This window comes from Acuticoccus mangrovi, assembly GCF_016411865.1.
Taxonomy (GTDB): Bacteria; Pseudomonadota; Alphaproteobacteria; order Rhizobiales; family Amorphaceae; genus Acuticoccus; species Acuticoccus mangrovi.
Genome location: NZ_JAEKJA010000026.1, coordinates 55,193 through 111,293, shown reverse-complemented (window position 1 = coordinate 111,293; position 56,101 = coordinate 55,193). Strand labels below are relative to the sequence as shown.

Here is a 56,101-nt window from a genome sequence, read left to right as displayed (position 1 = left end):
CCTGAGAGACCGCCGGCCGGGCGCGCGAGGGCCCGCCCGGCATTTGGAATTTCTGCGGTTGGCACAACGGTTGCTCGTCCCGGTGGCGACACGTTGGACCACCGCCGAGTAGACCGGCCGTCACGTCGTTGCCGCCTCGGCGAATCCCCTTCGCCACGGATCCCGTGGCCGAAACAGGAGCTTCGACGCATGACGACACGCTTCTTCCTCACGAGCGCGGCGACCACCCTCCTCGCCGCGATCGCCTGCGGTCCGGCCCATGCCGCACCCGACCTCGAAGCCGCCCAGGCGATCGTCGACGAGCACTCCCAGATCCCCACCTTCGAGCCGCCGGGCGAGCCGTTCGACGCCAAGGCCTGCATGGCCGACAAGAAGCTCTTCTCGGTCCCGACGTCGAGCTCCATCCCGTTCGTGGACGGTATCGAAACCTCGATGGAGGAGGTCGCCGAGGAGATCGGCTTCGAGTTCCAGCAGTGGAAGAACCAGGCTCAGCCCACCCAGTGGGTGCAGGGCATGGAGTTCGCCATCAACAACGGCTTTGACGGGATCGACCTGATGGCCGGCATCATCCCGTCCTCGCTGGGGCCGCAGGCGGCGGCGGCCAAGGCGGCCGGCATCCAGGTCTTCGCCACCCACTGGGCCGACACCACGACGCCGGACGATCCCGCCGCCACCCACTCCTTCCCGATCCCCTACACCCGCGTCGGCGAGATCATCGGTGCCTGGATCACGGTGAAGACCGAGGGCAAGGCCAACGTCCTCATCATCGGCTCCGACGACGTGCCCGCCACCACCCCCTACCGCAAATCGGTCCAGGCGACGCTCGACAAGCTGTGCGACGGGGGCTGCAGCCATACCTACGTCAACGTGCCGGTCGCCGAGTGGGCGACCAAGATCCAGACCAACGTTCAGGGCGCGCTGATCGCCGATCCGACGATCAACTACATCGTGCCGATCTACGATTCGATGAGCCAATTCGTGCTGCCGGCCCTCACGATCACCGGCAAGAAGGGACAGGTGAAGATCGCCACATTCAACGGCACCCCCTTCGTCATCGACCTGGTGCGCCAGGGCGAGGTGGAGATGGATATCGGCGAGAGCCTCGGCTGGATCGCCCGTTCCACCATCGACGCCGAGATGCGGTCGCTGTGCGGCCTCGACGTGCCGGAGGACCTCTATGTGCCGCTTCTCATCTTCGACAAGGATAACGCCGAGACCGCGGGCGTGCCCGCCGGCTTCAACCAGGGCTATGGCGACGAGCACGTGTCGGGCTACCGCAAGCTCTGGGGCCTCGAATGAGCGAGGCGTTCAGACGCCGCCATCGGGGCGATGCCCCCGTCCTCGACGTCCGCCACCTGTCGAAGCGCTTCGGCAACCAGCTCGTGCTCGACGACGTGGGGCTGGAGGTGCTGCCCGGCGAGGTGCACGGCCTCCTCGGCCAGAACGGGTCGGGCAAGTCGACGCTGATCAAGATCCTCGCCGGCTTCCACGATCCGGAACCAGGGGCGGAGCTCGTGATGTACGGCGAGGCGGCGAGGCTGCCGATGCCGGCCGGCGGCGCCCGCGCCCTCGGCATCGCCTTCGTGCATCAGCACCTGGCGCTGATCCCCTCCCTCACGGTGGTGGAGAATCTGCGCCTCAACGATCTCGCCACGCAGAACCGCGTCGCCATCAATTGGCGGCGCGAGGCGGAAAAGGCGCGGGCGACCTTCGCTCGCTTCGACCTCGCCATCGACCCGCGCGCCCGCATCCAGGACCTGCCGCAGGTGGAGCGGGCGCTCGTCGCCATCGTGCGCGCCTTCGAGGAGGTGAAGGACGCGACCGCCGGCGGCCGTGGCCTCCTCATCCTCGACGAGCCCACCCCCTTCCTCCCGAAGGCCGGCGTGGAGCAGCTCTTTTTGCTCGTGAAGAGCATCGCCGCCGACGGTGCCGGCGTGATCTTCGTGTCGCACGACATCGACGAGATCCGCGAGATCACCGACCGCGCCACCATCCTGCGCGACGGCAAGCTCGCCGGCACGGTGGTCTCCAAGGACGTCGACCACGACGGCTTCATCGAGCTCATCGTGGGGCGCAAGGTGAGCCTCTTCCAGAGCGCCAAGCCGGACCTCACCGCCCGCCCGGTCGCCGCCCGGGTGGCGAGCCTCTCCGGTCCGATGGTGGAGGACGTGGGCTTCGCCGTGCACGAGGGGGAAATCGTCGGCCTCACCGGCCTCATCGGCTCCGGGGCGGACCGCGTGCCCTCTCTCCTCTACGCCGCGCAGCGCGCCCGAGCGGGGACCTTCTCCGTCGGTGGCACGACGCTCGACCTCGCCACCATCCTGCCCGAACACGCGATGGCGGCGGGCATCGCCTTCCTGCCGGCCGATCGGCTGGGCGCGGCGGGGGTCGGCAGCCTATCGATCACCGACAACATCTCGCTGCCCGTCCTGTCGGACTTCATGGGGGCGTTCGGCCTCTCCTGGCCGCGCCTCACCGAACGGGCCCGCTCGCTCGGGCGCGACTACGAGGTGCGGCCCAACCGGCCGGAGCTCAACCTTTCGGCGCTCTCCGGCGGCAACGCCCAGAAGGTGCTGCTGGCGAAGTGGCTGCAGACCGAGCCCACCCTCCTGATGCTCGACGAGCCCACCCAGGGCGTCGACGTCGGCGCCCGCCAGACGCTCTTTGCCGCGCTCAACGGGGCGGCCTCGAAGGGCACGGCGATCCTCGTCGCGAGTACCGACGCCGAGCAGCTCGCCCAGATCTGCCACCGGGTCCTGGTGTTCGCCGGCGGGCGCATCGTCGACATTCTCTCCGGCGACGCCGTCACCAAGGACAGGATCACCGAGGCCTGCCTCAAGAGCACCACCCTCACCGCCCTCCACCCGCGCGAGGAAGCCGCATGAGCGAAGCCACCGCGACGCCCGGCGCCGCCCCCATCAACTGGAAGCGCCACGCGGAGGCCTACGCGCTGGTCTTCGCGCTGGTCGTCCTCTTCTGTGTGTTCGGAGCGCTGAAGCCCGTCGCCTTCCTGTCGTGGGCCAACATCTCCACGATGCTCGGCTCCCAGTCGGTGCTGGTGTTCCTGACGCTCGCCCTCATCATCCCGCTGACGGCGGGCGACTTCGACCTCTCGATCGCCGCCACCCTCACCCTCGGGGCGATGATGGTGGCCGTGCTCAACGCCCAGATGGGGGTGCCGCTCCCGGTGGCGATGGTCTGCGCCATCGGCGCGGGCGCCGTCATCGGCATGGTCAACGCCTGGTTCGTCCTCTACTTCCGCATCCACTCGCTGATCGTCACGCTCGGCACCGGCACCTTCATCAACGGCATCGTGCTGTGGATCTCCGGGTCGAGCACCATCAGCGGCATCGATCCGGTGCTCGTCACCTACGTGGTGGTGACGCGTGTCTTCGGCATCCCGCTGGTGTTCTACTACGCGCTGACGCTCGCGATCGTGCTCTGGTACGTGTTCGGCTACACTTCACTGGGGCGGCGGCTGCTCTTCGTGGGGCGCGGGCGGGAGGTGGCGCGCCTCTCCGGCATCCGCGTCGACCGGGTGCGCTTCTTCTGCTTCATCGCCTCCGGGATGATCAGCGCCACCACCGGCATCCTCTATGTCGGGACCATCGGGGCGGCCGATCCGAACTCCGGCAACACCTTCCTGCTGCCCGCCTTCGCCGCCGCCTTCCTCGGCGCGACGGCGATCAATCCGGGACGCTTCAACGCGTTCGGCTCGCTGATCGCGGTCTATTTCCTCGTCATCGGCATCACCGGCCTGTCGATGCTCGGCATCCAGACCTACGTGCAGAACCTCTTCTACGGCGGTGCGCTGGTGACGGCGGTGGCGTTGTCGCAGCTGGTGCGCAAGCGCGAGGCGCAGGACTTCAGCTGACGCCACAGAGCGACGGCGGGGGGCGACGGCAGGGGACGACGGCGGGAAGCCGCGCCCCTCGCCGTCACCCCGTCCGGCGCCGAACGACGCGCGGCGGATCAGGCGGCCGCGGGCAGGCGGTCGGCCCGCGTCTTCATCAGCGGCTGCACGTACTTGCCGAACTTCTCGATGCCGAGCACGAAGTCGTCGAACGTCATCATGATGCCCTTGGTGCCGGGCACCGAGGCCACCTCGTCGAGCATCCGCGCCACCGTGGCGTAGGAGCCGACGAGGGTGCCCATGTTGAAGTTCACCGCGCCCTCGGGAAGGTTCATGGCCTTGGCGGTGGAGCCGTCCTCGGCCGCCACGTCCTTGCCGCTCTGGTCGGCCATCCACGACAGCGCGTCGACGTCGGCGCCCTCGCGGTAGTGGGTCCACTTCGCCATCGCCTCCTCGTCCGTCTCTTCGGCGATGATCATGAAGAGGACGTAGCTGCCGAGGTCGCGGCCGGTCTTCGCCGCCGCCGCCAGCAGACGCTCGTTGAACGGCGCATAGGCCGTCGGCGTGTTGAGGCCGGAGCCGAGGGCGAAGGTGTAGTCGGCATACTCGGCCGAGAACTCCAGCCCCCGGTTGCTCTGCCCCGCCGACACGATCTCGATCGGGTGCGACGGCGTCGGCTTCATGGTGCAGTTGTCCATGGTGAAGTGCGTGCCCTTGAAGTTGGACACCCCGCTCGCCCACAGCTCCTTCATCACCGTCACGTATTCGGACGAATAGTCGTAGCGGTAGCCGAAGTACTCGTCGCCGGGCCACAGCCCCATCTGGTCGTACTCGGCCGACTGCCAGCCCGACACGATGTTGACGCCGAAGCGGCCGCCGGAAATGGAATCGATGGTGGTCGCCATCCGCGCCACCATCGCCGGCGGCAAGGTGAGCACCGCGGTGGAGGCGAACAGCTTGATCTTCGACGTGACCGCCGCGAGCCCCGCCATCAGCGTGAACGACTCGAGCCCGTAGTCCCAGAACTCGGTCTTGCCGCCGAAGCCATGCAGCTTGATCATCGAGAGGGCGAAGTCGAAGTTGTACTGCTCCGCCCGCTGCACGATGGTCTTGTTCAATTCGAAACTCGGCATGTACTGTGGCGAGGTTTCCGAAATGAGCCAACCGTTGTTGTTGATGGGTATGAAGACGCCGATATCCATCGCAAGCCCCTCAAGTGACACGCAAAAGGTTCGTCTCGGCCGCCGGCCCTCGGCCGGCCAGGCACACGGCTAGAATAGCGAGCCCGACGCCACACACCCCGCCCGATTAGTGTGCATCGTTGATCGGATTGTTCGCATCTGTTCGCATCGTCCCGCCTCAGTAGGCGAGCGCGTGCAGCCCCGCCGCCAGCACCCGAATGCCCTCGACGATGTCGGGAATGGAGGAGAACTCCTCCGGGGTGTGGCTGCGCCCGTCCTTGGAGCGCACGAAGATCATCGCGACCTTGGCGATCCGCGCCATCTGCTGGCTGTCGTGGCCGGCCCCGCTCGGCATCGTCATGAAGGGAATGCCCTGGCTGCGCGCGGCCTCCTGCAGCGTCGCCACCACGCCGGGGTCGGACAGGCACGGGGCATGGTCGATATTGTGCTTCCAGGCGATCTCGAGGCCGCGGCGCTCGGCGACCTCGCGCATCAGCGCCTCGTGCCGGGCATAGAGCACCGCGCGCTGGGCGGGGTCGGGATGGCGGGCGTCGACGGTGAAGTTCACCGAGCGCGGCACCACGGCGGCCCCGTTGGGATCGACGAGCACGCGGCCCACCGTCGTCACCGCCGGGCGGCCCATGCGGTGGGCGGTGTTGATCACGCCCGACGCGATCTCGGCGAACCCCGCCATCGGGTCGCGCCGCAGATCCATCGGGAAGGCGCCGGCGTGGTTCTGCTCGCCCGTCAGCATCACGTCGTAGTGGCGGATGCCGGTGATCGCGTCGACCACCGCCACCGGCAGGTCGGCATGCTCCAGGATCGGCCCCTGCTCGATGTGGAGCTCGACGAACACGTCGATGTCGTCCCGCTTGGCGGACGGAATGTCGGCCGGGTCGAGCCCCACGCCGCGCATCGCCTCGGCGATCGTCTCCCCGTCATAGCCGACGACCTTGTCAGGGTCGTCCGGAGCGATGCGCCCGGTGATGGCGCGCGAGCCCCAGAAGTTGGTGGAGGGAAAGCGGCTCCCCTCCTCCTCGCACAGCGACACCGCCTCGAGCGTGCGGCGGGGGGTGCCGAACTGCTCCTTGAGCGCCCTGAGCGCGATCAGCCCCGCGAGCGCCCCGAGCGCACCGTCATAGCGCCCGCCGGGCCGCTGGCTGTCGATGTGCGAGCCGGAGACGATCGAGCCGCCGCCCTCGCTGCCTGCGAGGCGCCCCCACACGTTGCCCACCGCGTCGCGCGACACGGCGAGCCCCGCCTCTGCGCACCAGGTGGCGTAGAGATCCTGCGCGGCGACCCACTCGGGCGAATAGACCGTGCGCCACACGCCGGTGTCGGCGTAGGCCCCAAAGCGCGCCAGCTCCATGATGGTGTGTTCGACGAATTCCGGGGCGATCTTGATCTCGGGCAACGTTCCCTCCGCGGCTGCGTGCACGGCTTGGATACAGGATGAATGCCAGCCGGCGCACGCGCGCCGCCGGTGGGCGGGTCCGACCTTGGCACCCGACTTGCTATCTCATCGACGCAGGGCGTCGAGCCTCGCCGCTCCGTCGTGGCCAGCGCCAAACCGGGGACGAGAATGTCGAGAAAGACCACCATTGCCGTTGCCCAGCTCGGGCCGATCCAGCGCGCGGACTCGCGGGAGGCCGTGGTCGCGCGGCTGATGGCGATGATGCGCGAGGCCTCCGGACGCGGCGCCACCTTCGTGGTGTTTCCCGAGCTCGCCCTCACCACCTTCTTCCCCCGCTGGTATTTCACCGACGAGGCGGAGCTCGACTTCTTCTACGAGACCGAGATGCCCAACGACGTCACCGCGCCGCTCTTCGCCCTCGGCGCGGCGCTCGGCATCGGCTTCAATCTCGGCTACGCCGAGCTCGTCGTCGAGGGCAACACCAAGCGGCGCTTCAACACCTCGATCCTCGTCGACCGCAAGGGCACCATCGTCGGCAAGTATCGCAAGGTGCACCTGCCCGGCCATTCCGCGTACGAGGACTATCGCCCCTTCCAGCACCTCGAGAAGCTCTACTTCGAGCCCGGCGATCTCGGCTTCCCCGTCTACGAGGTCGACGACGTGCCGATGGGCATGTTCATCTGCAACGACCGGCGCTGGCCGGAGACGTGGCGGGTGATGGGGCTCAGCGGCGCCGAGCTCATCACCGGCGGCTACAACACGCCGACGCACAACCCGCCGGTGCCCCAGCACGACCACCTCTCCTCCTTCCACCACCTCCTGTCGATGCAGGCGGGCGCCTATCAGAACGGCGCCTACACCGCCGCCGCCGGCAAGGTGGGCGTGGAGGAGAACTGCATGCTCCTCGGGCACTCCTGCATCGTCGCTCCGACCGGCGAGATCGCCGCCCTCTCCACCACCTTGGAGGACGAGGTGATCAGCGCCCCGGTGGACTTCGACCGCTGCCGCGAGCTGCGCGATCACGTCTTCAACTTCAAGCTTCACCGCCAGCCGCACCACTATGGAAAGATCGCCGAGCTCTATGACTGAGCCTTTCCGATGAGGGCGATCGGCATCGACGTGGGCGGCACCTTCACCGACCTCGTCGACTGCGGCCTCGACGGCGGAGCGGCCGAGATCCACAAGGTGTCGAGGACGCCCGCCGCCCCCTCCAAGGGCATGTTGACGGGGATCGCCGAGCTCTGCGCCACGGTGGGAGTGACGCGGGCCGAGATCGGCGCCGTGTTCCACGGCACCGCCATCGCCACCACCAGGGTGCGGCGTGGCGGATGAGCGACGCCTAGGCCGCCGCCGCGCCGCGACCGCTCGCCCACGATCCGCGAGCGGCGAACAGCGCGCCGACCGCGTCCGCGACGGCGAGCAGCCGACGGTCGCTGAAGCGCGCGCCGATCAGCGACAGTCCCACCGGCATCCCGGCCTGACCGCGAAAGCCCGGCACGTTGACGACGGGAACGTGCAGGAAGGTCCACATCGAGCAGAATACGTGGTCGCCCGTCCAGGCGAGGCCCCGCGGCGCCTCACCCGTCACGCTCGGGGCGAGCACGGCGTCGTAGGCGGAGGCGATCTCGTCGAACACGATGCGGCAGCGGGCGCCGACGTCGTAGGCCTGGCGCACCTGGTCGGCGTCGAGGCCGGCCTTGTTCTCCACCATCCCCATGAAATCGGGGTGGAGGAGGTCGGGATGCGACACCGCCTCGCTGAGGAAGGCGCTCTTGCCCTCGTGGGCGAGGACGACGCCATGGTGTTCGCTCAACCCGGAGAAGAGCGGCGGCAGGGTGAGCGCGGTGACCGTCGCCCCCGCCTCCCTCAGAAGCGCTTCGCCGAGGGCGAGGGCGTCGCGCGTCGCGGTATCGGCCCGCTCCCACATCGGGGTGCGGCAGACGGCGATCTTCACCCCCTCCAGGGGGCGCGGCGCCGCCGGTTCGCCGAGGCGGAAGACGTCGGCGAGGAGGTCGAGATCGGCGACGGCGCGGGCGTAGAGGCCGAGGGTGTCGCAGGTGAGCGAATAGACCTTCAGCCCCTCCCGGCTGATGACGTTCCAGGTGGGCTTCAGCGCGTAGACGCCGTTGAACGAGGCGGGGCGGATGGTCGATCCGCCGGTCTGCGTGCCGAGGGCGAGCGGCACCTGGTTGTCGGCCACCGCGGCGGCCGAGCCGCTCGAGGAGCCGCCCGGCGTGCGCTCCGGGTCGTGCGGATTGCGCGTCGTCCCGCCCCGGCTCGTCGCCGCGAACTCGGTGGTGACGGTCTTGCCGAAGATCAGCGCGCCCGCCGCACGCAGCGTCTTCACCGGCGCCGCATCGACGCGCGGGCTGTCGCTCTCGTAGATCGGCGAGTTGTGGCCGGTCGGCATGTCCTTCGTATAGATCACGTCCTTCACGCCGACGGGCAGACCGTGCAGCGGGCCGCGCGCGCCGGGGTTGAGTCGATCGAGCCGCGCCGCTTCGGCACGCACGAGATCGGGGTCGAGAAAGCTCCACGCCGCGACGGCCTCCTCGCGCGCCGCGATGCGGGCGAGGCATGCCTCGACGAGCTCGCTCACGGACATCTGCCCGCCACGCATCAGTCGGACGGCCTCCACGGCGGACAACTCGTTTTGCAGCATTGCGGCTCCTTCCGGCCCGCCCACCCACGCGAACTCGTCCACGTCAGAGGGAAGAGGTGACAGGATGCGCCACCATCACGCGATCATCTCCGCGGCAACTGCGCTGTCAAGCCTGTGCCACATTGCGAAACGAGCCGCACGATGACCAAGATCGGCGTATTTATTCCCATCGGCAGCCGCGGTTGGCTGATTTCGACCACGTCGCCCAAGACAATGCCGACATTCGATCTCAACCGCGCCATCGTTCAGCGGGCCGAGCACTATGGACTCGATTTCGCTCTGTCGATGATCAAGTTCCGCGGGTTTGCCGGCCCGAGCGAATTCTGGGTGCACAACTTGGAATCGTTTACGCTGATGGCTGGCATCGCGTCGATCACGCGGCGCATCAAGCTGTTCGCCTCGGTGGGGCTTCTCACCATGCCGCCGCCGCTCGTCGCCCGCATGGCCTCCACCATCGATTCCATCGCGCCGGGCCGCTTCGGGGTGAACATCGTGACCGGCTGGCAGCCCAAGGAATATCAGCAGATGGGCCTGTGGCCCGGCGAGGCCCACTTCGCCCGGCGCTACGAATACGCCACCGAATACGTGAAGATCATGAAGGAGCTGTGGGCCACCGGCGTCTCTAACTTCAAGGGCGAGTATTTCCAGATGGACGACTGCGTCCTCTCCCCGCGCCCCTCCGCCAAGATCGACCTCTTGTCGGCCGGCCAGAGCGACCGCGGCATGCGCTTCGTCGCCGAGGAGTGCGACATGAACTTCGTCGGCTCGATGGGCCTCAACGACCCCTCCACCATCGCCCCCGTGGCGGCGCGCCTGATGGCGGCCGGGGCGGAGACCGGCCGCGACGTCTCCGCCCTCGTGCTCCTGATGGTGATCGCCGACGAGACCGACGAGAAGGCCTTCGCCAAGTGGGAGCGCTATTGCGCGGGCACCGACATCGAGGCCCTCGCCTGGCAGGCCGCCCAGGCGGGACAGGACGTCAACGCCTCCGACGCATCCACCGCCGCCAAGCTCGCCAAGCAGATCGAGAACCCGGAGCCGACGCGGATGCTGAAGCTCATCGGCTCCTACGAGAATGTCGCGTGGATGCTCGACGAGGTCGCCGCCACGCCGGGCCTTGCCGGCGCGATGCTCACCTTCGACGACTTCATCGTGGGCATGGAGCAGTTCGGCGAGCACATCCAGCCGAAGATGCAGAGCCGCCGGCACCTCTACGCCTGAGACGGCTCGACCCCGGCGAGCAGCGCCGCAAAACCTCCCGCCGCCTCGATGAGGGCGGCGGTGTGGCGGTAGGTGACCTCTTCGAGCTCACGGCCGCGCTGCCAGTCGAGCACGCCCATGCCGGCAAGGAGCGGCGGCACGATCAGCACCCCCTCGCCGAGCCCCGCCCGCTTCATCACGCGGTGGCTGTTGATCATCATCGCGCGCAAGAGTACGTCGCTGAGCTTCGGAAAGGCCGTCTGCCGGTGGCGGCCGAGGGCGAACTCGCGGACAAGCCGCGCCCGCGTCGGCAGCGCCTCGTAGTCGGCCGCGACGCGCCAGTCGCCCTGCCCCTCGAAGCCGATCACCACGTTGGGCCCCGCCTTCAGTTCGCGCATGATGCCGACGGGCTGGTTGTCGAGCACCGCGCCGTCGACGAGCACCTCGCCCTCCGCCGTCACGAACGGCGGGTAGACCGCCGGGATCGCCGAGGACGCCCGCACCGCCTCCCAGACGCGGCCGTGCCGATGCACCCGCACCTCGTTGTGGGTGAGGCTCACCGACACCGCGTAGGCGGTCCGCGGAAGGTCTTCGAGGCGCCGCTCGCCGTAGTGATGGCGCATGCCGCTGTCGAGGACGTGGTGATCGAGGAGGCTATAGATGGGCACGGTGAAGCGCCGCATGGCGCGGTTCTCCACGAAGATCTGCTCGGCGATTTCGAGGACGTCCTGCGTCGGCAGTCCGCTCGCGAGGCCCGTCGACATCGCCGCCCCGACGCTGGTGCCGCCGAAGACGTCGAACACCGCGCCGTCCTCCTCGAGCGCCCGCACCACGCCGAGGTGGGCGCAGCCGAGCGCGCCGCCTCCCGCCATGACGATGCCGAGCGCCCGGCCGGCGAGAATGCGGGCGAGGCGCGAGAAGTCCGCCGGCTGATCGCACGCCACATGATGGTGGAGGTGGACCGGGCGCCCCGCGAGCCAGTGCCGGGTCCCGCCGATCGGCATCGCCGCCCGCTCCCGCCACAGGAGGAGCGCGCGGTTCGCGGGACGGAAGAAGCCGAGCGCGTAGGTTTCGAGCGGGCTCGGCGGTAGCGGCCCGTCCCCGGCCTCGGCGAGCGGGGCGGCGAGAAGCAGCACGTCGCTCTGCCGCAAGGCGGTGCGGTCGAACGGGCCGCCGTCGCCCTCGAGGGTCAGGAGAATGCGGGCGCCATCTCCCTCGCGCGCCTGGAGGAAGGCGCCGATGGCACCCTCGTCGTCGCGGTCGATGCCAGCGGGAAGATCGTCCCGGCCGATCGCCGTCACGCCGCCGACCTCGGCGAGAGCGGCGACGAGAGCCGCCCGCACCGCATCGGGGACCGCACCGCCGCCGCCGGCGGGGCAGAGGGCGAGGGTACCCGGCGGCTTCGGCGACAGGGCGGGCGCGGCGGCCGTCACGTCGGCAAGACGCCCGGCGATCGCGGCGAGCACCGCCTGGGCGATCTCCGGCACCTCGTGCACCAGAGCGTCGTAGTCGGCACGCGAGAGGCTCAACACCTCGCTGTCGCGCGCGGCGACGACGTCGGCGGTGCGGCGCACGTCGGCGAAGAAGGCGATCTCGCCGACGGGCTCGCCCGTGCCGATCTCGGCGATCACCCGCCGCCCATGATCGACCATCACCTGAAAGCGGCCGCGGGCGACGATATAGAGCGCGTCGGCGGCCTCACCCGCCGTGATCAGCCGTTCCCCGCGCGTCAGCACGTGCCGCTCCATGCGGGCGGCGACGGCGCCGCGCATCGCCGGCGACAGCGCCGACAAAGCGCCGATGTCGGAGAGGATCGAGTCCGGCGGCAGGCTCACGACGTCTCCTCATCGCATCGCAGCAATGGCGGGGCGTTTCCCTCGGTATCGCGGCCGAACGCGTCGGTTGCAAGGCCCCGTCAGCCCAGCCGGGCGATCTCCTCGTGGAAGCCGGGAACGAGGTAGGGCGCGAAGCGGGCGGCGACCTTCACGTCGAGGTCGCGGAAATGGCCTTCCGCGTTGAGGATGTTCATCGTCCCGAGCAGCGTGCCGTGGTGCAGGATCGGAATGTTGATGACGGCGCCGAGGCCGAGGCTCGCGATCAGCTCGTGGTCGGCGAAGGCCCAGCGGATCGCGGCGAGATCGGGCCCGAGATAGGACTTCTTGCCCTTCAGCACCACCTCGCCCCAGGGGGTCGGTCCCACCCGCTTGACACCGGAGACCGGATAGGCGGCCTCGTTGGAGGAATAGAAGCGCTGGACCTCCTCCCCGCCCGGCAGCACCACGAGGAGGGTGAAGAGGCGGTGGCCGATCAGGCGGTTCGTCGCATCCTGCACGGCGCGATAGACGGCGTAGCGATCCGCTCCCTCGGCCAGACTGGTCGCCACCGTGTCGAGGGCGGCAAGGATGTCGAAGTCAGTTTGCATGGGGCGCCTTCTCGTTCTTCTCGCGGAACAGCCCACCCGGCGCGAATCTCAGCACCAGGACGAGTGCTAGTCCTACTGTGATTTCCCTCAAGGCCGCCACCTGTACCGCGGACACACCCGGCACGATTTCGCCCAGGAAGCGACTGGCCTCGAGCCATGCGACGAGGAGATAGGCGCCGATCGTCGCCCCGATCGCGCGGCTGTTGCCGCCCGCCGTCGCGGCGAGGAACACGTAGATCGTGATGAGCGGCTGGAAGAGATCGGGGGCGATGTAGGAGATGTAGGAGCCGTAGAGGGCGCCGGCGAGCGCGGCGATGGCGCTGCCGATCATGAACGCCTCGGCCTTGTAGCGCACGACGCGCTTGCCGGCGACGGCCGCCACCACCTGATCGTCGCGGATCGCCCGCAGCACGCGCCCCCACGGCGAACGGGAGAGACGGGAGATCAGGATGCCGGCGAGGAGGCAGACGAGCGTCGCCGCCACCGCGAACTTCACGTGGAACCACAGGCCGCCGCTGCGGTCGAAGAGGCTCGGGATGCCGGCGATGCCGTCGGTGCCGTTGGTGAGCCAGATCTCGTTGGAGGCGACGATGCGCACCACCTCCGCAAAGCCCAGGGTGACGATGGCGAGATAGTCGTCCCTGAGGCGCAGCGTGGAAAGGGTGACGGCGAGCCCCACCAGCGCGCCGGCGACGAGAGCGCAGACGAGACCGATCACCACCGGCGCCGCGAGGTCGGTGGTGACGAGCGCGGAGGCGTAGGCTCCAATGGCGAAGAAGCCGACGAGGCCGAGATTGACCATCCCCGACTGCCCCCAGACGAGCACGAGGCTCTGCGCCAGGAGAGCGTAGACGGCGGCGATCGCCAGGATGAAGACGATGTAGGTGGCCATGGCGCTACCGTGTCGCTGTGCCGAGGAGGCCGCGCGGGCGGAAGGTCAGCACCACCAGGATCACCAGGAAGCCCACCGCGAGTCGATAGGCGGGCGACAGGAAGGCGACGGTGAGCTCCTCCACGATGCCGATGGAGAGCGCCCCCACCACCGCCCCCGGAATGGAGCCGAGCCCGCCGAGCACGGCCGCGGCGAAGACGGAAAGGAGAAGCCGCGTCCCCGTCATCGGGTCGACCGAGGCGTCGACGCCGACGAGCATGCCGCCGATGCCGCAGAGGCCGAGCGCCACCGCCACCGTCACGTCGGCGATGCGCACCGGCTCGATGCCCTTCAGCCGGGCAAGGTCCGGATTGTCGGCGCAGGCTCGCATCGCCCGGCCGAAGCGGGTGAAGCGCAGCCCGGCCCAGAGGAGCGCCATGATGGCGAGCGCGGTCGCGAGATTGCGCAACTGCTGCGGGCCGACGCGGATCCCCCACCACACCACGTCGCGCTCGAGCGGGGTGTCGAAGCCCTTGAGGTCGTTGCCGTAGATGAAGCGGATCACGTTCTCGAGCACGATGGCCATCGCGAGCGACGCGATCGCCATCGTCAGCGGCCCGGCCGGTTCGAGCGGCCGCACCGCGACCTTCTCGGTGGCGAGGCCCACCGCGGCCGCGACCAGAAACGCCACCACCAGCGCCGGCCACAGCGAGAGGCCGAGCGAGGTGTTGGCGGCCCACCCCGCATAGGCGCCGACGGTGGCGACGGCGCCGATCATGAAGTTGGGGTAGAGGCGGATCGCGAAGATCGCCGTGAAGCCGATGGCCGGCACCGCGAGAATGGTGCCGGACACGAGCCCGTTGGCGAGCGCCTGCGGCAGGACCTCGAAGATCATGCGATCTTCAGGAGCGTGATCTTGCCGTCCTTCACCTGGTCGTAGCGGAACTTGGCGTCGGTGATGTCGCCCTTTTCCGTGAAGTCGCAGGGGCCGGAGGCGCCGGTGTAGTTGATTGCCGAACCCGCCTCGAGGGCGGCGAGACCGTCGAGCGCCGTCGACACGGCCTCGCCCTCGCCCTGCGCCACGGTGCGGATCGTCTCGCGCACGGTCGCGCCGGTCGCCGCCCCGCCCGCCGCCATCGACAGGATGACGAGGTTGGCGTGGTCGTAGACCTGGCAGGTGTAGGTGTCGGGCGCCTCGACGCCGATCAGCTTGGTGAGCGCGTCGTAGCCCTTGGAGCCTTCCGCCGGCGAGGGCGACAGCGTGTAGACCCCTTCCACCGCCTCGGCCGGCATCGCCTCGACGAGCTTGGCGTTCACCGAATAGCCGAAGCCGAGGAGCTTGCCGTCGTAGCCGGCCCGGTAGAGGTCCTTCAGGAGCACGATGGTGTCGGGGGTGTAGCCGCCCATCACGATCATGTCGGGGTTCGTGCGCAGAGCGGTGTCGACCTCGGAGCGCAGCGAGGCCTTCTTGTCGTCGTAGATCAGGATCTCGGCCGACCCGCCGCCGGCCTCCACGGCCGTCTTGAGGCTCGAGAACTGGCTGTCGGCGAACGGCGTCTGCGGCGACATGAAGTACACCTTCGGCGCGTCGAGCTCGATGCAGAACTCGCCGAACTTGCGGCCCTGCAGCGTGGTGTTGGGCTGGGTGCGCACCAGCCAGCCATGGTGTGGCAGCTCGGTGATGGAATCGGCGCCCGACACGGTGGTGAGGAAGGTCTCCCCCTCCCAGCAGAGCGGCGCCACCGCCGTTGTCACCGAGGAAGCCCAGGTGCCCATGATGGCGGCGACGTCGTCGACGTCGATCAGCTTGCGGGCGGCGCGCACGCCGGCTTCGGGGTTGGTCTGGTCGTCCTCCGAGATCACGGTGATCTCGCGGCCGAGGATGCCGCCCTTGGCGTTGACCGTCTCGGCGACCTTCTTGGCGGCCTCGGCCATCACCGGGCCGTAGGGGCCGCCGGCGCCGGTCAGCGGCGTCAGCGTGCCGAGGCGGATCACCTCCGACTGCGCCCGCACGATGGCGGGGGCGGCCAGGGTGAAGAGACCGGCGGCCGCCGTCCCTTTCATCAGCGTGCGGCGGTTGATGCCGTTCGTCAGTAGCTTTGTCATGCTCGTCTCCCCTTCGTCGGACGGCGCGTCATGCGCGCCCGCCCAAAAATGCGCGGCGGACCTCGGGGTCCTGCCGCATCGCCTGCGCCTCGCCGTCCATCGCGACCCGCCCGTCCACCATCACGAGGGCGCGATCGGACATGGCGAGCGCCGCAAGCGCGTTCTGCTCCACCATCAGGATGGCGATGCCCTCGTCGGCAAGGCCCCGGATCGCCTTGAAGATCTCCGCCGCGGGCTTCGGCGCGAGCGCCGCCGTCGGCTCGTCGAGCAGGAGGACGCGGGGCGAGGCCATCAGCGCGATCGCCATCGCGAGCGTTTGGCGCTGGCCGCCCGAGAGGGCGCCGGCGGCCTTGCCGCGCCGCTCGGCAAGGAGGGGAAAGCGGGCGTAGACGTCCCGCGCCCGCTCGTGCGAGCGGGCCGGCTCCAGATAGGCGCCGATGTCGAGATTCTCCGCGATGGTGAGCGCGCCGAAGACGTTGCGCTCCTGCGGCACGAACACCAGGCCCTCGCGGGCGCGGCCCTGCGGGTCGAGGCTCGACAGGTCGCTCTCGCCGAGCCTCACCGAGCCCGCCTTGCACCGCAGAAGCCCGGAGACGAGCTTCAGCGCGGTCGACTTGCCGGCCCCGTTGGGTCCGATCACGGTGAGGATCTCGCCCGGAGCCACCGTGAGGCCCACGCCCTTCACCACCTCGTCGGCCGCGCCGTAGCCGCCGACGAGCCCCTCAACCGTCAGCATCGGCGAGCACCCCTCCACCGAGATAGGCCTCCTGGACGGCGTGATCGTCGCGGATCTCGGCGAACGAACCCTCGGCGAGGCGCCGTCCTTCCGCCATCACGATCACGTGGTCGGCGATGCGCTCCACCAGCGCCATGTCGTGCTCGATGAGGAGGAGCGTCAGCCCGCCCGCGACCAGTGCCACGAGCTGGTCACCGATCTCCTCGGCGAGCGTCGGGTTCACGCCGGCGACCGGCTCGTCGAGGAGGAGGAGGCGCGGCTCGGCCATCAACCCGCGCCCGATCTCGAGGAGCTTCTTCTGGCCGCCCGAGATGTCGGTCACCCGGTTGTCGAGCACGCGGGTAAGCTTCAGCCGCGCGGCGACGGCGAGCGCCCGCTCGGCGATCTCCGCCTCGCGCCTCCGCGCCCCGGTGAGGGCGGCCCACAGCCCCTCGCCGGGGTTGTCTTGGGCGTAGAGCATCAGATGCTCGAACACGGTGAGGCGGGGAAAGCCGCGGGCGATTTGGAAGGTGCGGACGAGGCCCGCGGCGGTGATCTCGTCGGGCCGGCGACCGGCGAGATCCGCCCCGTCGAAGAGGATGCGTCCGGCGGCCGGGCGCACCAGGCCCGAGACGGCATTGAAGAAGGTGGTCTTGCCGGCGCCGTTGGGCCCGATCACCGCGGTGAGACGTCCGGCGGGGACGTGAAGCGCGAGGTCGTCGACCGCGCGGAAGGCGCCGTAGCGCACAGTCAGGCCGCTCACCTCCAACATCGCTCGGCCGCCACCTCCAGGATGATCCGTTGTCGATCGGGGCAACAGACGATCAATGGGCTGAAGTTTCAAGCATCATTCTTCGGCATGGTGCGCATTGCGGCATCGCGGGGGCCGCATCGATGTTGCAGCGCATCACCGATGCGCCTTAGGTGCTGGCGCAACTGTCATCCCCTATAGCCATGGAGCCGAGATGAGCGACGACTATTCCAACAGAAGCTACGGTGAGATCGCGGTGGGCTTCGGCGAGAAGCCCGGCATCGTCGTGGTGGACTTTCAGATCGGCTTCACCGACCCGCAATATCCCCTCGGCGGGGCCCCGCTCGTGACGCGGGCGGTCGACAACACCGCCAAGCTCCTGGAGGTGGCGCGGCGCTACAACGTGCCGGTCGCCGCCTGCTACACCTCCTACATGAACGAGCGGGAGATGCCCTACTGGAAGATCACCGCCGTGCGCGAGACCTTCCGTGACGATCATCCGAGCATCGCCCTCGACCCGCGCATCTATCAGGAGGGCTACGACCTCGTCGTCTGCAAGAAGGGACCGTCGATCTTCTTCAACACCGGGGTGAGCGACTACTTCACCAAGGAGCGGGTCGACACGGTGATCATCACCGGCTGCAACACATCCGGCTGCATCCGGGCGAGCGCCATCGATTCCTTCTCCTACCGCTATCGCACCATCGTGCCGGAGGACTGCGTCGGCGACATCGAGGAAGGGCCGCACAACGACAATCTGCGCGACATCGGCCGCCGCTACGTGGACGTGTCGAACCTCGAGACGGTGCTCGGCCAGCTCGAGGCGTGGCGGCAGCGCAACGCCGGCTGACGCGCCGGCACCACCTCCCGATCCCCTCGGGAGGTGGTGCGCGTCGTCTCCGGAGCCCGCTGCGGGCGAAGCGTGAGGGCGGGATCAGTCGCAGAAGCGGCGCTTCTCCACGACGTAGGCCTGGTAGTAGCTGTCCCAGACCCGTACGCGCTCCACGTAGCAGCGGCGCTGCGGCCCGCGATTGTAGCGATCGTTGGCGACGGCCGCGCCGATGGCGAAGGCACCGAGGCCGATGATGGCGGCGGCAGCGGCGGCCCCGGCATGGCCGTGGTGCTTGCCCTTCACCACCTCCACGCCCGCGGCGCTGGTGGTGATCGACTGCTTGGCGAGGCCGGCGAAGGCGGGGGCGGCCTGCGCCGGCTGGAAGGCGGCAGCGGCAATCGCGAGGGCGGTACCGGCGGCGATGAACGTGGTCTTGATCGTCATGGATCCGTCTCCGTGTCCGTGTTTGTCGCGGCGTTGCTGCCGACAACACGGAGATGGCCGCCCGCGGCAGCTTTCCTCGTGACCGCGATCACACGATCGTCGTCTCCTCTTCCCTTGCTTCCGGGCGCCTTCGTCACTTAATGACGACTGCTTCCATCATCATTATCGAATGAACCGCAAAGGGAAGGATCGCGGCCCCTCATGATCTCGCAGAAGGCCCAATATGCGCTGCGCGCGCTCATCGCCCTCGCCAAGGCGGAGCCGGAGGTGGCGCTCAGCATTGCCGAGATCGCCGAGGAACAGCGCATTCCGAAGAAGTTCCTGGAACAGATTCTGCTCGATCTGAAGCATCAGGGCATCGTGATGTCGCGCCGCGGCAAGGCGGGCGGCTATCGCCTGCTGCGCACGCCCGACCGCATCGCCTTCGGCGAGGTGCTGCGCCTCGTCGACGGGCCGCTCGCGCCGCTCCCCTGCCTCAGCCGCATCGCCTACCGCCGCTGCGATTCGTGCATCGACGAGGAGACCTGCGAGATCCGCAAGGTGTTCGCCCGCGTCGCCGAAGCCACGCGCGAGGTGCTCGACACCGTCACCATCGCCGACGCCATCGAAAACCCCGAGCTCGTCACCTCGGCCGCCTGATCGGCGACGAGCCGAGGCTTCAGCGTTTGGGAAATACCCTTTAAAAACAACATTCTGACTCTCGCCTGAGATATTTGCACAGGCTAAAAAACTACTATATTGACAATGACGACCTGATAGGTAGGAATTAAGGTCATAGGAAGCAGGAGTGCCCTATGACTGGAATACGTCACCTTCCGCCTCTCGCCGCTCGTCGGCGGATCCGCTTGTGGTCTGCGGCGAGCGCCGCCGCTCTCGTCCTCGCCCTCGGTCCCGCCGTGGCGGAGGACATCACCCTCCTCAACGTGAGCTACGATCCGACGCGCGAGCTCTATCGCGAGTACAACGCCGCCTTCGCCAAGCACTACGAGGCGGAGACCGGCGACAGCGTCACCGTGCGCATGTCCCACGGCGGCTCGGGCAAGCAGGCCCGCTCGGTCATCGACGGTCTCGGTGCCGACGTCGTCACCCTCGCGATCTCCGTCGACATCGATCAGATCGCGGCCGCGACCGGCCTCATCCCGCCCGACTGGCAAAGCCGTCTGCCGGAGGCGAGCGCCCCCTACACCTCCACCATCGTGTTCCTGGTGCGCGAGGGTAACCCCAAGTCGATCAACGACTGGGACGACCTCGTGCGCGACGACGTGGAGGTCGTCACGCCCAACCCGAAGACCTCGGGCGGCGCGCGGTGGAACTATCTCGCCGCCTGGATCTGGGCGCTCGAGAAGTTCGACGGCGACGAGGAGAAGGTGAAGGCCTACCTCGCCGACCTCTACCGCCACGTGCCGGTGCTCGACACGGGCGCCCGCGGCTCCACCACCACCTTCACCCAGCGCGGCATCGGCGACGTGCTGCTCGCCTGGGAGAACGAGGCCTACCTCTCGCTCGACGAGCTCGGCGCCGACAAGTTCGACATCGTCGTCCCGTCCGTGTCGATCCTCGCCGAGCCGCCGGTCGCCCTCGTCGACGGCAATGTCGACGCGCACGGCACCCGCGCCGCCGCCGAGGCCTATCTCGAATATCTCTATTCCGAGGAAGGCCAGCGCCTCGCCGCCAAGCACTACTACCGCCCGGCGATGGGCGATCTCGTGGAGGCGGTCGGCGACCAGTTCCCCGAAGTGCGGCGCGTCCGCGTCGAGGACGTCTTCGGCTCCTGGCAGGAGGCGCAGCGCGTCCACTTCGCCGACGGCGCGATGTTCGACCAGATCTTCTCGGCGGGGCGCTGACCATGGCCACCACCCACGCCGCCCCGGCGGGGTGGTGGTTCCGCCGGCCGAGCATCATCCCGGGCTTCGGGCTGACGTTCGGCTTCGCGGTCACCTACCTCGCCCTCATCGTGCTGATCCCGCTGTCGGGGCTCGTCATCCGCTCCGCCGACCTCGGCCTTGCCGAGTTCTGGCGCCTCGCGAGCGACCCACGCACCATCGCGGCGCTGCGCGTCAGCTTCGGCACCGCCTTCGTCGCGGCGGCGATCAACGTCGTGTTCGGCGTCGTCGTCGCCTGGGTGCTGGTGCGCTACCGCTTCCCCGGCCGCCGCCTGGTCGACGCCCTCGTCGACCTCCCCTTCGCACTACCGACGGCGGTGGCCGGCATCGCGCTCGCCTCGCTCTATGCGCCGAACGGATGGATCGGCGCCCCCGCCGCCGCGTTGGGGCTGAAGATCGCCTTCACCCCCCTCGGCATCGTCATCGCCCTCGTGTTCGTGGGGCTCCCCTTCGTGGTGCGCACCGTGCAGCCCGTCATGGAGGAGATCGACCGCGAGGTGGAGGAGGCCGCCGCCACGCTCGGCGCGAGCCGGCTCGCGACGCTCGCCCGCGTGCTGCTGCCGGGCCTTGCCCCGGCGATCCTGACGGGCTTCGCCCTGGCGCTCGCCCGCGGCGTCGGGGAGTACGGCTCGGTGATCTTCATCGCCGGCAACATCCCCTATGTCAGCGAGATCGCGCCGCTCCTCGTCGTCATCCGCCTCGAGGAGTTCAACACCGCGGCCGCGACGGCCATCGGCGCTATGATGCTCGCCATCGCCTTCGCCCTGCTCTTCCTCATCAACCTTCTCCAGGCATGGAGCCGCAGGAGATATGGCCATGGCTGATCTCACCGTCCCCTCGGCACCCGTGATACGGTCTGCCACCACCGAGGCGCCGGCGACGCGCATCGCGCTCGTCGTCGCCGCCTTCGGCTTTCTCTCCCTCTTCCTGTTCCTGCCGCTGGTCGAGGTGTTCCTCGAAGCGCTGCGCAACGGGCCGGCGGCCTGGCTCGCCGCGATCTCGGAGCCGGACGCGCTCGCCGCCATCCGCCTCACCCTCCTCGTCGCCGCCATCGCCGTGCCGCTCAACGTGGTGTTCGGCGTCGCGGCGGCCTGGGCCATCGCGAAGTTCGAGTTCCGCGGCAAGGCGTTCCTCATCACCCTCATCGACCTGCCCTTCTCGGTCTCGCCGGTGATCGCGGGCCTCGTCTACGTGATCCTCTTCGGCTCGGGCAGCCTGCTCGGCCCCTGGCTGAAGGCGAACGGCATCGAGGTCCTCTTCGCCGTGCCGGGCATCGTCCTCGCGACGGTCTTTGTCACCTTTCCCTTCGTCGCGCGCGAGCTGATCCCGCTGATGCAGGAGCAGGGCTCGTCGGAGGAAGAGGCCGCGCTCAGCCTCGGCGCGTCGGGCTGGCAGACCTTCTGGCGCGTCACCCTGCCCAACATCCGCTGGGGCCTCCTCTACGGGGTGCTCCTGTGCAATGCGCGGGCGATGGGCGAATTCGGCGCCGTGTCGGTGGTCTCCGGCCACATCCGCGGTCTCACCAACACCATGCCGCTCCACATCGAGATCCTCTACAACGAGTACAACTTCGCGGCCTCGTTCGCCGTCGCGTCGCTGCTCGCCGGTCTCGCCCTCTTCACGCTGCTTCTCAAAACGCTCATCGAGCTCCGCTTTTCCGGTGGCCTCGCGCCATCGCGCGGGCATTGAAACAGAAGGAGGCTCCCATGGACCTTCGCATCAAGAACGTCCGCAAGGACTTCGACCTCACCCCGGCGCTCCACGACGTGTCGCTCGACATCGCCTCGGGCGAGCTCGTCGCCCTCGTCGGGCCGTCGGGCTCGGGCAAGACCACGTTGCTGCGCCTCATCGCGGGGCTCGAGCAGCCGAACGCCGGCACCGTCTATTTCGGCCAGGACGACGCCTCCCGCCTCAGCGTGCAGGACCGTCAGGTGGGCTTCGTGTTCCAGCACTACGCGCTCTTCAAGCACATGACGGTGCTGCAGAATGTGGGCTTCGGCCTCACCGTGCGCCCGCGCGGCAAGCGGCCCACGGCGCGCGAGATCAACGAGCGGGCACGCTCGCTCATCGAGCTCGTGCAGCTCGCCGGCTTCGAGGACCGCTATCCCTCGCAGCTCTCCGGCGGTCAGCGCCAGCGCGTCGCGCTCGCTCGCGCGATGGCGATCGAGCCGAAGGTGCTCCTCCTCGACGAGCCGTTCGGCGCGCTCGACGCCCAGGTGCGCAAGGATCTGCGCCGCTGGCTGCGCGAGCTGCACGACGTGACCGGCCACACCACCGTGTTCGTGACCCACGACCAGGAAGAGGCGATGGAGCTCGCCGACCGCGTCGTGGTGATGAGCCGCGGCCGCATCGAGCAGGTCGGCGCGCCCGACGCCATCTACGACACGCCCGCCAGCGCCTTCGTGCACCGCTTCATCGGCGAGAGCGTGGAGCTGCCGGTCTATATCGAGGGCGGCATGATCCGGCTCGACGGCATCGCCATCCCCCTCTCGGCGGCCGACGAGCCCGACGGGCCGGCCGCCCTCGTCTTCCGCCCCTACGACGTCGCCATCGACGAGGTGGACCGCGCCACCTATCCGGGGATCGCCGCGACCGTCGTCGCGTCCCGCTGGCACGGGCGCGGCCGTCGCCTGGAGCTTGCCGTCGGCGCCGGCGGCCACTCGATGGAGATCGACCTTCCGCCGGACGTCGCGCCGCCCGTCGACAGCACCCTCAGCGTGTGGCCGACGCGGTGGACGCTCTACCGCCCGTCCGGCGCGTCGCTCTCCCACCCGACGCCGGCCGCCGCCGCGTCGATGGTGAGCCCGATCCAGCAGATGGCGGTGGCGCAATAGGCGAGGCGCGGCGCCTTACATGACATCGGGGTGGGCGGCCGCTGCCGGCCACCCCGCATCGACCACGAAGTCCGGTTCGTCGCCCGCCTCCTCCATCGCCGGCTCTTCGACGAAGAGCGCGTAGAGGCCGACGAGCAGCAGCCCCACCATCAGAAAATGGACGAGCGGCGCGGCAAGCGCCCGCCGCACGCTGTCCCCCCATGCGTTTCTGTTCATGCCTCACACCCGAGCTGGGCAACGGGCCGACACAGTAGCCGTCCGCCGCCCCACGCGGAAGCGGGCACGCTCAGAGGCTGTCGACGACGCCGCCGTCGACCCGAAGTGCCGCACCTGTGGTGGCCGAGGCTTGCGGCGAGGCGGCGTAGACGATCATGTTGGCGACCTCCTCGACCGTCGCGGCGCGCTCGATCAGCGAGCTCGGCCGCTCGCGCATCACGAAGGCGCGTGCAGCCTCCTCGATGGTCTCGCCGGGCTTCAGCTCGCCCTTCAGCATCTCCGCGACCCCTTTGGTGAGCGTCGGGCCGGGCAGCACCGAGTTGACCGTCACGCCGGTGCCGGCGACGCGCTTGGCGAGGCCGCGCGCCAAGGCGAGCAGCGCCGTCTTCGAGACGCCGTAGTGGATCATGTCGGCGGGGATGTTGAGGCCCGACTCCGAGGAGATGAAGACGACGCGGCCCCAGCCTCCGTCGATCATCCCCGGCAGATAGGCGCGCGACAGCCGCACGCCCGACATCACGTTGACCTCGAAGAAGCGCTGCCACTCGCTGTCGGGGATCTCGAAGAAGTCCTGCGGACCGTAGATGCCGAGGTTGTTGATGAGGATGTCGGTCGCGGGATGGGCCGCGACGAGGGCCGCGCATCCCGCCTCGCCGCCGAGGTCGCCGATAAAGCCCGTCACCTCGGCGCCGGCGACGGCCTCGCGCACCTCCGCCACCGCCGTCGCGACGCTCTCCTCGGTTCGCCCGTTGAGCACCACCGCGGCGCCGGCCTCGGCAAGCCCCTTCACCGCCGCAAGGCCGATGCCTCCGGTGGACCCGGTGACGATGGCGCGCTTGCCGCTCAGATCGATCTTCATGGATGAACCCCCTCACACTTTCGCACTCCCGTGCGACGGCGGGCGCCCGCGCGGTATCCCGGCGAGATCGCCCCTCCCGCTTAGCTAGTCACGGGCGGTCGGCCGGCGATCGTCGCGCAATGAATTGCAGCCTCCCGCTCGGCTCGATTGCAGCATGCCGCTCGGCTCGGCGGGCGCGCGGGCATTGATCTGCCGGTCCCATATGCCACACTGGAACCCGCCTTTGCCGATCATGACCGGGATGCACGACGAATGCGCCTCCTCCTCGCCGTCGTTCTTCTGCTCGCCGCCGGCCCTGCGGGCGCGCAGATCGCCACCTACGAGCAGGGCTTGATCTACGATCTCGACCCGCCGGCACTGCAGGCGGCCACCGGGCGCAGCAACGAGATGGTGGTGGGCACGGCACAGATGGAGCCGGTACGCGACCTCGCCGAGGGCGACGTCCTGCGCCGTGCGGCCCGGCCGGTGGGCCGCCTCGTCTACCGCACCACCGACGGCAAGACGAGCTTCTGCACGGCGAGCGTCATCGCCGCCGATCTCGTCCTCACCAACCGCCACTGTGCCTACGCCATGCAGGAGGCCATGCTGTGGATGGGCTATCTCGTGCCGCGTTCGCGGGTGGGGGTCGCCCAGTATCCGGTGGTGCTGCCGCCGGTGGAGATCAACGAGACGCTCGACTATGCGATCCTCAGGACCCGCGGCCGCGTCGGGGACGAGTGGGGCACCGTGTCCTTCTCCCTCGCCGAGCCGCGACCGCGGCAGAGCCTCTTCGTCGTGCATCACCCCGGAGGCTATCCGCAGCGCATCTCGCTCGGCGGCTGCCGCGCGGCCGACCCCGCCATCGAGGGGGACGATCTGATGCACACCTGCGACACGCTGCCGGGCTCCTCCGGCGCGCCGATCTTCGACATGGGCTCGCGCAAGGTGATCGGCCTCCATTACAGCGCCGTCGCCCTCCAGGGCCTCAACGCCGCCAAGCAGGTGAAGCGCATCGCGGCGATCTCGCAGACCCTCGCCCGCCTCACCGCGGAGACGGAGCCGCCCACCGTCGTGCGCGCGGCGCCGAGCCTCTCGGAGGCCGCTCGCATGTGGGCGGAGATCCGCGACACCGACAACCCGTCGCTCCTGAAGCTCTTCGGCGAGCAGTATCAGGGCACGGTCCAGGCCGCCCTCGCCCTCGACCGCCTCGCCCGTCTCGAAGCGGCGACGCAGCCCACGACGCCGGCGGCAAAGCGCTCCCCCCAATCGCGCGAGGCCGACCCGGAGGACGCCGACGCTCCCCTCACCCGCCTCGCCGCGACGACGCCCGACGCGGGTACGCCCCCGACGACGGCGGCGGCGACAACCGCCTTGGCGAGTGGCCGCGCCCCGTTCCACGCGTGCGACGAGCTCGCCGCCGCGCCCAACGACGAGCGACGCGTCTGGACGTCGCCGCCGAAAGTCGCAAGCGCTGCGGGCGGTGGTGAGGCGTTCTGGCCGCCGAGCCCCGCCAGAGGCGTCGAGTGGGACGCGATCGGCGAAGCGGCGGTGGAGGCGTGCCGAACCGCCGTGAAGGCCTACCCGAACGAGCCGCGCTTCTGGACGCAGCTCGGCCGCGCGCTCGACAAGAACGACGTCGATGCCGAGGCCGTCTACTGGTACCGCCGGGCGGCCGAGGCCGACTATCCGATCGCCAAATACTTCCTCGGCACGATGTACGAGGACGGGACCGGCGTCGCCAAGGACTTGCCGGAGGCGCTGCGCTGGTATCGCTCCGGCGCCGAGAGCGGCAGCGCATCGGCGATGTTCAAGCTCGGCCGCTGGTACCAGAACGGCATCTACTTCCCGAAGGACATGTCGACCGCCTTCGAGTGGTTCAAGCGCGCCGCCGACGCCGATCATGCCGCCGGCACCAACATGGTCGGCCTTCTCTACGACGATGGCAATGGGGTGGCGCGCGACGAGGCCGAGGCGGTGCGCTGGTACAAGCGCGCCATCGCGCTCGGCAGCGATTCGGCGATGAACAATCTCGCCAAGCAGATTCAGGACGGCGCCGGTATCGAGAAGGATTCGGAGGCGGCGGTGCTGTGGTATCGCCGGGCGATCGAAGCGGGCAACAACGTCGCCCTCGGCAATCTCGGCTGGCTCGTGGCCCGCGGCGAGGGCGCGCCCACCGACCCGGAGGAAGGGGCACGGATGATCTATCAGTCGATCGCCCGCGGAAACGCCCACTCCCGCGACCGCATGGTGCGCGGCCAAGGCTCGCGAGAGCTCCACCGCGCCTTCCAGCGCCTGCTGCGCGACGGCGGCTTCTACAGCGGCACCATCGACGGCTCGATCGGCCCGCAGACGCGGCAGGCGACGCAGCAGCTCTTCAACACCGACAAGAGCTGACGCCGTGGCCGGTGGAAGCCGGCCCCGCGATCGCGGCACGTGCCGGGCTCGCCCCCGGCGACGGTGGTCCTCACCCCGGCGGATCTCCGGCCGAGGGGGTCGTCGCCCGCGAGACGCGGCGTCGGGGTTCAGGCGCCGTTGTGGCGAGAGGGGCGTGCGGCGACGGCGCGCACCGGGACGAGCCGCGCCTCGGGGCAGGCGCGGCGGCCTTCGTGACGGTCGCCGTTGTCGGCCGTCAGCATCACCGCGATGCCCATCTGCACGCTGCCGAAGGTGATGGCGAAGAACACCGTCATGACGCAGAGGGCGAGCGGGCCCGCGTCGTTGGCGCTCACGAGGGTCCTGAGGTTCAGGAAGTCGAACGCCACCATCAGGCCCACCGTGAGAACGGCGATGCCGACGCCGATGGCGGCGTTCTTCAGAAGGAAGCGCACCAGATGCGTGCCGGTGCGAGGGTGGGTCGGCCGTGCCATCGTCTCATCCGCTGCGACGGGAGGGGATCCGCACGCCGGCCGCCGCATTCCAGCATCGGCCGAGTGTGCGCAAAGGCCGCGTTTTGCGCAAGCCCGGAGGGTCGCCGCGGATCGGACGGCGCGAGGCGGCGCACCGCCTCGGCGCAATGTCAGGCGGCGACGGCCTCCACGTCGTCCTCCGTGGAGGACAGAAGCTGGGCGTTGCCGCCGGCGGCCGAGGTGTCGATGCAGAGATGGCGCTCCACCACCATCTCCTCCTCCGCCCCGAACACCGACACGATGGCCCCCTCGCGAGCCGCGAGAGCCCGGCGCACGGGACCGAGGTCGGCCGCCTCGTAGGCGAGCGCGGCGAGCCCCTTCAGATCGGTGAGGCTCGGCGGATCGATCACCCCGTCGATCGCCCGCACCATGGGATCGGCGCCGGCGGTCGCGCCGGGGGCGACGATCAGCACCGCGTTGCCGCAGAAGCGGGCACTCGCGGCCTGCGCCCTCGCCCGCTCCAGCGTGGGACCGGCGCAGATCACCCGGCCGCGCGGGTAGAGGGCGAGACGGTTCGATTCCCCCGTCGGCCCCGGCAGGACGGTCGCCGACTGCTCGCCCTCCGGCGTCGGCAGCGCGTCGAGGGCCGCCTGCAGCGCCGCACCCGTCACCACCGCCCCCTCGTCGGCCCGCCGCGCCCGGCTGCCGCTCGTTGCGAGGCGCGACAGGGTGCGCGGCCCGCCCGCCTTGGGGCCGGTGCCCGACAGCCCCTCCCCGCCGAACGGCTGCGAGCCCACCACGGCGCCGATCTGGTTGCGGTTCACGTAGATGTTGCCGACGCGGATCTGGCCGACGATCTGCTCAACCCGATCGTCGATGCGGGTGTGAAGGCCGAAGGTCAGGCCGTAGCCCTTGGCGTTGATGGCGGCGATCACCGCGTCGACCGCTTCCGCCTTGTAGGTCGCGACGTGGAGGACCGGGCCGAAGATCTCCTCCTCCAGCGCCTCGATGCCGGGGACGCGGATCACCGTCGGCGCCACGAACAGCCCGCGATCCTCTCCGGCGCGGGTGAGCACGTCGCCCCGCGCCTCGGCCGCGGCGACGTGGGCGAGGATCTTGTCCCGCGCCTCCTCGTCGATCACCGGGCCGACGTCGGTGGAGACCGCCCAGGGATTGCCGAGGGAGAGCGCCGCCATCGCCCCCTTCAGCATGGTGACGACGCGATCGGCGACGTCCTCCTGCACGTAGAGGATGCGCAGCGCCGAGCAGCGCTGTCCGGCGCTCTGGAAGGCGCTGATCACGACGTCGCGCACCGCCTGCTCCGGCAGCGCGGTGGAATCGACGATCATCGCGTTGAGCCCGCCCGTCTCGGCGACGAGCACCGCCGCCGGCGCCGTCTCGGCGAGCTGGCGGTCGATGGCCTTGGCGGTGGCGGTGGAGCCGGTGAAGGCGACGACGCCGAGGTCCGGCTGGCGCACCAGCGCCGCCCCCACCTCTCCCCCGCCGATGGCGAGCTGCAAGGCGGCGTGCGGCACCCCCGCCTCGTGCATCAGGTGCACCGCCCGCGCGGCGATCAGCGGCGTCTGCTCGGCGGGCTTGGCGATCACCGCGTTGCCCGCGGCGAGCGAGGCCGCGACCTGGCCGGTGAAGATCGCGAGCGGGAAGTTCCACGGCGAGATCGCCACCGTCACGCCGCGCGGCTCGGGCGTCAGACGCTCCGCCTCGGCGGCGTAGAAGTGCAGGAAGTCCACCGCCTCGCGCAGCTCCGACACGGCGTCGGGCGGCGTCTTGCCCGCTTCGCGCGCGGCGAGGGCGAAGAACTCGCCGGCATTCTCCTCGTAGAGCTCGGCGACGCGGCGCAGGATGCGCGCCCGCTCGGACGGCTCGGCCCAGCCGACGCCCGCCTTGGCCGCCTCCACCACGGCGGCGGCGTCCTCAGGCAACAGCTCGCGCACCTCGCCCACGGTGTCGTCCGGGTTGCCGGGATTGGCGACGCGGCTCTCCGGCCCCGGACCGAGATGCGGCACCACGATGGGACCCGCCGTCCACGTCACGTTGTGGAGCGGCCCCCGCGCCTCCTCGAAGGCGGCATAGCCCTCGGGCTCGGCAAGGTCCCAGCCCTTGGCGTTGGCGCGGGTGGAGTAGAGCGCGGGCGGCTGGCGCAGCTTGGGGTTCACCGGCGCCCCGGCGGCCAGCAGCTCGAACGGATCGGCGGCGACCCGCTCGGCGGGGATGCGCTGGTCGACGATCTGGTTGGCGAAGGAGGAGTTGGCGCCGTTCTCGAGGAGACGACGCACGAGGTAGGCGAGAAGGTCCTCGTGCGCCCCCACCGGGGCGTAGATGCGGCTGCGCGTGCCGGCCTCCTTGCGCACGATCTCGTGCAGCGCCTCGCCCATGCCGTGGAGGCGCTGGAACTCGAAGTCGCGCCCGTCGGCCATCGCGAGGATCGTCGCCACGGTGTGGGCGTTGTGGGTGGCGAACTGGGGATAGAGCCGGTCGGAGCGGTCGAACAGCGCCCGGGCGCAGGCGGCGTAGGAGACGTCGGTGCCGGCCTTGCGGGTGAAGACGGGGAAGCTCTCGACGCCGAGCACCTGGGCGCGCTTCACCTCGGTGTCCCAGTAGGCCCCCTTGACGAGGCGCACCATGATGCGCCGCTCGGTGGTGCGCGCGAGCGCGTCGAGCCAGCGGATCACCGGCAGCGCCCGCCGGCCGTAGCCCTGCACCACCACGCCGAAGCCCTGCCAGCCCGATAGCGACGGGTCCGCCGCCACCGCCGCGATGATGTCGAGCGACAGGTCGAGCCGGTCCTGTTCCTCGGCGTCGATGTTGAGGCCGAGATGGGCGTCGGCGGCCTGCTTGGCGAGCGCCGTCACCACCGGCACCAGCTCGCCGACGCAGGTCTTGCGCTTGGCGCTCTCGTAGCGCGGATGGAGCGCGGAGAGCTTGATGGAGATGCCCGGGTTGAAGCGCGGATCCTCGCCCGTCGCCCGGGTGGCGATCTTGGCGATGGCGTTCTCGTAGGCGAGGCGATAGCGCTCGGCGTCGGCGAAGGTGCGGGCGGCCTCGCCGAGCATGTCGTAGGAGTAGGTGTAGCCCTTGGCCTCCATGCCGGCGGCCCGCTTCATCGCCCCGTCGATGGTCTCGCCGAGCACGAACTGGCGGCCGAGGCGGCGCATCGCCTCGCCGACGGCGGTGCGGATCACCGGCTCGCCGAGCCGCTTCATGGCGCCGCGCAGGGCGCCGGCGAGGCCGCGGCCGCGCTCGTCGAGCACGTGCCCGGTGACGAGCAGCGCCCAGGTGGAGGCGTTGACGAGCGAGGACGACGACTTGCCGAGATGGCGCCCCCAGTCGCTCGGCGCGATCTTGTCCTCGATCAGCGCGTCGATCGTCTCCGCGTCCGGCACGCGCAGCAGCGCCTCGGCGAGACACATCAGCGCGATCCCCTCCTCGGTGGAGAGGCCGTACTCGGCGAGGAAGGTCTCCATCAGGCCGGGCGAGGAGGCGGTGCGCACCCGCCCGACGAGCTCGGCGCCGCGGCGGGCGATCTGGGCGCGGGTGGCGGCGTCGAGCTGCGCTGCAGCGACGAGGCGATCGAGCAGGGCCGCCTCGTCGGCGAGGGTCGTCGCCCGGATCGCCTCACGCGCGTTCTGAAGATCTGTCGTTGCGAGGTCCATCGCGTCACTCCTTGCCAGGCGGCCTCACTCTACCGCCACGGAGCCGCTGGGAAAAACGGCGATTTCAGCGCAGCAGGGACACGTGAGCCGCAGCCTCCATGCCGAACAGGGAGCCGATGCCGCCGCCGGAGGCCTTCGGCATGTAGGTCTCGATCAGCTCTTCCATCTTCTTGTTGCGCGAGGCGCCGGTGCGGCCGCCGATCACCACCGCGATGATGTGCTTGCCGCCCCGCCGCACGGAGGTGACGAGATTGAAGCCGGAGTCGCGGATGTAGCCGGTCTTGATGCCCTCGACCCCGGGGACCTTGCCGAGGAGCTTGTTGGTGTTGCGCCAGGTGCGGCCGTTGTAGCTGATCTTCTCGGTCTGGAAGTAGCCGAACCAGCGCGGGAAACTCTCCGAGAGGGCCTTGCCGAGGATCGCCATGTCCTGGGCGGTGGTATATTGCAGCGGATCGGGCAGGCCCGAGGCGTTAACAAAGTTGGTGCGCGCCATGCCGAGGGAGCGGGCCTTGGCGGTCATCGCCCTGGCGAAATTCTCCTCGGAGCCGGCGAGATTTTCCGCGATCACCACCGCCACGTCGTTCGCCGAGCGCACCGCGAGCGCCCGTGCCGCCGTGTCGACGGTGATGGCGGTGCCCGCCTTCACGCCCAGCTTGGCCGGCGGCCGGCTCGCCGCCTCCTCGCTGACCGAGAGCGGCGAGGCCGGGGTGAGGCGGCCGGCATCGAGCTGCTCGAACAGCAGATAGAGCGTCATCATCTTGGTGAGGGAGGCCGGATAGCGCAGGCTGCGGGCGGCCTCCTGATAGAGGATCTGGCCGGTGCGCGCGTCGACGACGATGCCGGCATAGGCGCGCGGCACCACATCGGGGTCGACGTCGGCGAGCGGCTCCGCCGGCAACGCCGCCGTGCTCGGTCGAGACGCCTCCTCCTTGGGGGCCGACGAGCACGCGGCGAGCAACGCAACAACAAAGACAATGGCGAGGCGGCGCATCCCGGTTCCTCTCGGGTCGTTCGCCTCGTTTATGACGCGCCCCCACGGGACTGTCCCGGGACAAAGCTCCTAACCCTCCCGCCACAAACGGAATTGGGCGCAGGCGTTGCCGGAATGCCGCGGCCGATCGGGCGGCCCGGCCGGCGGGACGGCGCGGTGGGGCCGATCCTCTCCAAGACGTAATTCTATATTGTTTGACAAAAGACCTACAACTATTCCATGGCATCCTCGCGCGCAGGATCGGCCCCGCGCGCCGTTTCGTGTGACTGCGCATCAGTCCCAAGTGTTCGTTTGTCGAAGGTGTTTTCATGGCGAAGGCGGGATCGTTCTCCACCACAAGCTTCACCGAGGCGGGTGGCTACATCATCACCGATATTTCGCCGGAGGTCGCCGGGCGGAGGTTCGCTGAGTTCCTCGAATATCTGCAGAACGATCCGAGCCGCACTATCGAGATCGGCCTGCCGCAGGCCGTGCGGGCGGGCGATCTCTACGACATATTTTCCCAACTGCGCGAGCAGCCGATCAACAACGGCATCAAGCAGATCGACGTGCGCGACGTCACCTCGCTGGTCGACTATGCCGATCCGCGCGACGGTTTCCGCGACCATTGGGTGATCGACGACCATTCGAGCGGCCGCGTCTTCGGCACCACGGCGGACGACGTGATCCTCGCCTTCGGCGGCAACGATCGGGTGAAAGCCGGCGCCGGCGACGACTTCGTCAGCGGCGCCGCCGGCAACGACACCATCAACGGCGGTGCCGGCGACGACGAGCTGCGCGGCGAGAACGGCAACGACTTCCTGGTCGGCGGCTCCAACAACGACATCCTGCGCGGCGGCAACGGCAACGACACGATGTACGGCGGCCAGGGGGCCGACGCGTTCATCTTCGACGAGCAGGACTTCGGCCGCGGCAAGACCCAGGACATCATCAAGGACTTCCGCGTCGCCGACGGCGACCAGATCGTCGACGCCACCGGCGATCTGAAGGTGATCGCCGCCGGCCGCATCGACCTCTTCGGCGGCACCGGCACGCTGCTCGAGAACGAGAAGACCGGCGACCAGGTGTTCGTCCAGAAGGCGCTGCTGACGCAGGCGGACATTCAGTCCGAGTACATCAAGCCCGCCCCGGGCGTCGGCGGCGGCGACGAGGTGGTCGTCGAGAACGACGTCATCGAGCTGCGCGTCCAGCTCGCCACAAGCTTCGAGGTCAACGGCGTCCAGACCGAGATCTACAACGTCTATCTGCGCAACAAGACCGGCGAGACGATCACCAACCTCGACGACCTGCGCGTCAAGCTCACCGACTATGCCGAGCTCGACGTCGACGGCTCGCGCACCTTCAACGCGACCTACGACGAGGACACCGGCGTCTTCGACATGTCCTCCGGCGGCGAGCGCTCCGTCGGCGCCTACGCCGAGGTGGAGCTGTTCGGCTTCTTCGTGAGCGACCGTCCGTCCGACGTCACGATCAGCAACAGCGACATCGTCGCGGGCCGCGACTACACCCCGCTCGACGAGGACGGCAACGCGATCGAGAACGAGGCCGGCTTCAAGCTCATCGTGCGCGAGGTCGACACCGGCGACGACAGCATCTCCGTCAACGTGTTCATCCGCAACATCGGCGACGTGACGCTGACGGACCTCGAGAATCTCGAGTTCACCTTCACCGAGAAGCGCGCGCAGGACGTCATCGCCACCTGGGGCGCGGACTACTACGACAAGACCTTCGCGGTGGAGCCGTGGGAGGGCACCTCCCGGCCCGATCTTGCCGCCGGCGACATCACCAAGCTGTTCGGCTTCACCTACGAGACCGACAACACCAAGTCGCAGGTGGTCGACGGCAGCGACTTCACCCTCAAGAGCAACTTCGACGACCTCCTGTCCTGACGCCCCTCACCCGCCAGCGCCATGGCCGAGGCCGTGGCGCAGCGGCGGGTCGCCGAGGGACAGCTGCCCCAAGGCGTCGCAGAGGGCGGTCGACAACCCCTCCTCCAGCGTCGGGTGGTAGACGGGCATCGCGGTGAGCTCCGTGAGCGTCATCCGCTGCTCGATCGCCAGCGCCAGGACGTGGGCGATGTGCTCGGCTGCCGGTCCCACCATCTCGGCGCCGAGCAGGCGGGTGTCGGCACGGTCGGCATAGACGTGGAGGCGGCCGCACGCGGCGTCGATCACCTGGGCGCGCCCCTGCTTCGACCAGTCCGCCGCGCCGCACACGATGTCGGCGCCGCGCGCCATCAGCCCGTCGTGGCTCTCGCCCACGATGGCGATCCCCGGGTCGCTGAACACCACCGCGAGCGGCGTCCGCCGATGCCCCGCCGCGACGGCCGGATAGGCGGCCGCGTTGGCGCCGGCGATGCTCCCGGTGTGGTTCGCCTCGTGAAGCAGCGGCCTGTCGTTCTGCCCGTCGCCGGCGATGAAGACGGCGCTCGTGCCGCACTGGCCCGTGTCGGGATCGAACAGCGGCACGCCGTCCTCGTCGAGCGCCAGCGAGGTGGCCTCGAGGCCGAGATCGTCGACATTGGGCACCCGGCCGACGGCGAGGAGGGCCATGTCGAAGTTGCCGGAGAACTCGCCCCCATCGGCGTGGTAGGCGATGGTCAGGCGGTCGGCCTCGCTAATGTCGATCACCTCGTGGTCCGGCACGAACTCGAAGGCGTTGCAGAAGATCTCCGTCGCCACCGCGCGCACGTCGGGGTCGGTGAGCGGACCGACGAGACCGTCCTTGCCCAACAGGCGGGTGCGCACGCCGAGCCGCGTCAGCGCCTGGCCGAGCTCCAGCCCGATGATGCCGTTGCCGAACACCACCACCGATTCGGGAAGGGTCTGCCAGCCGAACACGTCGTCGCTCGTCACCACATTCTCGAGGCCCGCGAACATCTCCGGCACCATCGGACGCGATCCGGTGGCGATCACGATGCGCTCGGCCCGAACGCTCGTGGTGCGCCCCTCGCCGGTGACGCGCAGGCGGCCGTCGCCTTCGAATACCGCGCGGCCGCGCAGGCGCATCTCGGCGGGGATGTCCTCCACGCTCTCCACCACATGGCTCACGAAGCGGTCGCGCAGTGCCTGAACCCGCGCCATCACCGCCCGACCGTCGACCATCACCGGGCCCGTCTCGATGCCGAAGGTGGCGGCGTTGCGGCACCCCTCCGCGGCATCGGCCGCCGCGATCATGAGCTTGGAGGGCATGCAGCCGAGCCGGGCGCAGGTGGTGCCGTAGGCGCCGGCCTCGATGAGAAGCACGTCGTCAGTATGCCGGCGCACCTCGCGCAGCGCGGCAAGCCCCGCCGTCCCGGCGCCGATAATGGCCACCGCAGCCGATCGCTCGTCCATGTCGCTGCCCTCCTTCTGTCTGGGCACTACGCCCGCCCGACCCATTCCGTTCCCCCGACGGGGGCCCGAGCCGTGGCGCCGAAGCCCTTGAGTTGGGCGCGAGGGCGGTGCATGAGGCAGGAATGCTGAGACGCACCCTTCTCCTCCTCGCCCTCTGCCTTCCGGTCGCAGGCTGCGGTCTGTTGGGCATCGGGGGCGATTCGCCCCAGGCGACGGTGCCGAACGTGCCGCGCGAGCGGTCCGTCGATCCGGCCCGCGCGGCATCCCTCATCAACGCCCACCGCGCGGCGCACGGCCGCGGCGCGTTGACGGTGGACGCGACCCTCGACCGCGTCGCCGCCGACACCGCCCGCGAGCTCGCCCGCCGCAACAAGCTGAAGACCGAGATGCACACCGCCTCCGGTCTCGCCAAGCGCCTCGATGCGGCCGGCTATCCGGCGGTGAGGGCGGCGGAAAATCTCGGTGCGGGCTACCCGACCCTCGTCATGGCCGTCGACGGCTGGGAGGGCTCGCGCCAGCACAACCAGAACCTGCTCAATCCGGAGATGACCCGCATGGGGATCGGCCTTGCCCTCACCGACCAGGGGCAATTCAAGTCGTACTGGGTGTTGATCCTCGCAAAGCCCGACGAGCGCGCCCAATGAGCGCCATGCACCATGCCGACGGGCTCGTCGTCGCCCCCTCGCTGCTCGCCGCCGACTATACCCGCCTCGGCGAGGAAGCCGCCGCCATCGAGGCTGCCGGTGCCGACTGGCTCCACCTCGACGTGATGGATGGCCACTTCGTGCCCAACATCTCGTTCGGCCCCGCCGTCATCAAGGCGCTGCGGCCGCACTGCCGGCTCCCCTTCGACGTGCACCTGATGATCGAGCCGTTCGAACCCTATATCGACGCCTTCGTCGACGCCGGAGCCGACGGCATCACGGTGCACGTGGAGGCGACGCGCCACCTCGACCGGGCGCTCGAGGCGCTGCGCGGCCACGGCGTCAACGTCGGCGTGGCGCTCAACCCCGCGACGCCCGCCGGCGCCATCGCCAACGTGCTCCACCGCATCGACCTCGTCTGCATCATGACGGTGAACCCCGGCTTCGGCGGCCAGAAATTCCTGCCCAACGCGGCCGAGAAGATCGCCTCCGTCAAGGCGCTCGTCGGCAACCGGCCGATCCGCATCGAGGTCGACGGCGGGGTGACGACGGGGACGGCGCCGATCGCCAAGGCCGCCGGCGCCGATTCGCTGGTGGCGGGCTCGGCCGTGTTCGGCAAGCCCGACTATGCCGCCGCCATCACCGCCATTCGCGGCTAAGGCGGGTTTCGGCGACATGGAACCATGTCGCCGAAACCCCCGGAAGGTCGGGCCTAGAGTGGGTCAGCCTCGATAGGTGGTGATCGCCTCGGCGATGAGGTCCGGGTCGGCGTTGCCGCCGGAGGCGACCACCACCACCGTCTCTCCCTTGACCGTGAAGAGCCCTTCGAGCAGCGCGGCGAGGGCGATCACGCCGCCGGGCTCGGTGACGATCTTCAATTCGTTCATCGCGAACGCCATCGCCTTGGGCAGCGCCTCGTCGGCCACGCCGACGCCGGAGGCGACGTGGCGCATGTGCACCTCGAAGGTGTTGCGACCGGGCGTCGCGGCGAGCAGCGCGTCGGCGATCGAGCCGCCGCGGCGTTCGTTGGTGACCCGTACCCCCGCGACCAGCGAGCGCGACAGATCGTCGAAGCCCGCGGGCTCCACCGGCTGACAGATCGCGTGCGGCATCTTCGCCGCCATCGCCACCGCCACCCCGGCGATCAGCCCGCCGCCCGACACCGGCACCAGCACACGGTCGGCCGCAAGGCCCATCGCGGCAAGATCGGCGGCGATCTCGAGCCCAATCGTGCCCTGCCCCGCCATCACGCCGGGGTCGTCGTAGGGGTGGACGAAGGTCGCGCCGGTGCGCTCCGAGATCGCCGCGGCGATCGCCTCGCGATCATCGGTTTCCCGATCGTAGACCACCACCTTGGCGCCCGAGCGCTCGGTGCGCGCGCGTTTGATCGCCGGCGCGTCGTGCGGCATCACGATGGTGGCGGGAACACCGAAGAGGCGGGCGGCCTCGGCCACGCCCTGGGCGTGGTTGCCGGAGGAGCAGGCCACCACGCCGTTCGCCCGCACGTCCGCCGGGATCAGCGAGAGGCGGTTGAACGCGCCGCGGAACTTGAAGGAGCCTGTGCGCTGCAGGCACTCCGCCTTGACGAGCACGCGTGCGCCGACCTTCTCGTCGAGCGTGGCGGAGGCGAGGAGCGGCGTGCGGATCGCCTCACCGTCGAGCCGCTTCGCCGCGGCCTCGATGTCGCCGATCGCGATCGGCAGCAGCGCTTCGGTAACGGGCTCGATGGTCATTCGTACGCCCGGTGGCCGGACTTTTCAGGATAAGGCACGGGTCCTCCGAAGTCGTTCACGTAGCCGATGTGCGAGGTGGCGCGCCCATCCCGCAAGAGGTGGATCGCGTAGGTGGCGGGCTCCATGACGAAGGCGGGCGTGAGCTCCGCCGACACCGAGAACTGCACCTGGTGGGCGACGCTCGGGATCGCGAGCGCCGGCACCCCCGCCACCTCCCCCACGATCGCCCGGTGGACGTGGCCGCAGGCGATGCGCGACACGTTGTCGTGCTCGGCGATGATCGCGGCGAAGGCCTCCCGGTCGGTGAGGCCGATGGCGTCCATGAAGGAGATGTCCACCTCGAAGGGGGGATGGTGCATGGCGATGAGCGTCTGGCCGGACGCCGCCAAGGTCGCGTCGAGCCACTCGAGCTGCGCCTCGCCGAGGGTGCCGTGATGGATGTCCTCGCCCAACCCGTCGACCGAGGTGTCGAGGGCGATCACCGTGGCGTCGCCGGCCGCGACGGCGAAGCACATCTTGCCCTCCACCTCCGAGCGGCCGAGCCCGCCGTAGGCCTCGAACACCTCGCGCATCGGGCCGGTACGGTCGTGGTTGCCGGGCACCACGATCACCGGCACGCTGAAGCGGGACAGAAGCATCGCGGCATGGGTGTAGGCGTCGCTCTCGCCGAGGTCGGTGAGGTCGCCGGTGACGACCACCGCGTCGATCTCGCCGTGCTTGGCGATGATGGTGTCGACGGCGGCGGCGAGGAAGCCGGCCGCGTCGATCTGGCCGAGCGTCAGCAGCCCGGGCGGGCGCATGTGCGGGTCGGTGATCTGTGCAATGACGGCCATCGCGCGCCCTTGAAGCGTGGTCGGCCGGGATCGAGAGCGGCCCGGTGGCGGGCACCTCCCGCCGATGCCGATCGCCCATCCGAGCACCGCTTCAGATCGTGCCTAGGCTAGCCCTCTAGCAGAGCCGCCGAAGCCACGCCAGCCGACCGGCGCGAAGGCGACAGAGTGTTGCAATTGAGCCGATGGACAAGCGGTCGGCCGACGGACTAGATGCCGCCGATGTCCGCACCGATCCCCTCATCCGCCACCCCCGCCCCTCTCCCGCGTGGAGACTGGCCGGCCATCCTGCCGATGCTGCTCCTCCTCGCGACGGTGCTCCTGTCGCTCGCGCCCGGCATCGCCTCCATTCCGCCGATCGACCGGGACGAGCCGCGCTACACCCAGGCGACGAAGCAGATGGTGGAGACGGGCGACTATGTGCGCATCCGCTTCCAGGAGGCGCCACGCCACAAGAAGCCCATCGGCATCCACTGGCTGCAGGCGGCGGCGGTGACCCTCTACGGCGAGGGCGCGGCGGCGCCGCTCTGGGTCTACCGCGTGCCCTCCCTCCTCGGCGCGATGGCGGCGGTGCTCCTCGCGGTCTGGGCCGCACGCGCCTTCCTGCCCTTCGGCGGCGCGCTGACCGTCGGCGCCCTCCTCGGCGCCACCATCATCGTCGGGGTGGAGGCAAGGCTCGCCAAGACCGACGCCGTGCTCCTTGCGACGGTGGTGGCGATGATGGGGGCGCTCGCCCGCATCTGGCTCGCCGAGCGCAAGGGCTGGGCGATGCCCCTCCTCTTCTGGGTGGCGCTCGCCCTCGGCATCCTCGTCAAAGGCCCCATCGCGCCGATGGTGATGGTCCTCACCGTCGCGACGCTCCTCGTCGTCGACGGTCGACGCCTCCTGTCGCGCATGCGCTTCCTCGTGGGGCTGCCGATCGTCGCGGCGATCTGCCTGCCCTGGTTCGTCGGCATCTACATCGCGACCGACGGGGCCTTCTACAGCGCCGCCCTCGGCCACGACTTCCTCGGCAAGGCCGCCGGCGGCCAGGAAGGCCACGGCGCCCCGCCGCTCGTCCACCTCGCCTTCTTCCTGGCGGTCGCCTGGCCGCTCGCCCCGCTCACCCTCGCCGCAGCCTGGCGGATCTGGCAGCGGCGCGGCGCGGTGTTCGTCTACGCCTTCGCCTGGGTCGTACCGTCGTGGATCGTGTTCGAGCTCGTGCCCACCAAGCTGCCGCACTATACGCTGCCGGTGGTGCCGGGCATCGCCCTCGCGGTGGTCGCCGCGCTCCATGCGGCATCCCCGCCGCGCTGGCTCGCGCGCGTCGCGGCGGTCTATGTCGCCGCCGTGCCCGTCGCCGTCCTCGTCGCGATTCCCGTCGGCTTCCTCCTCTTCGCGACGCCCATCCCCTGGGTGGCACTGCCCGTCGCCGCGCTCGCGGCGGCGTCGGCGGTGGCGGCGGCGCGCGCCCTCTTCGGCGGCGCCTCGCCCGTCTCCGGCGCGGTGATCGTGCCGACAGTCGCAGCCGCGGTGGTGGCGCAAGTCGCCGTCTGGGGCCTCGCCCTTCCGAAGCTCTCGCCGGTCTGGGTCAGCCCGCGCCTCGTGGCGGCGGCCGACGCGGCGGCCGGCTGCCCCGATCCACGCCTCATCTCCATCGGCTTCAACGAGCCGAGCATGATCTTCCTCGCCGGCACCGACACCGGGCTCCTCTCGCCCGAGCAGGCGGTCGCCGCCCTCGACGGCCATTGCGCCGTCATCGCCGCCCGCGCCCGCTTCGTCGGCGAGGTGGAGGCGGCTGCGGCGACGGCCGGCGTCGCGATCGAGCGCGTCGGCGAGGTCGACGGCTTCAACATCTCGAAGGGCGATCCCGTCGCGCTCACCCTCTTCCGCAACGCCCCGACCGCCGACTGACGCGGCGGGAGCGGACCGCCGCCCCACCGCGCTTGCCGTTCGGCGCCGTTCGGTTGTATCGGACCACGGCGGCGCGTCGTGTGTGTGTGTGGCGCCGCAAACCTCGGACACGCCATGCCAGCCCGCTCGACCCAGCGTCCCGCCATCTCCATCATCATCCCGGCGAAGGATGAGGCGGGAGCCATCGGAGCGCTCCTCCACGAGATCACCGAAGGGCCGCTCACCGCGCCCTTCGAGATCATCGTGGTGGACGACGGCTCCACCGACGGCACCGTCGCCGAAGTGCTGGCGACGGGCTTGGACAATGTGCGCGTCCTGAGCCATCCCTTCTCGGGCGGCAAGTCGCGCGCGGTGCGCGCCGGCGCCCTCGCCGCCAAGGGCGACATCCTCGTCACCATGGACGGCGACGGCCAGAACGACCCCAAATTCCTCGCCGACCTCGTCGCCCCCCTCTTCGCCGATCCGGAGGTGGGCCTCGTCGCCGGCCAGCGGACCCGGCGGCACGACGGCTGGCGCAAGAAGTTCGTCTCCAAGGTCGCCAACCGGGTGCGCGCCTTCCTCCTCCACGACGACACGCGCGACACCGCCTGCGGCCTCAAGGCGATGCGGCGGGCGCCTTATCTGACGCTACCCTTCTTCGACAACAACCACCGTTTCTATCCCGCCCTCTTCCTGCGCGAGGGCTGGCGCATCGCCCACATCGAAGTGGCCGACCGCCCCCGCGCAGCCGGGCAATCCAAGTATGGTGTCCTCGACCGCGCGCTGGTGGGCGTGCCCGACCTCCTCGGCGTCTGGTGGCTGCGGCGACGCAGCAAGAGCCGCCCGGAGGCACGCGAGATCACACCGCCGGAGACCATGGATGAGTGACGTCCTTGCCGGGCTCGGCGCCTGGTTCCACGCCGTATTCGTCGAGCAGTTCGACGTCTGGATCGCGATCGGATTCTTGGCTCAGGCGATGTTTTCCGCCCGCTTCCTGATCCAGTGGATCGCCTCGGAGCGGGCCGGCCGGTCCGTGGTGCCGGTGGCGTTCTGGTTCTTCTCTATCGCCGGCGGAGCGATCCTCTTCGCCTACGCCCTCTATCGGCAGGACCCGGTGTTCATCGCCGGCCAGGGCGCCGGTCTCCTCATCTACGCGCGCAATCTCTGGCTGATCTTCCGCGAACGCCGCGCCGCCCTCGCCGAGACCGGCTGACGGCGCGCGCCGAACGGGGGGCGAGCACCGAAGCCCCGCCCACCCGTATGCGTGCGGCCCGGCTCAGCCGAGATGGGCCATCGCCTGGTCGAGATCCTCGATGAGGTCGGCCGGATCGTCGAGGCCGACGTGGAGGCGCACCACCGCCTCGTCCTGCGGCCAGTCCATGGTGACGCGCATCGCGTGCGCCGGCTGCAGCGTCGCGAGACTCTCGAAGCCGCCCCAAGAGTAGCCGATGCCGAAGAGGCGCAGGCTGTCGACGAACGTCACCACGTCGGCGTCGGGACGGCCCTTGAAGGTGATCGCGAACAGGCTGCTCGCCCCGTCGAAATCGCGCTTCCACAGGTTGTGCCCCGGTGCGCCGGGCAGCGCCGGGTAGAGCACGCGGGAGACGCGGCTGTCGGCGGCGAGCCATTCGGCGACGATGCGGGCGTTGCGCTGATGACGCTCCATCCGCACGTCGAGCGTGCGCATGCCGCGCAGCGTCATGTAGACATCGTCCGGCGCGGCGTTCTCGCCCCACTCGTCCCAGGTCTTGCGCACCTGGGCGATCACCTCGCCGTTGCCGGCGACGGTCCCGAGCAAGAGGTCGGAGTGACCGGCGAGATACTTGGTGGCGGCGTGGATCGACAGGTCGCAGCCATGCTCCAGCGGCCGGAAGAACAGCGGCGTCGCCCACGAATTGTCCATCATGGTGACCGCGCCGGCGGCTTTGGCGAGGGCGATGATGGCCGGCACGTCGCACATCTCGAAGGTCACCGAGCCGGGCGCCTCGAAAAACACCACCGCCGTCGGCTGCTCCAGGAGCGTGCGGAAGGTCTGAAGGTCGGTCGGATCGAAGTAGACCGTCTCCACGCCGAATCGGGTCAGGAAGCCGTCGCAGAACTTGCGGGTGGGGTTATAGACATTGTCGACCACCAGGATGCGGTCGCCGGCCTTCACCATGGCGGCGATCGCCACGGTGCAGGCGGCGAGGCCGGTCGGGGCGAGCACCGTCTTCTCCGCGCCTTCGAGGGCGGACACGAGGTCGCACAGGGCGTCCGTCGTCGGCGTGCCGGAGCGGCCGTAGGTGTAGCGCTGGGCGCGGGTGCGCGTGGTCTCGACGTCCGGATAGAGCACGGTCGACGCGTGCACCACGGGTGGATTTACAAAGCCGTGGTAGCCGTGCGGGTCCAAACCGCCATGGGCCAGTAGCGTCTGGACCCGCGCTGGACGTCCGCCCGTGGCGTCACTCTCATCGGACATACAAATCTCCTTTCGGGACGTTGGCCTCGCTCTCAATGTCTGCTTATGCTGAACAAGCCATGCAACCAACATAGGCCTGGATTGACTTGGCTCGGCACGTCGCTTGCATTCGGCGCCCGAAAGCAAGCGACCTCTAAGAATTGTCGCGATCAATGGAGAGAGCGAAACGATGAAACTCATCAAACTGGCGACCGTTGCGGCCGTCGCGGGGGTGTGCGCCACCACCGGCGTTCAGGCCCAGACCCTGGCTCAAACCAAGGAAGCCGGCCACCTGAAGTGCGGCATCAACACCGGCCTCGTCGGTTTCGCGTTCACCGACGACCAGGGCAACTGGCAGGGCTTCGACGTCGCGCTGTGCAAGGCCGTCGCGGCGGCGATCTTCGGCGATCCGGGCGCCGTGGAGTACACGTCCCTTACCGGCAAGACCCGCTTCACCGCGCTCGCTTCGGGCGAAGTGGACCTCTTGTCGCGCAACACCACCTGGACCCTCACCCGCGACGTGGACCTGAAGCTGACCTTCGTGGGCGTCAACTACTATGACGGCCAGGGCTTCATGGTGCCGAAGGCGCTCGGCGTCACCTCGGCGCTCGAGCTCGACGGCGCCACCGTCTGCATCCAGACCGGCACCACCACCGAGCTGAACCTCGCGGACTACTTCCGTGCCAACAATATGAGCTACGAGCCCGTCCCCATCGAGACCAACGCCGAGGCGCAGCAGAAATATCTCGCCGACGCGTGCGACGTGTACACCACCGACGCCTCGGGTCTCGCCGCCACCCGCGCCTCCTTCGAGGACCCCTCCGCCCACATGATCCTGCCGGAGATTATTTCCAAGGAGCCGCTCGGCCCGGTGGTTCGCCAGGGTGACGACGAGTGGGCCGACATCAACCGATGGGTGCTCAACGCGCTCCTCATCGCCGAGGAAAAGGGCGTCACCAAGGCCAACGTCAAGGACATGGCCTCCTCCTCCGATCTCGACCCCGAGGTCGCCCGCCTTCTCGGCGTCGAAGGTGACTACGGCTCCATGCTCGGCCTGCCGAAGGATTGGGCCGCCAACGTGATCGCCGCCGTCGGCAACTACGGCGAGGTCTTCGACGAATATCTCGGTCCGGACACCCCGATCGGTCTGGAGCGAGGTCTCAACGCGCTCTACACCGACGGCGGCATCCAATACGCACCGCCCTTCCGCTAAGCAACGAAACTGGGCGCAGATCTTCCGGGATCTGCGCCTTCTTCGTTAGAGGGAGACGCGCATGAGCGTAGCGACGGGCGCCCCGCCCCCCACCTTCCGCATCGATATGCTTTGGAGAGACGAGCGGTACCGCTCCGGCTTCATCCAAGCGATCGCCATGATCATCCTGATGCTGGGCGTCGCCTGGCTCGTCAACAACACCATCGAGAACCTGTCCGCCCTCGGGAAGGATTTCGACTTCGGCTTCCTCTGGCAGTCGGCGCAGTACGACATCAACCAGCGCCTCATCGAGTACAACAACCAGGACACCAACGCCCGCGCGGCCCTCGTCGGTATCCTTAACACGCTGCTCATCGCCGTGATGGGGTGCGTGAGCGCCACCTTCCTCGGCGTCGTCGCCGGCGTGCTGCGGCTCTCCAAGAACTGGCTCATCGCACGGCTGATGACGGTCTACGTGGAGACCTTCCGCAACGTCCCGGTGCTCATCTGGATCCTTCTCGTCGCGGCGGTCGTCAACGAATCGCTGCCCTCCCCCCGTGCCTTCCGCGGCGTCGACACCGGCGCCTTCGTCGCCACCAACCGCGGCTTCTACATCCCCGCCCCGATCCTCGACGCGGGCGGCGGCATCGTCGTCGGCATCTTCCTCGCCTCCATCGTCGCCCTCATCATCGTGCGCCGCTGGGCGCGCAAGCGGCAGGACGCCACCGGCGAGCAGCTGCCGCTGTTCTGGATCGGCCTCGGCATTCTCCTGGTGCCCGCGGTGCTCGCCTATTTCGTCCTCGGCATGCCGATCCGGCTCGAATATCCCGAGCTGAAGGGCTTCAACTTCGGCGGCGGCATCTACATGCGCGACAGTCTCGTCGCCCTGTGGCTCGCCCTCTCCCTCTACACCGGCGCCTTCATTTCCGAGATCGTGCGCGCCGGCATCCTGTCGGTGAGCCACGGCCAGACGGAGGCGGCGGCCGCGCTCGGCCTGCGCCCCAACCGGGCGATGCGTCTCATCATCCTGCCGCAGGCGCTGCGCGTGATCGTCCCGCCGCTCATCTCGCAATATCTCAACCTCACCAAGAATTCCTCACTCGCCATCGCCGTCGGCTACATGGACGCGACCGGCACCTTGGGGGGCATCACGCTCAACCAGACCGGCCGCGAGATGGAGTGCATCCTCCTCCTGATGGGCTTCTATCTCATCGTGTCGCTGTTCATCTCGACGGTGATGAACATCTACAATTCCCGCGTGAAACTGGTGGAGCGTTAGGATGAGCGGAACCCACGCCCACACCGTCCCCTACGTCGCCGAGACGCACTATCCCGCCGAGCCGGCACCGGTCTCCACCACCGGGCCGATCGCCTGGCTGCGCGAGAACCTCTTCTCGTCCTGGCTGAACGCGGCGATCACCCTCATCTGCCTGGCCTTCATCCTGTGGATCGTGCCCGGCATCCTCGACTGGGCGGTCTTCAAGTCGGTCTGGCACGCAAAGAGCCTCTCCGAGTGCCGCGAGATCATCGTTCAGACCTACGGCGAAGGCACCACCGGCGCCTGCTGGGCGGTCATCCACGAGCGCCTCGGCCAGCTCCTCTACGGCTTCTATCCCGTGGATCAGCGCTGGCGGCCGGACGTGACGCTGCTCTTGCTGATCACCGCCATGATCCCGCTCTTGTTTCAGACCATGCGCCCCCTCGTCGTCGTCATGGCGGCGCTGATCGGGGTCAAGATCCTGATCGCGGCCTACCTCGCGGTGACGGAGAACACCCTCGGGAGCCTCTTCGGCCCGACCACCATCGTCGCCATCGTCATCGGCGGGCTCGCCTATTTCTTCGGCGACACCCATCACCGCACGCGGTGGCTGGTGTTCACCATCGTCTTCCCGATCCTCGCCTACTTCCTCCTCTGGGGCGGGATCATCCTGGAGCCGATCCCTAGCTCGCGTTTCGGCGGCTTCCTCCTCACCATGGTGATCGGCGTCACCGGCATCGCCGGCTCGCTGCCGCTCGGCATCCTGCTCGCCCTCGGCCGGCAGTCGAAGCTGCCCATCCTGCGCCTCATCTGCGTGACCTTCATCGAGTTCATCCGTGGCGTGCCGCTCATCACGCTGCTCTTCGTGGCCTCGACGCTGCTCAACTACTTCCTGCCGCCGGGCACCAACTTCGACCTGATCCTGCGCGTCCTCATCATGGTGACGCTGTTCGCCTCGGCCTATATGGCGGAGGTGATCCGGGGCGGCCTCGCCGCGCTGCCGAAGGGTCAGTACGAGGCGTCCGACACTCTCGGCCTCACCTACTGGCAGGGCATGCGCCTCATCATCCTGCCGCAGGCGCTGAAGATCTCGATCCCCGGCATCGTCAACACCTTCATCGGCCTCTTCAAGGACACGACGCTGGTGGCGGTGATCGGCCTTCTCGATCCCCTCGGCCTCACCAACCCGATCCGCTCCGACGCCAACTGGAACGGCATCGTGTGGGAGCTCTACGGCTTCATCGCCTTCCTCTTCTTCGTCTGCTGCTGGGGCATGTCCCGTTATTCGATGTACCTCGAGACGCGCCTTCGGGCCGCCGATCGTCGCTAAGGAGAACCATCATGGCCAACGTTGCCCACACCGATCCCACGGAGACCACGCCGGGCCCCATGACGGTCTCGGAGGAGGTCGCCATCGACATCGTCGACCTCAACAAGTGGTACGGCGAGTTCCACGTCCTGAAGAACATCAACCTGACCGTGAACAAGGGTGAGCGCATCGTGGTGTGCGGCCCGTCGGGGTCCGGCAAGTCGACCCTAATCCGCTGCATCAACGCGCTGGAGAAGCATCAGAAGGGCTCCATCACCGTCGACGGCACGCAGCTGACCTCCGATCTCAAGAAGATCGACGAGATCCGCAAAGACGTCGGCATGGTGTTCCAGCACTTCAATCTCTTCCCGCACCTCACGATCCTCGAGAACTGCACCCTCGCCCCGATCTGGGTGAAGAAGATGCCGAAGCGCGAGGCAAACGAGGTCGCGATGCGCTACCTCACCCGGGTGAAGATCCCGGAGCAGGCCAACAAATATCCCGGCCAGCTCTCCGGCGGTCAGCAGCAGCGCGTGGCGATCGCCCGGGCGCTCTGCATGAACCCGCACGTGATGCTGTTCGACGAGCCCACCTCCGCCCTCGATCCGGAAATGATCAAGGAGGTGCTCGACGTGATGGTCGACCTCGCCCAGACCGGCATGACGATGATCTGCGTGACCCACGAGATGGGCTTCGCCCGTCAGGTGGCGAACCGCGTGGTGTTCATGGACCAGGGCCAGATCGTGGAATCGAACGCGCCCGAGCCCTTCTTCACCAACCCGCAGCACGAGCGCACCCAGCTGTTCCTCAGCCAGATCCTCGCTCACTGACCACCGAGGCCGGTGGCCGGGGCGCATCCTCGGCCGCCGGCGCCGGCGACGGTCCCTCCCCGCCCGGCGCCCGCGACGTCCGCGCGATCTGGCGCGACAGGAGGATGACGGGCACGAGCCCCACCAGCACCATCATCAGCGACGGCACGGAGGCGAGCGCCAGGCGCTCGTCGGACGCGAGACGGTAGGCGCGGATCGCCAGCGTGTCGAAGTTGAAGGGGCGCAGGATGAGCGTCGCCGGCAGCTCCTTCATGATGTCGACGAACACGATCAGCGCCGCCGTCAGCATGCCGCCCGTCAGGAGCGGCCCGTGGATGCGCAGGAAGGTGATCGCCGGCCCCGCCCCCAGCGTGCGCGAGGCGCCGTCGAGGGAGGGCGGGATGCGCGCGAGCCCCGCCTCCACCGCGTTGAGCGACACGGCGAGGAAGCGCACCACGTAGGCGAAGATCACCGCCGCGATGGTGCCGGTCAGGAGCAGGCCGGTGCGGATGCCGAAGGTCGCCACCATCACCGAGTTGAGCCAGCGGTCGAAGGCGCCGAAGGGGATGAGGAGGCCGACGGCGATCACCGCGCCCGGCACCGCGTAGCCGAAGCCCACGATCTGCCCCAGAAACGTCGTCAGCCGCCCCTTGGAGAGGCGGCGGGCGTAGGCGATCACCAGCGACACGGCGAGCGTCACGAGGCTGCCGATGGTCGCGAGCGTCACCGTGTTGCCGATGAGGCGCGTGGTGCGCTCGTCGAGCCAGGGCACGTCGAGGCCGACGCCGAGGCCAACGAGGGTCGCCGCCGGCACCAGGAAGCCGCAGAGGACGGGCAGAGCGCAGACCGCCACCGCCCCGGCGGCCCGCCAGCCAGCGAGCGGCAGGCCCGGCATCGGCCGCGCCGCCCGGCTCTCCGCATAGCGCCGGCCCCGCCGGCCCACCCGCTCCAGCCCGATCACCAGAAGCACCACCGAAACGAGCATCAGGGCGAGCTGAACCGCGCCCACCCGGTCGCCCAGCGAGAACCAGGTGCGGTAGATGGCGGTGGTGAAGGTCTGGACGCCGAAATGGTAGACGGTGCCGTAGTCGGCGAGCGTCTCCATGACGGCGAGGGCGAGGCCGGCGACGATCGCCGGCCGGGCCAGCGGCACCGCCACCGAAAAGAAGGCGCGCCACGGCGTGCGGCCGAGCGTGCGGCTCGCCTCGAAGGCGGTCGCCGACTGCTGCAGGAAGGCCGCCCGCGCCATCAGATAGACGTAGGGGTAGAACACCATCGTCAGTACGAAGGCGGCGCCGCCGAGGCTGCGGATCTCGGGGAACCAGTAGTCGTGCGGACCGTAGCCCATCACGTCGCGCAACGCCGTCTGCACCGGTCCGGGGTGCTGCAGGAGATAGGTGTAGGCGTAGGCGCTCACATAGGCGGGCATCGCGAACGGCAGCACCAGCGCCCAGGCGAAGACCCCCCGCCCAGGAAAGCGGCACATGGTGACGAGCCAGGCGGTGGAGACGCCGGTGACGGTGACCCCCGCCGCCACGATCAGCGCCAACGACAGGGTGTTCAGCGTATAGCGGCCGAGCACGGTGCCGACCGTGTGGCTCATCGCCTCCGAGGGGCCGGCGAGCGAGGTGACGACGAGCGCGGCGAGCGGCATCAACGTCAGGACGGAGAGAACCGTCGATGCGACCGTCAGGAGCGGAACGCCCGTGCCCCGGCGCCAGATGGTCGGGCGTCCTGTCGCCAGCGGCGCCATCGCGCGTCTAGAGGAGGCTCAGCATCATGCGCACGCTCGTGATCGCGAGGAACACGGCGAACGTCCGGCTGAGCCACACGTTGGGGATGGTGTGGGCGAGCTTGGCGCCGACCGGCGCGAGGAGCATCGACAGCGGCGCGATCATCACAAAGCCGATGAGGTTGACGTAGCCGATGCTTCCGGGCGGCAGGCCGGGTTCGCCCCAGCCGGCGACGGCGAAGCCGATGGCGCCCGGAATCGCGATGATCAGGCCGATCGCCGAGGCCGTGCCCACCGCGCGGCGGATCGGCACGCTGCACATCGACAGGATCGGCACCGACAGCGTCCCACCGCCGATGCCCATCATCACCGACACGGCGCCGATGAACACGCCGATCAGATCGCGGATCGGGCGCACCGGAACCGCATCACGCAGCTGAACACCCTTGAAGAAGGCCATGTGGATCGAGACAATGAAGGCGATCACGGCGAAGATGGCCGTGAGCGTGCGTCCACTCGCGGCCCCACCCAACGCGACGCCGATGAGGACACCGATCACGATCCCCGGGGCGAGGCTCTTGAGCAGCGGGACATCGACGCCTCCCCGCTTATAGTGGGAGCGCGCGGAGATGATGGAGGTCGCGATGATGGTCGCAAGCGAGGTCGCCACCGCCACGTGCATCCGAGCATGCTCGGGAATGTCGGCCGCCGGGAGCAGATAGTAGAGCACCGGCACGATGACGATGCCGCCGCCGACCCCGAGCAAGCCGGCGATGAGCCCGGCCAACGCCCCGGCGGCCGCCAGGATGAGAGCGAAGGATAGAATGTCGATCACGAATGGTCCCCTGCGGCACGAGCCGGAGCGTTGTGGTCCCTCATCGAGCCGAGCGCAAGCGCCGCGCCCGGCGCGTCGGCCATGAGCGTGCGCCTACCCGACGGGCATCGGGTCTACGCGGTGGGCGACATCCACGGATGCGATCACCTTCTGGAGCGCCTGATGGGACTGATCGCGGAGGACCTCGCCGCCTCCCCGGCCGAGCACGTCACCGAGCTCTTCGTCGGCGACTATGTGGACCGCGGGCGGGACTCCTATGCCGTCATCGAGTTCCTGCGCGGCCCCGCGACGCCGGGGCGCGAGCGCGTCTGCCTCCTCGGCAACCACGAGGTGGCGATGCTCGACGCGCTCCGCGACGGCTCGCTGATGGCGCGCTGGCTGGTGTTCGGCGCCGAAGCGACGCTGCGCGCCTACGGCATCGAGGCCCGCCAGTACGCCCACAATCCAGTGGCGCTGCAGCCGATGCTGCAGGCGGTCCTGCCGGAGGAGCATCGCGCCTTCCTGGAGCAGCGCCCCGTCACCCACCGGATCGGCGACGTGCTCTTCGTCCACGCCGGCATTCGCCCCGGCGTGCCGCTCGAGGCGCAGGAGCGGCACGACCTGATCTGGATCCGCGAGGAATTCCTCAACTACACCGGCCCGCTACCGGTGCACGTCGTGCATGGCCACACGCCGGTGGACGCGCCCGACCATCGCCCCTGGCGCACCAACATCGACACCGGCGCGGTCTACGGCGGGGCGTTGACCGCCGCCGTCCTCGAAAACGGCAGCGTCCGCTTCCTCTCCGTCCCGGCGGACTGATCCGTGCCGGCGGACTGAGGTGGGGGGCGCTCAGCCCCCCTTGGGCCGGTCGGCGTCGAGGCCGACGCGGGTGGGCGCGTCGAAGCGGGCGGTCAGCATCTCCTGCTGCGCCCGGATCTCGCGGTTCTGCTCGATGATGGTAGTGAGCGCGTCGCGCAGCGCCTCCACCTCGGACGGCCCGCCCGTCTCGCCGGCCCGGGCCGGCACCGTCTCCGACAGCCCGTCGATGCGCTGCAACAGCGCCTGATGCTGGTCGCCCATGCGCGACAGGTGCTGGGTGAGATCCTTGAAGCCGGTCTTCATCTCCTCGATGCGCCGCTCGGCCTCGGCGAGACGCTTCTCGACAGCCTCGCCCGCGCCCGCACCGCCCCTCGCGGCCGCCTCGCGCAGCGCCGCGATGGCCTTGCGGTCCTCCTGCTGCGCAGCGCGCACGGCGGCGAGCTCGCCCTTCAGCGCCCCACCGTCGCCGCCGGCCGAAGTCGCCTCGGGCAGCACCGCCGCGACCTTGGCCTTCAGCGCATCGGGCTGCATCGCCCCCTCGATCGCCTTGGCGATCATGTTCTCCACGCGCGGCAGCAGCTTGTTGTTGACGGCGTTGTTGAAGGCGACGATGCGCAGGAACGGCTCGAGCTGAGCGTCGAACTCCTCGGTGGTCTCCCGCTCCAGCGTGGCGAGACGCTCGGTCAGCGCCTCGATCTGCTCGTTGAGCTTGGCGATCTGGGCGCCGCGCTCCGCCTTCTCGCGGTTGATCCAGCCTTCGAGCTGCTGGGCGGTGGCGGCGAGATCCTCCCGCTTGGGCCGCGCGCGGGAGGGCACCACGATCTGGGTCGGCGGCGGCGTCTCGTCGACCGCAGTCTCGGGCTCGGCCACGGTCTCGGCTGGGGTCTCGGCACGCGGCGGCTCCTCGACGGTCGCGAAGGCGGACGGATCGGCGGCGGCCTGCGCGGCGCGCGCCCGCGCATTCTGCGGCATCGCATCGAAGGCGGGATCGGCGACCTCGGGCGGGGCGACGGCGGGATCGGGCGCCGCGGCCCGACGTCCTTCGCGCCGGCGCACGCGCTCCTCCCGGTGGGCGCCGCGGCGCGGCCGCACGAACGCCGCCCGCAAGCCCAACAGCAGGACGAGCACCGTCACGCCGCCGAGCCCATAGAAGGCCTGGCGGACGTCGGCGAGCTCGGCGATCCGTCCCATGTAGAAGAGCCAGGCCGCGAACAGCACGAGCAATATGTTGCCGGGCCACGGCCAGAGCTGTGAGAAGCTCGCCTTTTTCGGGGTAGTAGCCTCTGCCATCTCGGAACGCCTGCCCTGATCGGAACGTCGGATCTCTGCTCGTCTCCAATTATAGGGAGACACCGCCGCGAACAACGCGTGCGTCGCATCCTCGGACGTCTCGGTGGGCGGAACCTCCTGGCTAGAGGGGGGCGACACGCTTCCCTCGGCCGCATCGACGGGGGCTGGGGCAGTCTCCGAAATAGTCTCCGGAGCCGTCTCCGGGGCGGGCTCGGTTTCGGCGGCGGGCGCCGGCTCGGTGATGGCCGGCTCGGCCCGCTCGCTATGGCGTCCGCGTCGGCGGAGCTGGTCGAGCCAGCCGAGCGAGAAGGGCAAGGCGACGATGGGCGGCTCCTGCGACGGGGCGCGCTCGCCGGCCGTGGGCTCCTCCGTCGCCCATTCCTCGGCGGCCTCGGCCCGGCGGGCGGCATCGGCGCGCGCCCGTTCGGCCGCCTCGGCCGCGCTTCGGGCCGCCGCGACCAGGCGCAGGCGCAGCGCGTCCGCCTCCGCCTCGAACGCCGCCGGCGGGGCCGGAAAGGCGGCATGATAGGCGACGCTCGCGACGCTGTCCGCGCCGTCGTCCTCGGGGCCGATCACCACGCGCGGCGCATCGCCCGTGCCGGGCGTCACCACCCCGGCGGAGGCAATCACGATCTCCGGCGCGAAGCGCTCCACCGCCTCCTCCACGAGGGGATCGCCCCGCGTATAGGCCGGAACCGCCATCTTGGCGCCCGCCACCAACCGGTGGCCGGTGACGAGGCGCACGCGATCCTCGCGATCGACGTAGGTGAGAAGGCGGTCGCCGAGCCCCTCCACCGCCCGCTCCAAGAGGTCGAGCGGTGCCGCCCCGTCGACGGCGAGGAGCAGCTTCGGCATGCCGTCCCAATCGCGCGAGCGGAAGAGATCGTGGAAGCGCGCCGCCTCCGCACCCGGCCGACGCGGGTCGTCGAGCACCAGCACGTCGTCGCCGGCCGGCAGCGACACCCCGGCCGCGCCGAGCGGGACGATGGCCGGCACCCGCAGCGCCCGCAAGAGCTGCACGGCGAGGGCGATCGGATCACGCGGCACCCCGTCGGGCAGCGCCAAGGCGGCGGGGTCGAACACGATGTCCTCCGCCTCGCCGCGATGGGCCGCCCCCAAGGCGGTGAGGAACACGGCGCGCGGCTGCGCCCCCTGCTGCGCCCGCGCCGCCGCCCGGGTCGAAACGATGAGAAGGGGCGAGGCCGCGAGGCCCGCCGGCACTCGGCCGGGCGGAATGTCGACCAGCGCCACGGCCGCGCCCCTGAGGCGCGCCACGTTGATCGTCTCCCAAGCGAAGCCCGGACCGGCCACGAACACGGGGGCGGTGAGACGCGTGGCGAGGCCATCCATGCGGCGGCTGTGCACGCGGTCGAGATCACGCTCGGTGAGGCGGCGATGGGCAAGGAGGGCGGCACGCTCCTCCGCATCGTCGGCAAACGGGCCTTCCGGGCCCTCGCCGGGGGCGAGCAGGCTGCGCAGCCCCGCGACGGTCACGTGTGGGTCCGCCGGCTCGGCCCGCCGCGGCTGGGGCGTCGACAGGACGATCTCCGGCATTGCCCGATCGACCGCGTCGAGCAGAGCGCCCACCCGCTCGTGCGCCTCCGTCGGCCAGGGTCGCACCCCGTCGACGGATCGGCCGCCGGGGGCGAAGCGGGCGAGCGGCGGATCCGCCGGCAGGCCGGTCCCCGGCTGCCAGCGCAGCACGACGCCGTCCTCGCCCTCGCGCTCCAGCGTCAGCCGACGGACGCCGTCGGCGACGAGGCGATCGCCGGTCGCCGCCCGCAGCGCCTCGCCGAGCCCGCCGATGGTGGTGGGCGCGCGCCCGCGGTGGAGCGGGGCGAGGCCCGGATAGAGGCTGCGGCCGAGGGCGGCGACGCTCGCCCCGCGCGAGGCGGCCGCGGCGAGCACGTCGCTGATGTCGGCCGGCCCGCGCCGGCTCGCCGCATAGGCCGGATGGAGCCGCTCCTCGTCGGCGGCGAGGTCGACGGGGCCGCCCGGAAAGCCGACCACGTCCACCGTGTCGGCGAGCGAGGCGGCGGCGGCGATGAGCGTCGCCGGCCCCGGATCGAGCCGCGGCGCCACGTCGACGAGGAGGAGGCGCTCCCACAGGAGGCGCGGCAAGCGGGCGCGCATCACCGCGCCCGCCGCACGGGGAACGCAGACGAACAGCGAGCGATGGCGGTCGGCGAGCGCGATCAGACGGTCGCGCAGCATTGCCGCGGTGCGTGCCGGGCCAAGGTGGCGCACCGGATCGTCGAGCGCCACCAGCACCGCGCCGGCGAAGGGGCGGTCCCACTGGGTGGCGGCGACGGCGTCGAGGGCAAGGACCTCGCCGGCGAGCCGCAACCGCTCGTCGCTCGTGACGTCCGGCCCCACAACGGTGATGCGCCGGGCCGACGCCGTCGCCTGCCGCACCGCCGCCCACGCGGCCCGCGCCGCCCCCTCCTCCCTTGCGCCGTGGAGCGCGTCGCCGGCGGCGATCCAGGCGAGGGCGTCGCGCGGATTGCGGGCCGGATCGGCGTCGAGGCCCGCCTCGAGCTCGGCGAGCGCCTCGAGGAGGCCGTCGGCCTGGCGCGCCCGATCGGTGATGACGACCCTGTCGCCCGTGCCGGCGCGCTCCAGGAGCTGCCGCGCCCAGGCTTCCTGCGACGCGACGGGCACCACCGATCCGGCCATCCGCACCAGGCGCAGCGCGACGCGCTCGTCGATATCGGGCCCCGGCTCGATGCGGGTGATGTCGAGCATCGGCGCGATGCGCGGGATCACCACTCCAAGCTCGTCGCCGTGCATGTTCGGAGCCCCGAGCCACCAGGCAGCACGCACCGCAGCGTCGCGGAAGCTCTCCATAGTGTCATGCGGCGGAGAAAGGAGGATGGCCACGTCAGCACCCCGACTCGTTGAGGTTCGGCTGGCGACGATGGATCGTTAACCTTAAGAGGTGGTTTATCCGCGCGGTGCGGCCCTATGGCACTGCCCGCGCCGGGGCAACATGGCGAATTTATGTTGCTTCGAGCCAATGACATCCGGTAATTCATATATAAGTAATGGTTAGGTGGCGGCGGGGCCTGAGTTTGCGGCACTGCACAATCACCAAGCACCGCCAACAGATAGCTAGGGATGTTCAATAAAACGCGTCATCTTTTTCAGTATTTTTTCTGCGAACTCTTCACTAACACCATCGTGGATAAATGCTGTTCTCTCGATCACCCATTCAGAGTATGCTTCGGGTCATCGTCTTCAGAACATCGGCCGGCGCGATAAGACAATGGTAATCTGAGCGTAGTCCAAATGTTAAACCGAGTCGCAAATAATACAGGAGATCGACTGGCGATAGGCTCGAAAAGCCTGTCCCTGGACCCCGTTTGGGCACGACCTCCGATTGCCGACATCGAGGTGGCGCTCCTGCGCAACGCCGCTTTCCCCGAGCTCGCGCGCGCCAACGGGCTCAATCACGAGTTCGTGATCGTCGACCCCTCCACCACGCGCAACACGCCGACGCACGAGGACATGGTCACGCGCGTGTGCGACTGCGCCCGCCGCCTCAACATTCCGACCGTCGTCATCGGCAACCAAGCGCACGGCCCCTTCTCCCAAGGCGGCTTCACCTCTTCCATCTACGAGCTCGCGGAGATGGACCGGGACACCTTCGCCGCCACCTTCGCGACGCTGCGCGAGCGGCTCGGCTGGGTGCTGGCGAGCTCTCGCTTCAGCCGCAACCGGCACATCCTCATTCCCGCGTTCGACGCTTCGATCCTCGCCATCGTGGTGGAGCTTCTGGCGCAGATGCCGGCCGCCTCGCGTCCCTTCGTGCACCTTGCCACCTGGTGGGACGAGGCGCAGATGCCCAACGTCACCCAGTTCGGCCCGCTCGACCGCTTCGGCCGCGCCATCCACCATCTGAACAGCGACCGGCCCACCACCTTCCTCTACGCCTGGTCGCGCCGCCTGGCGCAGCGCCTCACCGCGCAGCTCGGCCTGCCGGTCCAGCCGCTCGACACCCCGCCCGAACTCTCCCTGTCGGAGGAGGCGGAGCAGTCGCCCGACCGCTTCACCGTGGGCTACCTCTCCTCCACCACGGCGGGCGGCGGCTTCGATCGCCTGCCCTCCATCGTGCGCTCCACCAACCGGGCGGCGACCAACCCGCGCCGCACCCGCTTCGTGGTGCAGATCAAGCCGCCCGCCTCCGGCGAGGCGCCGTCGTCGGTGGCCCTGTCCACCCGCGCCGCCCTCGCCGCGATCCCAGAGCGCAACGTCTCGCTGATCGAGGAGTTCGTGCCTCGGCCGGTGTACT

At 69.6% G+C, this 56,101-nt stretch carries 49 protein-coding genes (2 of these 49 cut by a window edge); 26 read left to right on the top strand and 23 right to left on the bottom strand.

Translation table 11 applies throughout. The annotated features are described in order from the left end of the window. The 4 genes from JCR33_RS21935 to JCR33_RS21920 form a co-directional block, all read left to right on the top strand. Positions 1-5 carry the 3' portion of an LLM class flavin-dependent oxidoreductase gene (locus JCR33_RS21935; protein WP_198884271.1) on the top strand. Its footprint begins 994 nt before the window's first position, so 5 of the gene's 999 nt are visible here — the last part of the coding sequence; its start codon lies beyond the left edge, outside the window; its stop codon occupies positions 3-5. 184 nt (positions 6-189) lie between these two features. After that, positions 190-1,299, top strand: a complete 1,110-nt coding sequence (locus tag JCR33_RS21930) for a sugar ABC transporter substrate-binding protein (protein WP_198884270.1) — start codon at positions 190-192, stop codon at positions 1,297-1,299. Then, positions 1,296-2,885 (top strand): sugar ABC transporter ATP-binding protein, encoded by a 1,590-nt coding sequence (locus tag JCR33_RS21925; protein WP_198884269.1) that lies wholly within the window; start codon positions 1,296-1,298, stop codon positions 2,883-2,885. Before JCR33_RS21930 ends, JCR33_RS21925 begins: the two co-directional genes overlap by 4 nt. Continuing rightward, positions 2,882-3,874, top strand: coding sequence for an ABC transporter permease (locus tag JCR33_RS21920; RefSeq protein ID WP_198884268.1), 993 nt, complete (start codon positions 2,882-2,884; stop codon positions 3,872-3,874). Before JCR33_RS21925 ends, JCR33_RS21920 begins: the two co-directional genes overlap by 4 nt. 98 nt (positions 3,875-3,972) lie before the next feature. On the opposite strand, the gene rutA (JCR33_RS21915) is transcribed toward JCR33_RS21920, so the two are convergent. Then, complete coding sequence (rutA, locus tag JCR33_RS21915) at positions 3,973-5,055, bottom strand: pyrimidine utilization protein A (RefSeq protein ID WP_198884267.1); 1,083 nt, start codon at positions 5,053-5,055, stop codon at positions 3,973-3,975. Between the two features lie 157 nt (positions 5,056-5,212). Then, positions 5,213-6,448 carry a Zn-dependent hydrolase gene (locus JCR33_RS21910; RefSeq protein WP_198884266.1) on the bottom strand — a complete coding sequence of 412 codons (1,236 nt, stop codon included), beginning with the start codon at positions 6,446-6,448 and terminating at the stop codon, positions 5,213-5,215. 168 nt (positions 6,449-6,616) lie between these two features. On the opposite strand from JCR33_RS21910, the gene JCR33_RS21905 reads away from it, so the two are divergent. Together JCR33_RS21905 and JCR33_RS21900 are read left to right on the top strand one after the other, a co-directional pair. Beyond that, entirely contained in the window at positions 6,617-7,537 is a 921-nt protein-coding gene (locus JCR33_RS21905; protein WP_198884265.1) for an N-carbamoyl-D-amino-acid hydrolase, read from the top strand. 9 nt (positions 7,538-7,546) lie between these two features. After that, the gene (locus tag JCR33_RS21900) at positions 7,547-7,780 is read left to right on the top strand and encodes a hydantoinase/oxoprolinase N-terminal domain-containing protein (RefSeq protein WP_198884264.1); all 234 of its coding nucleotides are present in this window, start codon (positions 7,547-7,549) and stop codon (positions 7,778-7,780) included. Positions 7,781-7,787: 7 nt separating this feature from the next. Here the strand turns inward: JCR33_RS21900 and JCR33_RS21895 are convergent, their stop codons facing one another. Then, positions 7,788-9,110: an amidase gene (locus JCR33_RS21895; RefSeq protein WP_198884263.1), complete on the bottom strand. Its 1,323-nt coding sequence runs from the start codon at positions 9,108-9,110 to the stop codon at positions 7,788-7,790. A gap of 141 nt (positions 9,111-9,251) precedes the next feature. On the opposite strand from JCR33_RS21895, the gene rutA (JCR33_RS21890) reads away from it, so the two are divergent. Continuing rightward, a complete protein-coding gene (gene rutA / locus JCR33_RS21890) occupies positions 9,252-10,331 on the top strand; it encodes a pyrimidine utilization protein A (RefSeq protein ID WP_198884262.1) in 1,080 nt (359 codons plus the stop codon). On the opposite strand, the gene JCR33_RS21885 is transcribed toward rutA (JCR33_RS21890), so the two are convergent. The 7 genes from JCR33_RS21885 to JCR33_RS21855 all read right to left on the bottom strand — a co-directional run bounded on the left by JCR33_RS21885 (position 10,322) and on the right by JCR33_RS21855 (position 17,196). Further along, positions 10,322-12,145: a cyclic nucleotide-binding and patatin-like phospholipase domain-containing protein gene (locus tag JCR33_RS21885; protein ID WP_198884261.1), complete on the bottom strand. Its 1,824-nt coding sequence runs from the start codon at positions 12,143-12,145 to the stop codon at positions 10,322-10,324. The two genes, rutA (JCR33_RS21890) and JCR33_RS21885, sit on opposite strands and share 10 nt — an antisense overlap. Before the next feature lie 80 nt (positions 12,146-12,225). Beyond that, on the bottom strand, positions 12,226-12,732 hold the full coding sequence (locus tag JCR33_RS21880; RefSeq protein ID WP_198884260.1) for a GAF domain-containing protein: 507 nt from the start codon (positions 12,730-12,732) through the stop codon (positions 12,226-12,228). Beyond that, positions 12,722-13,624: a branched-chain amino acid ABC transporter permease gene (locus JCR33_RS21875; protein WP_198884259.1), complete on the bottom strand. Its 903-nt coding sequence runs from the start codon at positions 13,622-13,624 to the stop codon at positions 12,722-12,724. Before JCR33_RS21875 ends, JCR33_RS21880 begins: the two co-directional genes overlap by 11 nt. 4 nt (positions 13,625-13,628) lie before the next feature. After that, complete coding sequence (locus JCR33_RS21870; protein ID WP_198884258.1) at positions 13,629-14,498, bottom strand: branched-chain amino acid ABC transporter permease; 870 nt, start codon at positions 14,496-14,498, stop codon at positions 13,629-13,631. After that, positions 14,495-15,709 carry an ABC transporter substrate-binding protein gene (locus JCR33_RS21865; RefSeq protein WP_198884257.1) on the bottom strand — a complete coding sequence of 405 codons (1,215 nt, stop codon included), beginning with the start codon at positions 15,707-15,709 and terminating at the stop codon, positions 14,495-14,497. Before JCR33_RS21865 ends, JCR33_RS21870 begins: the two co-directional genes overlap by 4 nt. A 28-nt stretch (positions 15,710-15,737) precedes the next feature. Then, positions 15,738-16,445, bottom strand: coding sequence for an ABC transporter ATP-binding protein (locus tag JCR33_RS21860; RefSeq protein WP_198884256.1), 708 nt, complete (start codon positions 16,443-16,445; stop codon positions 15,738-15,740). After that, complete coding sequence (locus JCR33_RS21855) at positions 16,432-17,196, bottom strand: ABC transporter ATP-binding protein (protein WP_211110499.1); 765 nt, start codon at positions 17,194-17,196, stop codon at positions 16,432-16,434. The genes JCR33_RS21860 and JCR33_RS21855 overlap by 14 nt, the downstream gene beginning before the upstream one ends. A 193-nt stretch (positions 17,197-17,389) precedes the next feature. Here JCR33_RS21855 and JCR33_RS21850 point away from each other — a divergent pair, with 193 nt between their 5' ends. Further along, positions 17,390-18,025, top strand: coding sequence for an isochorismatase family protein (locus JCR33_RS21850; protein WP_198884254.1), 636 nt, complete (start codon positions 17,390-17,392; stop codon positions 18,023-18,025). Between the two features lie 84 nt (positions 18,026-18,109). Here JCR33_RS21850 and JCR33_RS21845 read toward each other — a convergent pair whose 3' ends face one another. Next, positions 18,110-18,451: a hypothetical protein gene (locus JCR33_RS21845; protein ID WP_198884253.1), complete on the bottom strand. Its 342-nt coding sequence runs from the start codon at positions 18,449-18,451 to the stop codon at positions 18,110-18,112. 201 nt (positions 18,452-18,652) lie between these two features. On the opposite strand from JCR33_RS21845, the gene JCR33_RS21840 reads away from it, so the two are divergent. The 5 genes from JCR33_RS21840 (at position 18,653) to JCR33_RS21820 (ending at position 23,168) form a co-directional block, all read left to right on the top strand. Beyond that, positions 18,653-19,090, top strand: a complete 438-nt coding sequence (locus JCR33_RS21840; RefSeq protein WP_198884252.1) for an RrF2 family transcriptional regulator — start codon at positions 18,653-18,655, stop codon at positions 19,088-19,090. Positions 19,091-19,245: 155 nt separating this feature from the next. Beyond that, a complete protein-coding gene (locus tag JCR33_RS21835) occupies positions 19,246-20,295 on the top strand; it encodes a sulfate ABC transporter substrate-binding protein (protein ID WP_198884251.1) in 1,050 nt (349 codons plus the stop codon). A 2-nt stretch (positions 20,296-20,297) separates the two neighbouring features. After that, positions 20,298-21,158 (top strand): sulfate ABC transporter permease subunit CysT, encoded by an 861-nt coding sequence (cysT, locus tag JCR33_RS21830; protein ID WP_198884250.1) that lies wholly within the window; start codon positions 20,298-20,300, stop codon positions 21,156-21,158. Beyond that, on the top strand, positions 21,145-22,023 hold the full coding sequence (gene cysW / locus JCR33_RS21825) for a sulfate ABC transporter permease subunit CysW (protein ID WP_408628776.1): 879 nt from the start codon (positions 21,145-21,147) through the stop codon (positions 22,021-22,023). The genes cysT and cysW overlap by 14 nt, the downstream gene beginning before the upstream one ends. Positions 22,024-22,040: 17 nt before the next feature. Then, positions 22,041-23,168 carry a sulfate/molybdate ABC transporter ATP-binding protein gene (locus JCR33_RS21820; RefSeq protein ID WP_198884248.1) on the top strand — a complete coding sequence of 376 codons (1,128 nt, stop codon included), beginning with the start codon at positions 22,041-22,043 and terminating at the stop codon, positions 23,166-23,168. Positions 23,169-23,183: 15 nt separating this feature from the next. Here the strand turns inward: JCR33_RS21820 and JCR33_RS21815 are convergent, their stop codons facing one another. Both JCR33_RS21815 and JCR33_RS21810 read right to left on the bottom strand, forming a co-directional pair. Next, complete coding sequence (locus tag JCR33_RS21815) at positions 23,184-23,384, bottom strand: hypothetical protein (protein ID WP_198884247.1); 201 nt, start codon at positions 23,382-23,384, stop codon at positions 23,184-23,186. A gap of 70 nt (positions 23,385-23,454) precedes the next feature. Next, positions 23,455-24,243, bottom strand: a complete 789-nt coding sequence (locus JCR33_RS21810) for an SDR family NAD(P)-dependent oxidoreductase (protein WP_198884246.1) — start codon at positions 24,241-24,243, stop codon at positions 23,455-23,457. A gap of 252 nt (positions 24,244-24,495) precedes the next feature. On the opposite strand from JCR33_RS21810, the gene JCR33_RS21805 reads away from it, so the two are divergent. After that, positions 24,496-26,616 carry a bifunctional trypsin-like peptidase domain-containing/SEL1-like repeat protein gene (locus tag JCR33_RS21805; protein WP_198884245.1) on the top strand — a complete coding sequence of 707 codons (2,121 nt, stop codon included), beginning with the start codon at positions 24,496-24,498 and terminating at the stop codon, positions 26,614-26,616. Between the two features lie 128 nt (positions 26,617-26,744). Here JCR33_RS21805 and JCR33_RS21800 read toward each other — a convergent pair whose 3' ends face one another. From JCR33_RS21800 to JCR33_RS21790, 3 genes are all read right to left on the bottom strand, one after another. Next, a complete protein-coding gene (locus tag JCR33_RS21800) occupies positions 26,745-27,089 on the bottom strand; it encodes a hypothetical protein (RefSeq protein ID WP_198884244.1) in 345 nt (114 codons plus the stop codon). Between the two features lie 149 nt (positions 27,090-27,238). After that, positions 27,239-30,742 carry a bifunctional proline dehydrogenase/L-glutamate gamma-semialdehyde dehydrogenase PutA gene (putA, locus tag JCR33_RS21795; protein WP_198884243.1) on the bottom strand — a complete coding sequence of 1,168 codons (3,504 nt, stop codon included), beginning with the start codon at positions 30,740-30,742 and terminating at the stop codon, positions 27,239-27,241. Positions 30,743-30,806: 64 nt separating this feature from the next. Beyond that, a complete protein-coding gene (locus JCR33_RS21790) occupies positions 30,807-31,733 on the bottom strand; it encodes a D-alanyl-D-alanine carboxypeptidase family protein (RefSeq protein WP_198884242.1) in 927 nt (308 codons plus the stop codon). Between the two features lie 308 nt (positions 31,734-32,041). Here JCR33_RS21790 and JCR33_RS21785 point away from each other — a divergent pair, with 308 nt between their 5' ends. Then, positions 32,042-33,622: a calcium-binding protein gene (locus JCR33_RS21785; protein ID WP_198884241.1), complete on the top strand. Its 1,581-nt coding sequence runs from the start codon at positions 32,042-32,044 to the stop codon at positions 33,620-33,622. A gap of 6 nt (positions 33,623-33,628) precedes the next feature. Here the strand turns inward: JCR33_RS21785 and JCR33_RS21780 are convergent, their stop codons facing one another. Continuing rightward, positions 33,629-35,068 carry a dihydrolipoyl dehydrogenase gene (locus tag JCR33_RS21780; protein ID WP_198884240.1) on the bottom strand — a complete coding sequence of 480 codons (1,440 nt, stop codon included), beginning with the start codon at positions 35,066-35,068 and terminating at the stop codon, positions 33,629-33,631. 122 nt (positions 35,069-35,190) lie between these two features. On the opposite strand from JCR33_RS21780, the gene JCR33_RS21775 reads away from it, so the two are divergent. Both JCR33_RS21775 and rpe read left to right on the top strand, forming a co-directional pair. Next, positions 35,191-35,712, top strand: a complete 522-nt coding sequence (locus JCR33_RS21775) for a CAP domain-containing protein (protein ID WP_198884239.1) — start codon at positions 35,191-35,193, stop codon at positions 35,710-35,712. Continuing rightward, positions 35,709-36,371 (top strand): ribulose-phosphate 3-epimerase, encoded by a 663-nt coding sequence (gene rpe / locus JCR33_RS21770; protein WP_232372751.1) that lies wholly within the window; start codon positions 35,709-35,711, stop codon positions 36,369-36,371. The genes JCR33_RS21775 and rpe overlap by 4 nt, the downstream gene beginning before the upstream one ends. A gap of 63 nt (positions 36,372-36,434) precedes the next feature. On the opposite strand, the gene JCR33_RS21765 is transcribed toward rpe, so the two are convergent. Together JCR33_RS21765 and JCR33_RS21760 are read right to left on the bottom strand one after the other, a co-directional pair. Continuing rightward, entirely contained in the window at positions 36,435-37,445 is a 1,011-nt protein-coding gene (locus JCR33_RS21765; protein WP_198884238.1) for a threonine ammonia-lyase, read from the bottom strand. Then, a complete protein-coding gene (locus JCR33_RS21760) occupies positions 37,442-38,278 on the bottom strand; it encodes a phosphodiesterase (RefSeq protein WP_198884237.1) in 837 nt (278 codons plus the stop codon). The genes JCR33_RS21765 and JCR33_RS21760 overlap by 4 nt, the downstream gene beginning before the upstream one ends. 219 nt (positions 38,279-38,497) lie before the next feature. On the opposite strand from JCR33_RS21760, the gene JCR33_RS21755 reads away from it, so the two are divergent. The 3 genes from JCR33_RS21755 (at position 38,498) to JCR33_RS21745 (ending at position 41,360) form a co-directional block, all read left to right on the top strand. Next, positions 38,498-40,168 (top strand): ArnT family glycosyltransferase, encoded by a 1,671-nt coding sequence (locus JCR33_RS21755; RefSeq protein WP_198884236.1) that lies wholly within the window; start codon positions 38,498-38,500, stop codon positions 40,166-40,168. A 114-nt stretch (positions 40,169-40,282) separates the two neighbouring features. Next, positions 40,283-41,035 carry a glycosyltransferase family 2 protein gene (locus tag JCR33_RS21750; protein ID WP_198884235.1) on the top strand — a complete coding sequence of 251 codons (753 nt, stop codon included), beginning with the start codon at positions 40,283-40,285 and terminating at the stop codon, positions 41,033-41,035. Further along, positions 41,028-41,360, top strand: a complete 333-nt coding sequence (locus JCR33_RS21745) for a lipid-A-disaccharide synthase N-terminal domain-containing protein (protein ID WP_198884234.1) — start codon at positions 41,028-41,030, stop codon at positions 41,358-41,360. Before JCR33_RS21750 ends, JCR33_RS21745 begins: the two co-directional genes overlap by 8 nt. 63 nt (positions 41,361-41,423) lie before the next feature. Here the strand turns inward: JCR33_RS21745 and metC are convergent, their stop codons facing one another. Beyond that, positions 41,424-42,605 carry a cystathionine beta-lyase gene (gene metC, locus JCR33_RS21740; RefSeq protein WP_198884233.1) on the bottom strand — a complete coding sequence of 394 codons (1,182 nt, stop codon included), beginning with the start codon at positions 42,603-42,605 and terminating at the stop codon, positions 41,424-41,426. Between the two features lie 169 nt (positions 42,606-42,774). Between metC and JCR33_RS21735 the strand changes: the two genes are divergently transcribed. From JCR33_RS21735 to JCR33_RS21720, 4 genes are all read left to right on the top strand, one after another. Next, positions 42,775-43,797, top strand: a complete 1,023-nt coding sequence (locus JCR33_RS21735; RefSeq protein ID WP_198884232.1) for an amino acid ABC transporter substrate-binding protein — start codon at positions 42,775-42,777, stop codon at positions 43,795-43,797. Between the two features lie 61 nt (positions 43,798-43,858). Further along, positions 43,859-45,055 carry an amino acid ABC transporter permease gene (locus tag JCR33_RS21730; protein ID WP_198884231.1) on the top strand — a complete coding sequence of 399 codons (1,197 nt, stop codon included), beginning with the start codon at positions 43,859-43,861 and terminating at the stop codon, positions 45,053-45,055. Position 45,056: 1 nt separating this feature from the next. Continuing rightward, positions 45,057-46,364, top strand: coding sequence for an amino acid ABC transporter permease (locus tag JCR33_RS21725; RefSeq protein WP_198884230.1), 1,308 nt, complete (start codon positions 45,057-45,059; stop codon positions 46,362-46,364). Positions 46,365-46,423: 59 nt separating this feature from the next. Next, positions 46,424-47,173, top strand: a complete 750-nt coding sequence (locus tag JCR33_RS21720) for an amino acid ABC transporter ATP-binding protein (RefSeq protein ID WP_198884292.1) — start codon at positions 46,424-46,426, stop codon at positions 47,171-47,173. Here JCR33_RS21720 and JCR33_RS21715 read toward each other — a convergent pair. Together JCR33_RS21715 and JCR33_RS21710 are read right to left on the bottom strand one after the other, a co-directional pair. Then, positions 47,151-48,905, bottom strand: a complete 1,755-nt coding sequence (locus tag JCR33_RS21715; RefSeq protein ID WP_198884229.1) for an ABC transporter permease — start codon at positions 48,903-48,905, stop codon at positions 47,151-47,153. The two genes, JCR33_RS21720 and JCR33_RS21715, sit on opposite strands and share 23 nt — an antisense overlap. A gap of 7 nt (positions 48,906-48,912) precedes the next feature. Next, a complete protein-coding gene (locus JCR33_RS21710; RefSeq protein WP_332461251.1) occupies positions 48,913-49,719 on the bottom strand; it encodes a sulfite exporter TauE/SafE family protein in 807 nt (268 codons plus the stop codon). An 81-nt stretch (positions 49,720-49,800) separates the two neighbouring features. Between JCR33_RS21710 and JCR33_RS21705 the strand changes: the two genes are divergently transcribed. Beyond that, positions 49,801-50,520, top strand: coding sequence for a metallophosphoesterase family protein (locus tag JCR33_RS21705; protein WP_198884228.1), 720 nt, complete (start codon positions 49,801-49,803; stop codon positions 50,518-50,520). A 30-nt stretch (positions 50,521-50,550) separates the two neighbouring features. Here JCR33_RS21705 and JCR33_RS21700 read toward each other — a convergent pair whose 3' ends face one another. Further along, positions 50,551-54,657, bottom strand: a complete 4,107-nt coding sequence (locus JCR33_RS21700; RefSeq protein ID WP_198884227.1) for a hypothetical protein — start codon at positions 54,655-54,657, stop codon at positions 50,551-50,553. 546 nt (positions 54,658-55,203) lie between these two features. Here JCR33_RS21700 and JCR33_RS21695 point away from each other — a divergent pair. Further along, on the top strand, positions 55,204-56,101 hold the 5' portion of the coding sequence (locus JCR33_RS21695) for a hypothetical protein (RefSeq protein ID WP_198884226.1). Its footprint extends 347 nt past the window's final position; 898 of the gene's 1,245 nt are visible here — the first part of the coding sequence; its start codon is at positions 55,204-55,206; the stop codon falls past the right edge of the window.

What these genes read in the sequence shown, in the direction of transcription:
- JCR33_RS21930 (WP_198884270.1), top strand. Translation starts at nt 190, where the DNA reads ATGACGACACGCTTCTTCCTCACGAGCGCGGCGACCACCCTCCTCGCC.
- JCR33_RS21925 (WP_198884269.1), top strand. Translation starts at nt 1,296, where the DNA reads ATGAGCGAGGCGTTCAGACGCCGCCATCGGGGCGATGCCCCCGTCCTC.
- JCR33_RS21920 (WP_198884268.1), top strand. Translation starts at nt 2,882, where the DNA reads ATGAGCGAAGCCACCGCGACGCCCGGCGCCGCCCCCATCAACTGGAAG.
- rutA (WP_198884267.1), bottom strand. Translation starts at nt 5,055, where the DNA reads ATGGATATCGGCGTCTTCATACCCATCAACAACAACGGTTGGCTCATT.
- JCR33_RS21905 (WP_198884265.1), top strand. Translation starts at nt 6,617, where the DNA reads ATGTCGAGAAAGACCACCATTGCCGTTGCCCAGCTCGGGCCGATCCAG.
- JCR33_RS21900 (WP_198884264.1), top strand. Translation starts at nt 7,547, where the DNA reads ATGAGGGCGATCGGCATCGACGTGGGCGGCACCTTCACCGACCTCGTC.
- JCR33_RS21895 (WP_198884263.1), bottom strand. Translation starts at nt 9,110, where the DNA reads ATGCTGCAAAACGAGTTGTCCGCCGTGGAGGCCGTCCGACTGATGCGT.
- rutA (WP_198884262.1), top strand. Translation starts at nt 9,252, where the DNA reads ATGACCAAGATCGGCGTATTTATTCCCATCGGCAGCCGCGGTTGGCTG.
- JCR33_RS21880 (WP_198884260.1), bottom strand. Translation starts at nt 12,732, where the DNA reads ATGCAAACTGACTTCGACATCCTTGCCGCCCTCGACACGGTGGCGACC.
- JCR33_RS21875 (WP_198884259.1), bottom strand. Translation starts at nt 13,624, where the DNA reads ATGGCCACCTACATCGTCTTCATCCTGGCGATCGCCGCCGTCTACGCT.
- JCR33_RS21870 (WP_198884258.1), bottom strand. Translation starts at nt 14,498, where the DNA reads ATGATCTTCGAGGTCCTGCCGCAGGCGCTCGCCAACGGGCTCGTGTCC.
- JCR33_RS21865 (WP_198884257.1), bottom strand. Translation starts at nt 15,709, where the DNA reads ATGACAAAGCTACTGACGAACGGCATCAACCGCCGCACGCTGATGAAA.
- JCR33_RS21860 (WP_198884256.1), bottom strand. Translation starts at nt 16,445, where the DNA reads ATGCTGACGGTTGAGGGGCTCGTCGGCGGCTACGGCGCGGCCGACGAG.
- JCR33_RS21855 (WP_211110499.1), bottom strand. Translation starts at nt 17,196, where the DNA reads ATGTTGGAGGTGAGCGGCCTGACTGTGCGCTACGGCGCCTTCCGCGCG.
- JCR33_RS21850 (WP_198884254.1), top strand. Translation starts at nt 17,390, where the DNA reads ATGAGCGACGACTATTCCAACAGAAGCTACGGTGAGATCGCGGTGGGC.
- JCR33_RS21845 (WP_198884253.1), bottom strand. Translation starts at nt 18,451, where the DNA reads ATGACGATCAAGACCACGTTCATCGCCGCCGGTACCGCCCTCGCGATT.
- JCR33_RS21840 (WP_198884252.1), top strand. Translation starts at nt 18,653, where the DNA reads ATGATCTCGCAGAAGGCCCAATATGCGCTGCGCGCGCTCATCGCCCTC.
- JCR33_RS21835 (WP_198884251.1), top strand. Translation starts at nt 19,246, where the DNA reads ATGACTGGAATACGTCACCTTCCGCCTCTCGCCGCTCGTCGGCGGATC.
- cysT (WP_198884250.1), top strand. Translation starts at nt 20,298, where the DNA reads ATGGCCACCACCCACGCCGCCCCGGCGGGGTGGTGGTTCCGCCGGCCG.
- cysW (WP_408628776.1), top strand. Translation starts at nt 21,145, where the DNA reads ATGGCCATGGCTGATCTCACCGTCCCCTCGGCACCCGTGATACGGTCT.
- JCR33_RS21820 (WP_198884248.1), top strand. Translation starts at nt 22,041, where the DNA reads ATGGACCTTCGCATCAAGAACGTCCGCAAGGACTTCGACCTCACCCCG.
- JCR33_RS21815 (WP_198884247.1), bottom strand. Translation starts at nt 23,384, where the DNA reads ATGAACAGAAACGCATGGGGGGACAGCGTGCGGCGGGCGCTTGCCGCG.
- JCR33_RS21810 (WP_198884246.1), bottom strand. Translation starts at nt 24,243, where the DNA reads ATGAAGATCGATCTGAGCGGCAAGCGCGCCATCGTCACCGGGTCCACC.
- JCR33_RS21805 (WP_198884245.1), top strand. Translation starts at nt 24,496, where the DNA reads ATGCGCCTCCTCCTCGCCGTCGTTCTTCTGCTCGCCGCCGGCCCTGCG.
- JCR33_RS21800 (WP_198884244.1), bottom strand. Translation starts at nt 27,089, where the DNA reads ATGGCACGGCCGACCCACCCTCGCACCGGCACGCATCTGGTGCGCTTC.
- putA (WP_198884243.1), bottom strand. Translation starts at nt 30,742, where the DNA reads ATGGACCTCGCAACGACAGATCTTCAGAACGCGCGTGAGGCGATCCGG.
- JCR33_RS21790 (WP_198884242.1), bottom strand. Translation starts at nt 31,733, where the DNA reads ATGCGCCGCCTCGCCATTGTCTTTGTTGTTGCGTTGCTCGCCGCGTGC.
- JCR33_RS21785 (WP_198884241.1), top strand. Translation starts at nt 32,042, where the DNA reads ATGGCGAAGGCGGGATCGTTCTCCACCACAAGCTTCACCGAGGCGGGT.
- JCR33_RS21780 (WP_198884240.1), bottom strand. Translation starts at nt 35,068, where the DNA reads ATGGACGAGCGATCGGCTGCGGTGGCCATTATCGGCGCCGGGACGGCG.
- JCR33_RS21775 (WP_198884239.1), top strand. Translation starts at nt 35,191, where the DNA reads ATGCTGAGACGCACCCTTCTCCTCCTCGCCCTCTGCCTTCCGGTCGCA.
- rpe (WP_232372751.1), top strand. Translation starts at nt 35,709, where the DNA reads ATGAGCGCCATGCACCATGCCGACGGGCTCGTCGTCGCCCCCTCGCTG.
- JCR33_RS21765 (WP_198884238.1), bottom strand. Translation starts at nt 37,445, where the DNA reads ATGACCATCGAGCCCGTTACCGAAGCGCTGCTGCCGATCGCGATCGGC.
- JCR33_RS21760 (WP_198884237.1), bottom strand. Translation starts at nt 38,278, where the DNA reads ATGGCCGTCATTGCACAGATCACCGACCCGCACATGCGCCCGCCCGGG.
- JCR33_RS21755 (WP_198884236.1), top strand. Translation starts at nt 38,498, where the DNA reads ATGTCCGCACCGATCCCCTCATCCGCCACCCCCGCCCCTCTCCCGCGT.
- JCR33_RS21750 (WP_198884235.1), top strand. Translation starts at nt 40,283, where the DNA reads ATGCCAGCCCGCTCGACCCAGCGTCCCGCCATCTCCATCATCATCCCG.
- JCR33_RS21745 (WP_198884234.1), top strand. Translation starts at nt 41,028, where the DNA reads ATGAGTGACGTCCTTGCCGGGCTCGGCGCCTGGTTCCACGCCGTATTC.
- metC (WP_198884233.1), bottom strand. Translation starts at nt 42,605, where the DNA reads ATGTCCGATGAGAGTGACGCCACGGGCGGACGTCCAGCGCGGGTCCAG.
- JCR33_RS21735 (WP_198884232.1), top strand. Translation starts at nt 42,775, where the DNA reads ATGAAACTCATCAAACTGGCGACCGTTGCGGCCGTCGCGGGGGTGTGC.
- JCR33_RS21730 (WP_198884231.1), top strand. Translation starts at nt 43,859, where the DNA reads ATGAGCGTAGCGACGGGCGCCCCGCCCCCCACCTTCCGCATCGATATG.
- JCR33_RS21725 (WP_198884230.1), top strand. Translation starts at nt 45,057, where the DNA reads ATGAGCGGAACCCACGCCCACACCGTCCCCTACGTCGCCGAGACGCAC.
- JCR33_RS21720 (WP_198884292.1), top strand. Translation starts at nt 46,424, where the DNA reads ATGACGGTCTCGGAGGAGGTCGCCATCGACATCGTCGACCTCAACAAG.
- JCR33_RS21715 (WP_198884229.1), bottom strand. Translation starts at nt 48,905, where the DNA reads ATGGCGCCGCTGGCGACAGGACGCCCGACCATCTGGCGCCGGGGCACG.
- JCR33_RS21705 (WP_198884228.1), top strand. Translation starts at nt 49,801, where the DNA reads ATGAGCGTGCGCCTACCCGACGGGCATCGGGTCTACGCGGTGGGCGAC.
- JCR33_RS21700 (WP_198884227.1), bottom strand. Translation starts at nt 54,657, where the DNA reads ATGGAGAGCTTCCGCGACGCTGCGGTGCGTGCTGCCTGGTGGCTCGGG.